The 55,954-nt window shown below is 63.7% G+C and carries 51 protein-coding genes and 2 tRNA genes (2 of these 53 only partly in view); 30 read left to right on the forward strand and 23 right to left on the reverse strand.

Annotated elements, in window-relative coordinates; genetic code table 11:
- From DESFRDRAFT_RS06870 to moaC, 8 genes are all read left to right on the forward strand, one after another.
- Nucleotides 1-121: the 3' end of an FtsX-like permease family protein gene (locus DESFRDRAFT_RS06870; protein WP_005992456.1), read on the forward strand. 4,904 nt of this gene lie to the left of the window's left edge; 121 of the gene's 5,025 nt are visible here — the last part of the coding sequence; the start codon falls outside the window, past its left edge; it ends in the stop codon at nucleotides 119-121.
- Nucleotides 118-2,100 (forward strand): DUF6785 family protein, encoded by a 1,983-nt coding sequence (locus tag DESFRDRAFT_RS06875; protein WP_005992457.1) that lies wholly within the window; start codon nucleotides 118-120, stop codon nucleotides 2,098-2,100. Before DESFRDRAFT_RS06870 ends, DESFRDRAFT_RS06875 begins: the two co-directional genes overlap by 4 nt.
- 9 nt (nucleotides 2,101-2,109) lie before the next feature.
- Nucleotides 2,110-4,068 (forward strand): OPT family oligopeptide transporter, encoded by a 1,959-nt coding sequence (locus tag DESFRDRAFT_RS06880; RefSeq protein WP_005992458.1) that lies wholly within the window; start codon nucleotides 2,110-2,112, stop codon nucleotides 4,066-4,068.
- A gap of 21 nt (nucleotides 4,069-4,089) precedes the next feature.
- On the forward strand, nucleotides 4,090-5,499 hold the full coding sequence (locus tag DESFRDRAFT_RS06885; protein ID WP_005992460.1) for a PP2C family protein-serine/threonine phosphatase: 1,410 nt from the start codon (nucleotides 4,090-4,092) through the stop codon (nucleotides 5,497-5,499).
- A gap of 141 nt (nucleotides 5,500-5,640) precedes the next feature.
- On the forward strand, nucleotides 5,641-5,865 hold the full coding sequence (gene rpoZ / locus DESFRDRAFT_RS06890) for a DNA-directed RNA polymerase subunit omega (protein WP_005992462.1): 225 nt from the start codon (nucleotides 5,641-5,643) through the stop codon (nucleotides 5,863-5,865).
- 9 nt (nucleotides 5,866-5,874) lie between these two features.
- Nucleotides 5,875-6,987: a molecular chaperone DnaJ gene (gene dnaJ, locus DESFRDRAFT_RS06895; protein ID WP_005992464.1), complete on the forward strand. Its 1,113-nt coding sequence runs from the start codon at nucleotides 5,875-5,877 to the stop codon at nucleotides 6,985-6,987.
- 3 nt (nucleotides 6,988-6,990) lie between these two features.
- Complete coding sequence (locus DESFRDRAFT_RS06900; RefSeq protein ID WP_005992466.1) at nucleotides 6,991-7,419, forward strand: tetratricopeptide repeat protein; 429 nt, start codon at nucleotides 6,991-6,993, stop codon at nucleotides 7,417-7,419.
- Between the two features lie 73 nt (nucleotides 7,420-7,492).
- Nucleotides 7,493-8,005, forward strand: a complete 513-nt coding sequence (gene moaC, locus DESFRDRAFT_RS06905) for a cyclic pyranopterin monophosphate synthase MoaC (protein WP_005992468.1) — start codon at nucleotides 7,493-7,495, stop codon at nucleotides 8,003-8,005.
- 404 nt (nucleotides 8,006-8,409) lie between these two features.
- Here moaC and hisF read toward each other — a convergent pair whose 3' ends face one another.
- From hisF to mutL, 3 genes are all read right to left on the reverse strand, one after another.
- Entirely contained in the window at nucleotides 8,410-9,189 is a 780-nt protein-coding gene (hisF, locus tag DESFRDRAFT_RS06910; protein WP_005992469.1) for an imidazole glycerol phosphate synthase subunit HisF, read from the reverse strand.
- 3 nt (nucleotides 9,190-9,192) lie between these two features.
- A complete protein-coding gene (gene hisH, locus DESFRDRAFT_RS06915; RefSeq protein WP_005992471.1) occupies nucleotides 9,193-9,822 on the reverse strand; it encodes an imidazole glycerol phosphate synthase subunit HisH in 630 nt (209 codons plus the stop codon).
- 246 nt (nucleotides 9,823-10,068) lie between these two features.
- Nucleotides 10,069-12,078, reverse strand: coding sequence for a DNA mismatch repair endonuclease MutL (gene mutL, locus DESFRDRAFT_RS06920; protein WP_005992473.1), 2,010 nt, complete (start codon nucleotides 12,076-12,078; stop codon nucleotides 10,069-10,071).
- A 108-nt stretch (nucleotides 12,079-12,186) separates the two neighbouring features.
- Here mutL and alr point away from each other — a divergent pair, with 108 nt between their 5' ends.
- Nucleotides 12,187-13,308, forward strand: coding sequence for an alanine racemase (gene alr / locus DESFRDRAFT_RS06925; protein ID WP_005992474.1), 1,122 nt, complete (start codon nucleotides 12,187-12,189; stop codon nucleotides 13,306-13,308).
- 65 nt (nucleotides 13,309-13,373) lie between these two features.
- Nucleotides 13,374-14,801, forward strand: coding sequence for a guanine deaminase (gene guaD, locus DESFRDRAFT_RS06930; RefSeq protein ID WP_005992476.1), 1,428 nt, complete (start codon nucleotides 13,374-13,376; stop codon nucleotides 14,799-14,801).
- A gap of 138 nt (nucleotides 14,802-14,939) precedes the next feature.
- On the opposite strand, the gene DESFRDRAFT_RS06935 is transcribed toward guaD, so the two are convergent.
- The gene (locus DESFRDRAFT_RS06935; protein WP_005992478.1) at nucleotides 14,940-16,361 is read right to left on the reverse strand and encodes a sigma-54-dependent transcriptional regulator; all 1,422 of its coding nucleotides are present in this window, start codon (nucleotides 16,359-16,361) and stop codon (nucleotides 14,940-14,942) included.
- Between the two features lie 137 nt (nucleotides 16,362-16,498).
- Here DESFRDRAFT_RS06935 and DESFRDRAFT_RS06940 point away from each other — a divergent pair, with 137 nt between their 5' ends.
- Nucleotides 16,499-16,960: a hypothetical protein gene (locus DESFRDRAFT_RS06940; protein WP_005992480.1), complete on the forward strand. Its 462-nt coding sequence runs from the start codon at nucleotides 16,499-16,501 to the stop codon at nucleotides 16,958-16,960.
- Here the strand turns inward: DESFRDRAFT_RS06940 and DESFRDRAFT_RS06945 are convergent.
- The 3 genes from DESFRDRAFT_RS06945 to bioF all read right to left on the reverse strand — a co-directional run bounded on the left by DESFRDRAFT_RS06945 (nucleotide 16,924) and on the right by bioF (nucleotide 19,462).
- A complete protein-coding gene (locus DESFRDRAFT_RS06945; protein ID WP_005992481.1) occupies nucleotides 16,924-17,688 on the reverse strand; it encodes a methyltransferase domain-containing protein in 765 nt (254 codons plus the stop codon). The genes DESFRDRAFT_RS06940 and DESFRDRAFT_RS06945 overlap by 37 nt on opposite strands.
- Nucleotides 17,685-18,173 (reverse strand): alpha/beta hydrolase, encoded by a 489-nt coding sequence (locus DESFRDRAFT_RS06950; RefSeq protein WP_233489574.1) that lies wholly within the window; start codon nucleotides 18,171-18,173, stop codon nucleotides 17,685-17,687. The genes DESFRDRAFT_RS06945 and DESFRDRAFT_RS06950 overlap by 4 nt, the downstream gene beginning before the upstream one ends.
- Before the next feature lie 110 nt (nucleotides 18,174-18,283).
- Nucleotides 18,284-19,462 (reverse strand): 8-amino-7-oxononanoate synthase, encoded by a 1,179-nt coding sequence (gene bioF / locus DESFRDRAFT_RS06955; RefSeq protein ID WP_005992483.1) that lies wholly within the window; start codon nucleotides 19,460-19,462, stop codon nucleotides 18,284-18,286.
- Between bioF and bioA the strand changes: the two genes are divergently transcribed.
- The 3 genes from bioA (at nucleotide 19,461) to DESFRDRAFT_RS06970 (ending at nucleotide 22,471) form a co-directional block, all read left to right on the forward strand.
- The gene (gene bioA / locus DESFRDRAFT_RS06960) at nucleotides 19,461-20,804 is read left to right on the forward strand and encodes an adenosylmethionine--8-amino-7-oxononanoate transaminase (protein ID WP_233489575.1); all 1,344 of its coding nucleotides are present in this window, start codon (nucleotides 19,461-19,463) and stop codon (nucleotides 20,802-20,804) included. The two genes, bioF and bioA, sit on opposite strands and share 2 nt — an antisense overlap.
- Entirely contained in the window at nucleotides 20,801-21,442 is a 642-nt protein-coding gene (bioD, locus tag DESFRDRAFT_RS06965; protein WP_005992485.1) for a dethiobiotin synthase, read from the forward strand. Before bioA ends, bioD begins: the two co-directional genes overlap by 4 nt.
- 228 nt (nucleotides 21,443-21,670) lie before the next feature.
- A complete protein-coding gene (locus DESFRDRAFT_RS06970; RefSeq protein WP_005992486.1) occupies nucleotides 21,671-22,471 on the forward strand; it encodes a 2-amino-3,7-dideoxy-D-threo-hept-6-ulosonate synthase in 801 nt (266 codons plus the stop codon).
- A gap of 99 nt (nucleotides 22,472-22,570) precedes the next feature.
- Here the strand turns inward: DESFRDRAFT_RS06970 and DESFRDRAFT_RS06975 are convergent.
- Nucleotides 22,571-22,655: transfer RNA gene (locus DESFRDRAFT_RS06975), tRNA-Leu, on the reverse strand.
- A gap of 326 nt (nucleotides 22,656-22,981) precedes the next feature.
- Between DESFRDRAFT_RS06975 and DESFRDRAFT_RS21185 the strand changes: the two genes are divergently transcribed.
- On the forward strand, nucleotides 22,982-24,028 hold the full coding sequence (locus DESFRDRAFT_RS21185) for a glucosyltransferase domain-containing protein (protein ID WP_005992487.1): 1,047 nt from the start codon (nucleotides 22,982-22,984) through the stop codon (nucleotides 24,026-24,028).
- Nucleotides 24,029-24,825: 797 nt separating this feature from the next.
- Here DESFRDRAFT_RS21185 and DESFRDRAFT_RS06985 read toward each other — a convergent pair.
- Nucleotides 24,826-24,919: transfer RNA gene (locus DESFRDRAFT_RS06985), tRNA-Ser, on the reverse strand.
- 156 nt (nucleotides 24,920-25,075) lie between these two features.
- Between DESFRDRAFT_RS06985 and DESFRDRAFT_RS06990 the strand changes: the two genes are divergently transcribed.
- From DESFRDRAFT_RS06990 to DESFRDRAFT_RS07020, 7 genes are all read left to right on the forward strand, one after another.
- The gene (locus DESFRDRAFT_RS06990; protein WP_005992488.1) at nucleotides 25,076-26,248 is read left to right on the forward strand and encodes an aminotransferase class I/II-fold pyridoxal phosphate-dependent enzyme; all 1,173 of its coding nucleotides are present in this window, start codon (nucleotides 25,076-25,078) and stop codon (nucleotides 26,246-26,248) included.
- 2 nt (nucleotides 26,249-26,250) lie between these two features.
- Complete coding sequence (locus DESFRDRAFT_RS06995; RefSeq protein WP_005992489.1) at nucleotides 26,251-27,549, forward strand: homoserine dehydrogenase; 1,299 nt, start codon at nucleotides 26,251-26,253, stop codon at nucleotides 27,547-27,549.
- 177 nt (nucleotides 27,550-27,726) lie between these two features.
- Nucleotides 27,727-28,377 (forward strand): DJ-1/PfpI family protein, encoded by a 651-nt coding sequence (locus tag DESFRDRAFT_RS07000; RefSeq protein ID WP_005992492.1) that lies wholly within the window; start codon nucleotides 27,727-27,729, stop codon nucleotides 28,375-28,377.
- A 59-nt stretch (nucleotides 28,378-28,436) separates the two neighbouring features.
- Nucleotides 28,437-29,633, forward strand: a complete 1,197-nt coding sequence (locus tag DESFRDRAFT_RS07005) for a cofactor-independent phosphoglycerate mutase (RefSeq protein ID WP_005992494.1) — start codon at nucleotides 28,437-28,439, stop codon at nucleotides 29,631-29,633.
- A gap of 7 nt (nucleotides 29,634-29,640) precedes the next feature.
- Complete coding sequence (locus tag DESFRDRAFT_RS07010; protein WP_005992496.1) at nucleotides 29,641-30,075, forward strand: acyl-CoA thioesterase; 435 nt, start codon at nucleotides 29,641-29,643, stop codon at nucleotides 30,073-30,075.
- A 31-nt stretch (nucleotides 30,076-30,106) separates the two neighbouring features.
- Entirely contained in the window at nucleotides 30,107-30,892 is a 786-nt protein-coding gene (locus tag DESFRDRAFT_RS07015) for an amidohydrolase family protein (RefSeq protein ID WP_005992499.1), read from the forward strand.
- Nucleotides 30,893-30,994: 102 nt separating this feature from the next.
- Nucleotides 30,995-33,331 (forward strand): bacteriohemerythrin, encoded by a 2,337-nt coding sequence (locus DESFRDRAFT_RS07020; protein WP_005992501.1) that lies wholly within the window; start codon nucleotides 30,995-30,997, stop codon nucleotides 33,329-33,331.
- A 202-nt stretch (nucleotides 33,332-33,533) separates the two neighbouring features.
- Here DESFRDRAFT_RS07020 and DESFRDRAFT_RS07025 read toward each other — a convergent pair whose 3' ends face one another.
- A complete protein-coding gene (locus DESFRDRAFT_RS07025; RefSeq protein ID WP_005992503.1) occupies nucleotides 33,534-35,315 on the reverse strand; it encodes a methyl-accepting chemotaxis protein in 1,782 nt (593 codons plus the stop codon).
- A gap of 119 nt (nucleotides 35,316-35,434) precedes the next feature.
- Between DESFRDRAFT_RS07025 and DESFRDRAFT_RS07030 the strand changes: the two genes are divergently transcribed.
- The 3 genes from DESFRDRAFT_RS07030 (at nucleotide 35,435) to DESFRDRAFT_RS07040 (ending at nucleotide 37,463) form a co-directional block, all read left to right on the forward strand.
- On the forward strand, nucleotides 35,435-36,298 hold the full coding sequence (locus tag DESFRDRAFT_RS07030) for an alpha/beta fold hydrolase (protein ID WP_043794139.1): 864 nt from the start codon (nucleotides 35,435-35,437) through the stop codon (nucleotides 36,296-36,298).
- A gap of 84 nt (nucleotides 36,299-36,382) precedes the next feature.
- Nucleotides 36,383-36,934, forward strand: a complete 552-nt coding sequence (gene amrA, locus DESFRDRAFT_RS07035; protein WP_005992508.1) for an AmmeMemoRadiSam system protein A — start codon at nucleotides 36,383-36,385, stop codon at nucleotides 36,932-36,934.
- 283 nt (nucleotides 36,935-37,217) lie between these two features.
- Nucleotides 37,218-37,463, forward strand: coding sequence for a hypothetical protein (locus DESFRDRAFT_RS07040; protein ID WP_005992510.1), 246 nt, complete (start codon nucleotides 37,218-37,220; stop codon nucleotides 37,461-37,463).
- Between the two features lie 77 nt (nucleotides 37,464-37,540).
- Here the strand turns inward: DESFRDRAFT_RS07040 and DESFRDRAFT_RS07045 are convergent, their stop codons facing one another.
- The 8 genes from DESFRDRAFT_RS07045 to DESFRDRAFT_RS07080 form a co-directional block, all read right to left on the reverse strand.
- Nucleotides 37,541-38,326 (reverse strand): tRNA1(Val) (adenine(37)-N6)-methyltransferase, encoded by a 786-nt coding sequence (locus DESFRDRAFT_RS07045; protein WP_005992511.1) that lies wholly within the window; start codon nucleotides 38,324-38,326, stop codon nucleotides 37,541-37,543.
- A 668-nt stretch (nucleotides 38,327-38,994) separates the two neighbouring features.
- On the reverse strand, nucleotides 38,995-39,717 hold the full coding sequence (locus DESFRDRAFT_RS07050; protein WP_005992512.1) for a TerC family protein: 723 nt from the start codon (nucleotides 39,715-39,717) through the stop codon (nucleotides 38,995-38,997).
- A 44-nt stretch (nucleotides 39,718-39,761) separates the two neighbouring features.
- Complete coding sequence (murJ, locus tag DESFRDRAFT_RS07055) at nucleotides 39,762-41,303, reverse strand: murein biosynthesis integral membrane protein MurJ (protein ID WP_005992513.1); 1,542 nt, start codon at nucleotides 41,301-41,303, stop codon at nucleotides 39,762-39,764.
- Nucleotides 41,304-41,315: 12 nt separating this feature from the next.
- On the reverse strand, nucleotides 41,316-42,161 hold the full coding sequence (mutM, locus tag DESFRDRAFT_RS07060; RefSeq protein WP_005992514.1) for a bifunctional DNA-formamidopyrimidine glycosylase/DNA-(apurinic or apyrimidinic site) lyase: 846 nt from the start codon (nucleotides 42,159-42,161) through the stop codon (nucleotides 41,316-41,318).
- 4 nt (nucleotides 42,162-42,165) lie between these two features.
- Nucleotides 42,166-43,386 (reverse strand): ChaN family lipoprotein, encoded by a 1,221-nt coding sequence (locus tag DESFRDRAFT_RS07065; protein WP_233489576.1) that lies wholly within the window; start codon nucleotides 43,384-43,386, stop codon nucleotides 42,166-42,168.
- 149 nt (nucleotides 43,387-43,535) lie between these two features.
- The gene (locus tag DESFRDRAFT_RS07070) at nucleotides 43,536-44,801 is read right to left on the reverse strand and encodes a phenylacetate--CoA ligase family protein (protein ID WP_005992516.1); all 1,266 of its coding nucleotides are present in this window, start codon (nucleotides 44,799-44,801) and stop codon (nucleotides 43,536-43,538) included.
- Between the two features lie 57 nt (nucleotides 44,802-44,858).
- The gene (locus tag DESFRDRAFT_RS07075; RefSeq protein ID WP_005992517.1) at nucleotides 44,859-46,508 is read right to left on the reverse strand and encodes an ATP-binding protein; all 1,650 of its coding nucleotides are present in this window, start codon (nucleotides 46,506-46,508) and stop codon (nucleotides 44,859-44,861) included.
- A gap of 32 nt (nucleotides 46,509-46,540) precedes the next feature.
- Nucleotides 46,541-47,434 (reverse strand): tRNA (adenine-N1)-methyltransferase, encoded by an 894-nt coding sequence (locus DESFRDRAFT_RS07080; protein ID WP_005992518.1) that lies wholly within the window; start codon nucleotides 47,432-47,434, stop codon nucleotides 46,541-46,543.
- Between the two features lie 34 nt (nucleotides 47,435-47,468).
- Here DESFRDRAFT_RS07080 and DESFRDRAFT_RS07085 point away from each other — a divergent pair, with 34 nt between their 5' ends.
- The 5 genes from DESFRDRAFT_RS07085 (at nucleotide 47,469) to DESFRDRAFT_RS07105 (ending at nucleotide 52,224) form a co-directional block, all read left to right on the forward strand.
- Nucleotides 47,469-48,503: a radical SAM protein gene (locus DESFRDRAFT_RS07085; protein WP_005992520.1), complete on the forward strand. Its 1,035-nt coding sequence runs from the start codon at nucleotides 47,469-47,471 to the stop codon at nucleotides 48,501-48,503.
- 53 nt (nucleotides 48,504-48,556) lie between these two features.
- Entirely contained in the window at nucleotides 48,557-50,017 is a 1,461-nt protein-coding gene (locus DESFRDRAFT_RS07090) for an Rne/Rng family ribonuclease (protein ID WP_005992522.1), read from the forward strand.
- A gap of 4 nt (nucleotides 50,018-50,021) precedes the next feature.
- A complete protein-coding gene (locus tag DESFRDRAFT_RS07095; protein ID WP_005992524.1) occupies nucleotides 50,022-50,582 on the forward strand; it encodes an epoxyqueuosine reductase QueH in 561 nt (186 codons plus the stop codon).
- Between the two features lie 349 nt (nucleotides 50,583-50,931).
- Nucleotides 50,932-51,849 (forward strand): adenosylcobinamide-phosphate synthase CbiB, encoded by a 918-nt coding sequence (gene cbiB, locus DESFRDRAFT_RS07100; protein ID WP_005992526.1) that lies wholly within the window; start codon nucleotides 50,932-50,934, stop codon nucleotides 51,847-51,849.
- Between the two features lie 168 nt (nucleotides 51,850-52,017).
- Nucleotides 52,018-52,224 carry a cold shock domain-containing protein gene (locus tag DESFRDRAFT_RS07105; protein ID WP_005992527.1) on the forward strand — a complete coding sequence of 69 codons (207 nt, stop codon included), beginning with the start codon at nucleotides 52,018-52,020 and terminating at the stop codon, nucleotides 52,222-52,224.
- Between the two features lie 75 nt (nucleotides 52,225-52,299).
- Here the strand turns inward: DESFRDRAFT_RS07105 and proC are convergent, their stop codons facing one another.
- The 5 genes from proC to DESFRDRAFT_RS07130 form a co-directional block, all read right to left on the reverse strand.
- Nucleotides 52,300-53,100, reverse strand: a complete 801-nt coding sequence (proC, locus tag DESFRDRAFT_RS07110) for a pyrroline-5-carboxylate reductase (protein WP_005992528.1) — start codon at nucleotides 53,098-53,100, stop codon at nucleotides 52,300-52,302.
- 4 nt (nucleotides 53,101-53,104) lie between these two features.
- Nucleotides 53,105-53,521, reverse strand: a complete 417-nt coding sequence (gene ndk, locus DESFRDRAFT_RS07115) for a nucleoside-diphosphate kinase (protein WP_005992529.1) — start codon at nucleotides 53,519-53,521, stop codon at nucleotides 53,105-53,107.
- Between the two features lie 258 nt (nucleotides 53,522-53,779).
- On the reverse strand, nucleotides 53,780-55,018 hold the full coding sequence (locus DESFRDRAFT_RS07120) for a DUF190 domain-containing protein (RefSeq protein ID WP_005992530.1): 1,239 nt from the start codon (nucleotides 55,016-55,018) through the stop codon (nucleotides 53,780-53,782).
- 76 nt (nucleotides 55,019-55,094) lie between these two features.
- Nucleotides 55,095-55,709, reverse strand: a complete 615-nt coding sequence (locus tag DESFRDRAFT_RS07125) for a flavodoxin family protein (RefSeq protein ID WP_043794111.1) — start codon at nucleotides 55,707-55,709, stop codon at nucleotides 55,095-55,097.
- Nucleotides 55,709-55,954: the 3' portion of a fluoride efflux transporter FluC gene (locus DESFRDRAFT_RS07130; protein ID WP_005992532.1), read on the reverse strand. Its footprint extends 132 nt past the window's final position; only the last 246 of its 378 coding nucleotides appear in the window; the start codon falls outside the window, past its right edge; its stop codon occupies nucleotides 55,709-55,711. The genes DESFRDRAFT_RS07125 and DESFRDRAFT_RS07130 overlap by 1 nt, the downstream gene beginning before the upstream one ends.

Consider the following 55,954-nt stretch of genomic DNA (forward strand, 5'->3'; position numbering starts at 1 on the left):
CAAGCAGCTGCTCGTGTGGCGTTCCCTGGAGGAATCGGTGCGCACGTCTTATGAGGACAAGGTGTTCACGCAGTTTCGGGAACAGTTGCGCCGGGCGGCCAACGCCAAGGAGGGGGCATGAAAGCGGCCGGGGCGATCCGCGCGCGGGCGGTGGTCCTGGGACTTGCCCTGGGCCTTGTCGTATGCGCCGTCACGCCGCTCAATAACCTCTATTACGGGGCCACGCCCCTTGGCGGCGGCCATTTCCCCCTGGCCCCGTTTTTCGTGCTGGCCTGGCTCACCGTGCTGGCGGCTGCCCTTGGCCGGCTTTTTCGCGGCAAGGCCGTGCTCACCGGCACGGACCTCATGATCGTGTGGATGCTCATGGTCGTGGTTTCGGGGGTGGCCCATACCGGCCTTGCCCGCACGTTTTTCATCAACCTGACCGCGCCGCTCCATTTCGCCTCGGCCGGCAACCAGTGGAACACGGTGCTGCGGCCGCTTCTGCCCGCCGGCTGGTATCCGGGCGACGACAAGGCCGTGGAGACGCTCTACAACGGTCTGGCCGGCGGCTACACCATGAGCTGGACCCAGGTGCTGGCCGCCATTCCCTGGAAGGCCTGGATCGGGCCCCTTGCCACCTGGGGCGTTTTCATCGGGCTGTGCTTTTTCGTGATGCTGTGTCTGGCCAACCTCTTTTCCCGGCAGTGGATTTCCAACGAGCGCATGAATTTTCCGCTGCTGCGCGTGCCCGAGGCCCTGACCGGGGCCGTGGACTCCGGTGGGCTGGCCGCCTTTTTGACCGACCGTTTCCTGCTGGCCGGGCTCCTTGTAAGCGTCCTTTTGCACACCATAAACGGCATCGGCTTTTACGATCCCTCGGTGCCCCAGATTCCGACGCTGATCCTGGCCGGGCCGTATTTCCCCAAAACCGGGCTTTTTTCCGGCTTCACCAAGCTCAAAATATACTTCTACCCGGCCTTTATCGGCTTCGCCTACCTGACCGCCCGCCAGATTTCCCTGAGTTTCTGGGTGTTTTTCCTGCTTGGCGGGCTTTTTTACGGCTTTCTCGACGTGATCGGCCAGCAGGTGCCGGCGGCGGCCCTTGGCGTCACCTTCGGCCCGACCCTGACCATGCCCGAGGAAACCCAGATGATCGGGGCGTACGGCGTCTTTTTCCTCTTTCTCCTGTGGCTTGGGCGGGAGCATTTGTGGCTCACGGCCAAAAACGCGCTGCGTTTCCGTTTTGGCGGCACGGACGCGGCCGAATGGGTGGGCGCGCCGCTTTCCTTGTGGGGCCTTTTCCTCGGCGGCGGGGCGCTCGTGGCCTGGAGCGTGTCCTTCGGGATGCCGCTTGGCCAGGCGGTGCTTCTTTTCGGGGCCTTTTTCATGGTCATGCTGGTGGCCAGCCGCATCATCTGCCAGGGCGGCATCGCCTATTTCACCTTGACCGCCGCACCGACCGACGGGCTGCTGGCTTTTTGCGGTTCCGGGATTTTCAGCCGTATGGGGCTGCTCATGGCCGCGGTCATGCAGAAGGTGCTGTTCGTCGACCTGCGCGAGTCGCTTCTGCCGTCGCTTTTCCACGCGGCCAAGGTGGGGGAGGGTAGGCGGCCCAAGTATCTCTACCTGGCCGGCATTGTTGTGGCCCTGGCCCTGGCCGTCGGCATATCGTTTGCCGCCATGCTGGCCGTGTGCCACAAATACGGGCTTCGCGACCTGCAGGTGGACTGGGAGACTCAGACCGTGACCACGGTCTATGAAAACGTGCAGCGCCTGCTCGAGGCCCCGGCCGGGCCCAACGCCACCACCATCGGCTTTACGCTCATGGGCGCGGCGGTGATGTTCGCCCTGGTCGTCGCTTATCAGCGCTTCTACTGGTGGCCGATCCATCCCATCGGCTACCTGACCATGTATTCCTCGGCCATGCGCATCATGTGGTTTTCCTTTTTCCTGGGCTGGCTGTGCAACCACCTGACGCTTCGCTACGGCGGCATCGCGCTCATGAAGCGGGTGCGGCTGCTTTTTATCGGCTTGATATTGGGCGATTTTCTGATGGGCGGCATCTTCGCCATCATCGGGTTATGGACGGGGCAGAGCTACCTCGTGTTGCCGAATTAGGACACACCGATGTACGACGATAAGGAACTGGCCGAATATAGGGACCTGCTCCCGACCCCGACGCACTTTGAAGAGGGCTTCGACTGGAAGACCATTGTCGGGGCGGTCTTTATCGGCTTCCTCATGATGCCGGGCAGCATGTATTTGCAGCTCGTCATCGGCACCGGCATCGGTCCGGCCGCGCGCTGGGTCACCATCATCCTCTTCGCCGAGATCGCCAAGCGCGCCTATACCGAACTCAAGCAGCAGGAGATTTTCCTGCTTTATTACATGGCCGGCGCGGCCATGGCCTCGCCTTTCCACGGTCTGCTCTGGAACCAGTACCTGGTCCAATCCGATGCGGCCAAGATGCTGGGCCTGACCGACCTCATCCCGGCCTGGGTGGCTCCGTCCCCGGATTCGCCGTCGCTGGCCGCGCGCACCTTTTTCCACCGCGACTGGCTGGTGCCCATATTGCTTCTGGTCGGTTCGCAGATCATCCAGCGCATCGACCACTTCGGCCTGGGCTATGCGCTCTACCGCATCACCTCCGACGTCGAAAAACTGCCGTTTCCCATGGCCCCGGTCGGCGCGCTCGGCACCATGGCCCTGGCCGAATCCACCGAGGACCGCAAGACGGGCTGGAAGTGGCGCGTCTTTTCCATAGGCGGCATGATCGGTTTGGCTTTCGGCGCGGTCTACGTGCTGTTCCCGGTCGCCTCGGGGCTTGTTTTCACCGAACCTGTGCGCCTGATCCCCATTCCCTGGGCCGATTTCACCCGCAACACCGAGCAGTGGCTGCCGGCTGTGGCCACGGGCATACAGTTCGATCTGGGGCTGGTCTTTACCGGCATGGTGCTGCCGTTCTGGGCTGTCATCGGCGGCTTGGTCGGTCTGCTCATCACCTTCGTCGCCAACCCCATCCTCTACCACCACGGAGTGCTGCACCGTTGGCGGGAGGGCATGGGCACGGTGGAGACGGTCTTCGCCAACAACTTCGATTTCTACATGTCGTTCGGCATCGGGCTTGGCCTTGCCATCGGCGTCATCGGCGTGTGGCAGGTGGCGAAGTCCTTGCGCAAGGGCGGCGTCGGCGGCGCGGCCTACAAGGCCCTTTTTTCCACCAACAAGGCGCGCGGAGACATCAATTTCTGGGTTTCCGTCGGCATCTACGTCTTCTCGACCCTGTCCTACATTGGCATGTGCCTCTTTCTGGTCCCCCAGTTCCCCTGGCTTTTCTTCGTGCTCTACGGGTTTATTTACACTCCGGTCATCTCCTACATCACCGCCCGCATGGAAGGCGTGGCCGGCCAGTTCGTGAGCCTGCCGCTGGTGCGCGAGGCCAGCTTCATCGCCGGGGCCCGCTTTTTCGGCTACCACGGTATCGAGATCTGGTACGCGCCCATTCCCATTCACAACTACGGCAAGGCCACGGTCGATTTCCGCGAGATCGAACTGACCGGCACCAGCCTTCGCGGCATCATCAAGGCCGAAATCGTGGTCTTTCCCGTGGTCATGGTGGCAAGCCTGCTCTTTTCGCAGTTCATCTGGCAGCTTGCGCCGATCCCTTCGGCAAGCTACCCCTACGCCCAGCAATTGTGGCATCTCCAGGCGCTCAACACCCTGCTCATGCAGACTTCGACCCTGGAGGGCAATTCGCTTTTTTTCCAGGCTTTAAACGGCTGGTACGTGACCGCCGGGCTTGGGCTCGGGCTCGTCACGTACCTGCTGCTCATGATCTTCGGGTTGCCGGTGCTGCTCATCTACGGCATCGTGCGGGGCCTGGGGCAAAGCGTGCCCCATGGGCTCATTCTCGAAGTCGTGGGCGCGCTGCTCGGACGCTATTATTTTCTCAAGCGTTACGGGAAGAAATGGCGGCAGTACGCGCCGGTGCTTCTGGCGGGTTTTTCCTGCGGCATGGGGTTGATGGGCATGTTCGCCATGGGCGCGACCCTTATTCTCAAGTCGCTCGGCAAGCTGGCCTACTGACGGCCGCTCGGGGGGGAGACGGTGGAGTCCGACGTCACCATCCTTATCAGTTTGCTCCAAAGCGTCAGCGTCATCATGGTCCTGGCCTATGTGCTGACCAGGACCAGGCTTTTCGCCGCCGTGCTCGATGGCCGTCCGAAATGGCGCGACCTTCTCATGGTCATTGTCGTTTTCGGCCTTTTTTCCATCTACGGCACGCTTTCGGGCATCCCCTTGCTCGGTTCGGTCATCAATATCCGCGATCTCGGGCCGGCTCTGGCCGGACTTCTCGCCGGCCCCCTGGCCGGGCTCGGGGCCGGAATCATCGGCGGGGCCCATCGCTTCACCCTGGGCGGTCCCACCTGCTACGGCTGTACGCTCTCCACCGTGGTGGCCGGGTTCGTCGGTGGTCTGGTCCACCTGCGCCTGCACGGCAAACTGCCCACCACCGGCCAGGCCGTGGTCCTGGCCCTGGCCATCGAGGGCTTCCACATGCTGGCCGGACTGGTCCTTGGCCAGCCCTATGACACGGCCATGATCGTGGTGCGCGCGGCCACCATCCCCATGCTCGTGTCCAATGCCGCCGGCATGGCGGTTTTCGTGTACATCGTGCGCAACGAGCTCGAAGCCCGCGACACCCGCCGCATCAAAGAGGCCATCGAGGGCGAGTTGCGCGTGGCCCGGGACATCCAAATGGGCATCGTGCCCCGGATCTTCCCGGCTTTTCCCGAGCGCCCGGAACTCGAACTTTTTGCCGTGCTCGATTCGGCCAAGGAAGTCGGGGGCGATTTCTACGATTATTATGCCCTGGACGAGAACCATATTTTCCTGGTCATCGGCGATGTCTCGGGCAAGGGCGTGCCGGCTTCGCTGGTCATGGCCGTCACCATGACGCTTTTCAAGGCCTATGCCCGCCCCGAGCGCGACCCGGCGGAAGTGGCGGCCAAGGTCAACGACAAACTGGCCGCCGGCAACGATTCCGGGCTGTTCGTCACCGCCTTTTGCGCCGTGCTCGATGTGCGCACGGGCGAGGTGCGCTACGCCAATGCCGGGCATAATCCGCCGCTTGTCCTTCGCGACAGGGGGCTGGCGGACAGGGTGGGGTTTCTGCCCCGGGGCGGGGGGCTGGTGCTCGGGGCCATGCCGGGCTATCGCTACCGCACCGGCGCGCTGAGCCTGGATCCGGGGGATTCCCTCGTGCTCTACACCGACGGCGTGACCGAGGCCATGGACGTGTCGGACGCGCTTTTCGGGGAGGAGCGGCTGCTTCGGGCCTGCCGGTTCGAGCGCCACCGCGGCCCGAAATACGTGGTGGAGGCGCTGCTTGCCGCGTTGCGGGCGTTTGTCGGAACCGCGCCCCAATCCGACGACATCACTGTTTTGACCGTGCGGTATATGGGGGCCCCGAAGCCGCATGTCACCCTTGACGTTGACGGCGGGTCTGGAATATAAACTTCGGTTTCGCGTTGGTTGTTTGGGTTGGGCGCACAACTTCGGCCGGGCCCTTCCCCTTGACTGGGCGTGAATACGTCTTACCAAGGGACAGTCCGCGCCGGGAAGGCGACGTTTTGACCAACGCGCAAGGAGAACCGCATGGCGCGCATTACCGTCGAAGATTGTCTGGAAAAGATCAACAACCGCTTTCTCATCGTGCAGATGGCCATCAAACGCGTCCATCAGTACCGGGAAGGCTACGATCCGCTGGTCGAGTGCAAAAACAAGGAAATCGTCACCGCCCTTCGGGAAATCGCCGCCGGCGAAGTGTTGCCGGCCGAACCCATCCACGAAGCGGGCGTGACGCTGCCCGAAAACGAATAGCTGGAAACGATGCCCCGGGATTACTACGAAGTGCTCGGCGTCGGGCGCGACGCCGATGATGAGACCATCAAGAAGGCCTATCGCCAGATGGCCTTCAAGTTCCACCCCGACCGCAACCCGGACGATCCCGAAGCCGAGTCCAAGTTCAAGGAAGCGGCCGAGGCCTACGAGGTGTTGCGCAACGCCGAGACCAGGGCCCGCTACGACCGCTTCGGCCACGAAGGACTCGGCGGCAACGGGTTTGGCGGCTTCGGCTCGACCGACGATGTCTTCAGCGCCTTTTCCGACATCTTCGGCGAGTTCTTCGGGTTCGGCGGGGGGCGCTCTTCGCGCGGACCCAGGCCCCAGGCCGGCAACGACCTGCGCTACGACTTGACCGTGACCTTCCGCGACGCGGCCAAGGGCACCGAGGTCACCCTCAAGATCCCCAAGAACGTCGAATGCCAAGCCTGCCACGGCAGCGGGGCCGAACCCGGCACCTCGGCCGAGACCTGCAAGCAGTGCGGCGGCACGGGGCAAGTCGTCCAGAGCCAGGGCTTTTTCCGCATCGCCGTGACCTGTCCGATCTGCCGGGGCGAGGGCAAGGTGATCACCTCGCCGTGCCGGGAGTGCAAGGGCAAGGGCTATACCCGCGAGGTGCGTGAGCTGAAGGTTCGCGTGCCGGCGGGCGTGGACGACGGCAGCCGGCTGCGCCTTCGTGGCGAGGGCGAGCTGGGCATGCACGGCGGGCCTCCGGGCGATCTCTACGTCATCCTGCATGTCGAGGCCGACAAGGTCTTCGAGCGCGACGGCCAGAATCTGCTCCTGCGCACCGAGATCAGCTTCGTCCAGGCCGCGCTCGGCCACAAGATCGAAGTGCCGACCCTCGACGGCAACGAGACCATGGACATCCCCAGGGGCACCCAGAGCGGCGAGGTCTTTTCCCTGCGCGGGCTGGGACTGCCCGTGCCCGGCACCAGCCGCAAGGGCGACCTGCTCGTCGAGGTGACCGTCGTTACCCCGAAGAGCCTGACCAAGAAGCAGGAAGAACTTTTGCGCGAATTCGAGAAGCTCGACGAGCAAAAGCCTATGAAAAAGGTCAAGGATTTCTTCAAAAAGGCCAAGGAGGCCATGGGGAACTAAGCGATGGGACGATTTCTTTCCCGGTTTTCGCCGCTGGCGCTCATCGGTGCCTTGCTTTTGGGCGGGACGGCTCTGGCCGGCCCCACCGAGGACTACCGGGACGGCGTGTCCGCGGCCCGGGCCGGGCATATGGACGAGGCCATCGCGGCATTCAGCCATGTCATCGACGCCGATGCTTCGGGCCAGTCCGTGGATACGAAAAACCTGGCCAGTGTCTACAACCTGCGCGGCATGTGCCACGAGGCCAAAAACGAAACCGATCAGGCCCTGGCCGATTACTCCAAGGCCATCGAGATCGACCCCAAGATGGCCGAAGCCTACGGCAACCGGGCCATGCTTTACGCCAAGCTCGGCGACAAGGAAAAGGCCAAGGCGGACGCCACGGCGGCCAAACGCATCGACTACAAAGTCAAGGTGCCCAAGTTCGACTAGTGCCGTGCCACGTTGAAAATACCCCGGTTTTTTCAACGAAAACATTTTTTCGAGGATATGAGCAGGCTTGCCCATGACTGAAGGCTTCACCCATATCGACGCCGAAGGCCGCACCCGCATGGTGGATGTCGGGGCCAAGTCCAAGACCCGTCGCTTGGCCATCGCCGGCGGCGAGGTTCGCCTTTCCCCAAAAACCATGCATCTGCTTTCCGACGCCGCCCTGCCCAAGGGCGACGCCCTGGCCACGGCCAAGATCGCCGGCATCCTGGCCGCCAAGCGTACCGCCGACCTCATCCCCCTGTGCCATCCGCTGCCCCTGGCCTTTGCCGACGTCCGCTTTACCGTGGACGCAGCCGCCTGCATCGTGCGCATCGAAGCCGAAGCCTCCACCACGGCCGAAACAGGCGTGGAAATGGAAGCGCTGACCGCCGCGTCCGTGGCGGCGCTGACCATCTACGACATGTGCAAGGCCGTGCAGAAGGACATCGTGCTCGGCGAAATCAAGCTGCTTTTCAAATCCGGCGGCAAGTCCGGGACCTACGTCTCGCCCGACTGGCCCGCCGGCCGTCCGTATCCCGTCGACTGAGTTTGCCCCGACGGGGCTCTGCCCCGGGCCCCGGCGGGGAGGCGCTGCCTCCCCTGCACCCCACCGGCAGAGGCTCCGCCTCTGCACTCCGCCGGGAGGCCACGGGCCCCCCGGACCCCCCGATTCGGCTTTGGCTGGGCGGGGGAAGGGATGGCAGGCGTAGGGCCGGAGAATGGAAGATGGCGGCGGAATTTGCCTGGGACGGTGCATGTCGCTTCGCGACAAGCTCGTCCCAGGCAAATTCCGCCGCCACCACGCCGTCGCCCCTTTGGGGCGAACTTTAAAAGAAAATTCCCTGCACGTTCGCCTCAAGCCCAAGTCCGTGAAAGTTTTTTGGAGGGGTCCAGGGGGACCTTTTTTTCAAAAAAGGTCCCCCTGGCCGCCGGAGGCATTCCTGACCTCCTCTACCAGATTTGCCGGACCTTCACGCCGCGGGCGGCCATGCGGTCCTTGCATTCCTTGATCGTGTATTCGCCGTAGTGGACGATGGAGGCGATGAGCGCGGCTGTGGCTTTGCCTTTGGTCACGGCGTCGGCCATGTGGTCGGGATTTCCCGCGCCGCCCGAGGCGATGACCGGGATGGTGACGGCCTCGGCGATAAGGCGGGTGAGGTTCAGCTCGTAGCCGGTCTTGGCGCCGTCGGCGTCGATGGAGTTGCAGCAGATTTCGCCGGCGCCGAGGGCTTCCACTTTCTTGGCCCATTCGATGGCGTCGAGGCCCATGGGCTTGCGGCCGCCGTGAATGACGATCTCGTAGCCCGAGGGGATTTTTTCGGAGACCGGCACCTGTTTGACGTCCATGCCGACCACTACGCACTGGGAGCCGAAGGCGGCCGCGCCTTGGCTGATGATGTCGGGGGTTTTGACGGCCGAGGAGTTGACCGAGACCTTTTCCGCGCCGGCCAAAAGCACCGCGCGCATGTCTTCCACCGTGGAGATGCCGCCGCCCACGGAGAAGGGAATAAATATCTGGCTGGCCACCTTGTCCACGACGTCGAGCATGATGCCCCGGCCTTCGCTCGAGGCCGTGATGTCGTAGAAGACCAGTTCGTCGGCCCCGGCCTCGTAGTAGAGGCGGGCGGTTTCCACCGGATCGCCGATGTCCACGTTGCCCTTGAACTTGATGCCCTTGGTGAGCTTGCCGTCGCGCACGTCGAGGCAGGGAATGACGCGTTTGGAAAGCATGGGTTAGGCCTCCTGGCAGTAGACGGCGAAATTGCGCAACAGGGACAGTCCCGGACGGCCGCTTTTTTCCGGGTGAAACTGCACCGCCCAAAGGCCCTGCTTGCCGTGCACCGAGCAGAAGGGCAGTCCGTAGTCGGTGACGCCGATGACGTACTCGGCCCGCGGCACGGGGTAGTAGCTGTGCACGAAATAGAATTCCGATTCCCGGTCGATACCGTCGAAGAGCTCGCACGGGCGGGCAAGGGTCACCTTGTTCCAGCCCATGTGCGGGATGCGGATGGGCAGCCCGTCCTCGTCGGAAAGCGACGGGACGAACATGGCGCACGCGCCGGGCACGATGCCAAGCGCCGTGGTGTCGTTTTCCGGGCTGTAGTCGAGCAGGATCTGGCAGCCCACGCAGATGCCGAGCAGCGGTTTGCCGGCGGCCACCTGTTCGGCCAAAAGCTTGTCCAGGCCCGTCGAGGTCAGCTCGTGCATGGCCTGGCCGGCCGCGCCCACACCTGGGAAGATGATGCCCGCCGCGTCGGCAATGACGGCGGGATCGGCGGTGATGCGGCAGGGGATGCCCAGGTGGTCCAGCGCGCGGCGCACGCTGGTCTGGTTGCCGGCCTTGTAGTCCAAAATGGCAAGCATGGTCGCTCCTTTTTTTGTTGCCTCCGGCGGCCAGGGGGAAACTTTTTGAAAAAAGTTTCCCCCTGGACCCTCTTCAAAAACTTTCAAAGGGAATCTAAAGGCATACCCAGTTCGCCAAGGACTGGGATATGGTCGCATGCCGTGGATCCCGTGCACCCTTGAAAAGTTTTTGGGGAGGGTGGGGGTCCGGGGGAGGGAACCCTTTTTTACAAAAAAGGGTTCCCTCCCCCGGGGGCTTTCCTCTCATTATTTGCCGCGTTTGAACATCTTTTCCATCTCGCGCTGGCCGAAGCGCACGGTCACCGGCCGGCCGTGGGGGCAATAGTCCCGCTCCGGTGTTTTGGACCACTGGGCGAGCAGGGCCACGGCCTCGTCGTCGGCAAGCCTGGTTCCGGCCTTGATGGCCGTCTTGCAGCTCATGAGAATCCACAGGTCGTGCAGGGTCTTGGACTGCCCGGCCAGGGCGGCGCGCAGATACTCCTTGGCCTGCCCCAGGCTCAGTCCCGGCGGCGCGCCGGTGATGGAGACCGTGCCCGGGCGCGGCGACTCCAGGGCAAAGCCGATGGCGCGCAGTTCGTTGTGCAGTTCCTGCAGCCGCGTCTGCTCGGCCGGGTGCAGCGTCAGTTCCACCGGGATGCCCACGGGCCGGCTGTCGCCGCGTGAACCGGTGGCCTCCATGGCGGCGTAGATGATGCGCTCGTGGGCCGCGTGCTGATCGAGGAGCACCAGCTCCCGGCCGAGGTCTACAATAAGGTACGTGTCCGCGAACTGGCCCAGGTAGCGCACGCCGGGCGGCAGCGACGGCTCCAGCTCCTCGGGTCGGCGGGCATGCAAAATTTCCGGTTGCGCCTCGGGAGCGGCATACCTCGATTCGGCTGGGGATGTCGCTTCGTCGGAGCCGCCGGTCGGGGGAGATTCGGGTTCCCCGGCCTGGGCGAGCTGCCGCTCGTGGCGGACCACGGCCGGGGGCTCCAGGTGGCGCACCGGCGCGGGCTGGCCGTGACGGCGGTTTTCGGCCACGGCCTGGTAGGGCGTGGCGGCGGGGGCCGGGGCGTCCTGGGCCTCCTGGCCCATCGGGTGGACAGGCGGACCTTCGCGCACGATGGGCGTGGCCGGGGTGGTTTGGCCGGGCTGCGGCGCGTCGGCGCGTACGAGTTCATCGAGGAAATCGCGGCGGGTAGCGAATTTTGGCGGTTCGCCGCCGGATTGTTTGACCCAGGGTTCGGGCGCGGGGACGGTGCGCAGGACCAGCGCCTTGTCGAGGGCCTGTCCCACGGCCCGGCGGAGATTTAAGAAGACAACCTGCTCGTCGCGGAAGCGCACCTCGGTCTTGGCCGGGTGCACGTTGACGTCCAGGTCCTCGGGCGGCAGCGTCACAAAAAGCGCCACCTGCGGATATTCCCGGGACAACAGCCGGCCTTTGTAGGCCTCGCGCACGGCCGAAAGCAGCAGTCTGTCCTGGACCGCCCGGCCGTTGACGTAAAAGAGCATGCGGTCGGCCCGGGACTGGGCGGAAAGGGGCTTGCCGATAAGCCCCTGCACGCGGATGGGGCCCAGGGCGTAGTCCACCTCGAAAAGCCCTTCGGTGACGGCTGGCGGCCAGATGCCGCCAAGCCGCGCGGCAAGCGTCTGGCTGGCGGGGAAACGGAGCGTCGTGCGGCCATTGACGGAGAGCTTGAAGGCCACGTCGAGCCGGGCCAGCGCCGCCCGGCTGAAGGCTTCGGTGGCGCGCTTGGTCTCCACGGCCTCGGATTTGAGAAATTTGAGCCGTGCCGGCACGGCGGCGAAAAGATCGCGCACTTCGATGCGCGTGCCGCGGGCCAGGGCCGCCGGGCCTTCCTCCACGATGCGGCCGCTCTCCACCCGGATGACCGCCCCTTCGTCAAACGCCTCGTGGCGCGAGGTCAGCGTAAAGCGCGACACCGAGGCGATGCTCGGCAAGGCTTCGCCGCGAAAGCCGAAGCTCGCGATGCTGGTCAGTTCCTCCATGGAGACGATCTTGCTCGTGGCATGGCGCGTGACGGCCAGCGACAGTTCCTCGGGCGTCATGCCCCAGCCGTCGTCGGCCACGACCATGGCCGTGCGGCCGCCGCCGTCGATGGAGACTTCGATGCGCGTTGCCCCGGCGTCGAGGCTGTTTTCAACAAGTTCCTTGAGAACGCTGGCCGGGCGTTCGACCACTTCGCCGGCGGCGATCTGGTTTTGCAGTTCGGGCGGCAGGACGCGGATGGTGCGGTGTTTGACGGCGCTTGGCATGGCCCCTTTTTACGGCATCTCCGGCCGAAGGGCCAGCGGGCCGCAAATACTGGAAATGCGGCGGCGATGGGCGTAGGAACCATGCCCGCGTCGACAAGGAGAAGCGCCATGACCATCGCCCACAATTACCTGCGCACAAGGGTGCGCCTGGATAACATCGTCGCCAACTACAAGCATCTGTGCAGCTTCGGCGGCCATGTCCTGGCCGTCATCAAGGCCGACGCCTATGGCCACGGCCTCGTCGAGACGGCCCGGGCCCTGGCCGGGGCCGGCTGCGACGCCTTTGCCATCGGCTCCGTGGCCGAGGGCGCGGCGCTGCGGCAAAGCGGTTGCGCCGGGGCCATCGTGTCCCTTGTCGGGCCGGTTCTGCCCGAGGACGACGCCATGGTGCTCGACTTTGACGTCACGCCCTTCATCCATGATTTCGACCAGCTGGCGCGGCTTGCCGCCCTGGCCGCCGGGCAGGGCAAAAAGGCCCGGGTGGCGCTCAAGTTCGACACGGGCATGGCCCGGTTGGGTTTTTGCGAGTGCGACGTGCCGCATCTGCTCGAAACGCTTCGGGGCATGCCGGCCATCGAAGTGGTCATGGCCAGCTCGCACCTGGCCACGGCCGACGACCCCAATGCCTTCGATTTCGTGGGCGAGCAGGGGAGCAAATTCGCCCGGGTCTGCCAGGGACTTCGCGACGGCGGGCTCACCCTCGAGGCCTCGCTGTGCAATTCCGCCGGCATCCTGGCCCATGCGACCGATTTTGGTTTCGAGGCCCGGCGGGCCGGTATCGCGCTCTACGGCGTCAATCCCTTCGCGGGCACGGCGCGCGAGCCGCTCGGCGCGGGACTCGTGCCGGCCATGGAGACGGTGACGCGCATCGTTTCGGTGCACGATCTGGCCAGCGGCTGCTCCATCAGCTACGGCCGGACCTACACGGCCGAGCGCGACATGCGGGTGGCCATCGTGGCGGCGGGCTACGCCGACGCCTATAGCCGGGGACTGTCCAACCGGGGCTACATGTGTCTGGCCGGCAAACGCGTGGCAATCGTCGGCCGGGTGTGCATGCAGCTCACCGCCGTCGACATCACGGGCGTGGATGCCGCGCCGGGGGATGTGATCCACCTGCTCGGCGGCGAGGGGCTTGGCGCGATCACGGCCGAGGACCTGGCCACCTGGTGGGAGACGATTCCCTACGAGGTCTTCTGCCTGTTCGGGCTCAATCCGCGCGAGTATTGCTAGACCGGGGTCAGTACCCGAAGCCGGGAGCGCGCAGGCCGCCGGCGCAACACAGGAGAAAAGGGGTGATGGAGACAGCTGGCGTATCCCGATGCGCCGTTCGCGGCATGTTTTTCGACTTCCTGGATGATCCCTGGAAGCATGCCGGCAAGGAGCATGAGGCGGCCCGTTTCCTGCGCGATGGCCTGCTGGTCGTCGAGAACGGGAGGATAAGCGACTTCGGCCTGTTCGAGGAAGTTTCCCCCCGCCATCCGGGCCTGGAAGTCGTCTCCTTGCCGGGTCGGCTGCTCTTGCCGGGCTTTATCGACGGCCATGTCCATTTCCCCCAGCTGCGCGTGATGGGGGCCTATGGCAGGCATCTGCTCGACTGGTTGCAACAGCGGGTTTTTCCCGAGGAACGCAAATACGGCGACCGCGACTATGCCGACAAGGCGGCCGGGCTTTTCTTCGATGCGTTGCTGGCCGCCGGCACCACCACCTGCCAGGCTTTTACGACAAGCCATCCGGTCGCGACCGAGGCCTTTTTCGAGGAAGCCACACGGCGCAACATGCGCGTGATCACGGGGCTTACCGGCATGGACCGCTTCGCGCCCGAAGCGAGCTGTGTCGGTTCCGATGATTTCTACCGCGAGTCCAGGCGTCTGATTGGCCGCTACCACCGCAAGGGGCGCAACCTCTACGCCATCACGCCCCGCTTTGCCGTGGGCTGTACGGACGCCATGCTGGATTATAGCCGCCGGCTCAAGGCGGAATTCCCGGACTGCTGGGTCAACACCCACATTTCGGAAAATCCGGCGGAAGTCCGCGTGGCCAGGGAGCTTTTCCCGGACTGCCAGGACTACACGGCCGTTTACGAGCGCTACGGCCTGCTCGGGCCCAAATGCACCGCCGGGCATGGCATCTGGCTCTCCGACGACGAGCTGCGGCGGTTTTCCAAGGCCGGCGCGGCGGTTGCCTTTTGTCCGTTGTCCAATTTTTTTCTCGGCAGCGGTTCTTTTCGGCTGGGCCGGGCCATGGACCCCGAACATCCGGTCAGCGTCGTTTTGGGCAGCGACATCGGCGGCGGCAATGCCCTGACGCTTTTGCGCGTGATGGAGGAGGCCTACAAGGTCGGCATGTGCAACGCGACATTGCTCGACGGCTCCCTCGACCCGCGCGCGATGGATCTGGCCGAGGCCGAGCGCAACAAGTTCTCGCCGTACCGGGCCTATTACCTGTCCACTCTCGGCGGGGCGCGCGCGCTTTGCCTTGACGACCTTCTCGGCAATTTCGAGCCGGGCAAGGAGGCCGATTTCGTGGCCTTGGACTGGAGGGCCGGCCAGGCGGCCATGGCCTGGCGTCAGTCCCTGGCCGTAAGGGACGCGACCGGACCGCGCACCGTCGACGAGGCGGCCGAGCTCCTTTTCGGCGTCATGGCCATGGGAGACGACCGCAACGTGGATGAAACCTGGATTGCCGGCAAGCGGGCCTACAAGAAGGCCGCGACTGCCGCCTGAAGAGTATTTTTCAAGGCCCGCCTCCCGCCAGCAAGGCATGGCCTACCCATAGCTGAAAAGTTTAGGAAAGGGAGAGCGCGAGAGGGGAGAACCCTTTTCAAAGGGTTCTCCCCTCTCGCATTTTCTTTTTATATTCCCTTACTGACGTGTCGGGATGCTGTGGATGCGCAGGTAGCGGTAGAGGCTTTGCTTGCCGAGGTCGGACATCTCGCAGGCCTTGTGGATATCGCCGCCGGCCTGCTGCATGAGCGCCTTGAAATAGCGGAACTCGGTTTCCTTCTTGTAGTTGTCGAAGGGCGTGATGGTCATCTCCGCCGGGGCGGAGGCGGCTTGCTCGACCGAGGGCGCGAGTTCCGCTTCCAGTCCGCTTGCCGCTTCCTGGCGCTTGCCGCTCATGATGCGGATGCGCACTTCGGGCGGCAGGTGCTTGGGGTAGAGCGTCGGTTCGAACTGGGCGCGCACGATGATGTTTTCCATGAGGTTGACCAGCTCGCGCACGTTGCCCGGCCAGTCGTATTCCGTGAGGCTGTCGAGGAATTCCGGGGAAAAGCCTTTGAGCGGCACTTTGTACTTTTTGCAAAAGGCGTTCATGTAATAGATGGCCAGTTCCCGGATATCCTCGCCGCGCTGGCGAAGCGGCGGGATGTGGATGTGCATGGTGCGCAGGCGAAAGAGCAGGTCGTTTCGGAAATCGCCGGCGTCGACCATGGCTTCCAGGTCCTTGTTGGTGGCGGCCACGAGCCGGAAATCGCTCGTTTCCTCCTCCTTGGCCCCGACCGGGCGGAAGCGGCGTTCCTGGAGCACGCGCAAGAACGCCTTTTGCTGGGCAAAAGGGAGTTCGCCCACCTCGTCGAGAAAGAGCGTGCCCTTGTCGGCCTGCTTGATGAGCCCTTCCTGCTTTTTCTCCGCGCCGGTAAACGCGCCCTTGGCATGGCCGAACAGCACGGATTCGATGAGCGTTTCCGTGAGGCTTGAGCAGTCGACCACCACGAAGGGCCCCTCGGCCCGTTCGCTGTTGTCGTGGATGGCCCGGGCGAAAAGTTCCTTGCCGGTGCCGGTCTCGCCGGTGATGAGCGTGTTGGCGTCGGCGTTGGCGGCCTGGGCCACGAGGTCCAGGCAGGCGGCCACGCGCTGGCTGTTGCCGATGATGCCGTCGCGCTTGAGGGCCACGGTGGGGGGGCGATGGGCGAATTTTTCCTTGCGGTATTGCAGGGCGCGGATCAGCGGCAGGGTCATGGACTCGGCCGTGGCCGGCTTTTCGATATAGTCCCAGGCCCCGTTTTTGATCGCCAGTTCCGCGCCGTTGGGGTAGCTGGCCCCGGTGAAGATGATGACTTCCGGCGCCTTGTCGCGGTCGGTGATCTTGGGAATGGACAACAGGCCGTTGCCGTCGGGCAAGTCCACGTCGAGGTAGACCACGTCGTAAGGCTGCGCGTCCAGGGCCTCGAGTCCCTTGGTCAGGCTGGGTTTGGCCGTGACCTCGTAGCCCATGCTTTCGATGACCAGCTTGCACACTTCCCGAATATGGGCGTCGTCGTCGATGACCAAAATCTTCGCCATGCCACCTCCCCGTGATACTGGCGTCCATTTATGTAAGGCGAACCGGGCTGTTTGTCGAGGCGGCGTCCGGCGCGGTTTCCGTGTCGTTTGACGGCGCGCTTCCGGCTTCGTAGAGTCGTCGCGAAAAGGAGGCGGCCATGGCCGACGCACAGCCCCCCGTTCGCAAGCGGCCCATCCTGGTATGGGTCATTTTCCTCTTTTATCTGATCAGCTCGATCCAGGTGATCATGGGACTCTTTTTCGTCGCGGCCGGCGGCGTGAACATGACGCCGGAGCAGCAGGCGTTTCTGGCCAAGTTTTCGGTGTGGGACCGGGTGATCGGCTACATCAACGCGGCGCTGACGCTGGTCGGGGTGACGCTTTTGCTGGGCCTGCGCAAGCAGGCGGTCAACGTGCTGGCCGTGGCTTTTGCGCTGAACCTCTTTTCCACGGCCGTGGTCTGGTTCAAGGCCGACCCGGCGGCGGTGACGGCCCCGGCGGCGCTTGCCGCCCAGGCTTTCAGCATCGTGCTGTTCGGCGCGGTGGTCTATTACGCCTGGCGGCTTGGCAAGCGGGGGCTGCTTCAGGATGCGCCGAGGGCGCGGCGGCCGCGTACATAAAGCGTCGCGTAGGTCGCCCGGATACCCGCATCCCCGCCGAAACGGTTTTCATAATACCGCACGAATTCCCGATACCGGGCCGGGCTCCCCGCCTTTGTCCCCGGCGTATGGGTGACGCCCGCGCCTTTGAGCGCCCGCAACAGTTCCCCGACACTGTCGTACGTCACCGCATGGCGCTTTTCCTCGAATTCCGCCAGTCCGCCGGTCAGGTCCGTGAAGAGCGTCTTGTAATAAGCCGCCGGCCGCATGGGATAGACCGAGCCGAAGCCCGTGGCCCGCGACGCCTCTTCGAGTTCGCCAAGCGTCCCTTGCACATAGAGCGCGATGGCGAAACCGCCGCCGGGTCGCAACAGCCGCAGATTGGCCGCGATGGATCTGGCCGGATCGGCGTACCAGTGCATGGCCGAGGCCGAGGCCAGAAAATCGAAAGTTCCCGGCAAAAAGGGCGGGCGTTCGCCGTCGGCCGCGAGCCTCTGTGCTCCGGGCATGGCCGCGTGGGTCAGCATGCCGGGGGAGATGTCCAGGGCCGCGTAGGCCGCCCCGGGAGCCAGGCGCGGGGTGAGGTTTCGCGTAAGCAGGCCGCTTCCGGCTCCGATCTCCAGCACGCGCCCGGAAAGGACCGGCGGACAGAGCGCCGCCAGCCGCGCGGCCACCAGCCGCTGGACCCGGGCGGCGGCCTCATATGTGGCCCCGGCCCGGTCGAAATGCCCGCGAATCTGCGCCGTCATCGGGAAAGCGCGGTGCCGAGCACCGCCGGATCGGGGTAGTGTCCGCCGGAAAATTCCCGGAAGTTCGCGCCCTCGAGCAGGGCCAGGGCTTGCCGTACGGCCGGGCGTCGCACGATGCGGTCCGCGTCGCCGTGAAAGACCGTGACGTTGCCGGCCGCAACCGGCCCGGACGTGGCCTCGGAGCGAAGCAGGTAATCGAGCCCGACAGCGAGGGGGGAAGCCCAGTCGGGATTCCAGACCGGTTCGCCCGGCACGCCGCAGTTTTTCCAGAACGACCGTACCGTGGCCTCGGCATCGGCGGCCATGCCGGCGGCCATGGCCCTGGTGATGCGTCCGGGCAGGCTGTCGCCGAAGCGGGCAAAGGGCGCGAACAGCACCACCCGCTCAAAGCGGGGCAAAAGCGTTGCCGCGTGCTTCACGATCATGTGCGCGCCCGTGGACCAGCCGGCCAGCACCGTACCGCCGCTTTGGGCGAGTGCGGCCACAAGGGTTTCCTCGTCCCCGTCGCAAAACGGGGCGCGAAAGGTCCATCCGCTCGGAAAGCCGGGGAAGAGCGTTTCAGGTCCGGCCCAGCCGGAGAGAAAAAAACGGCCGTTCATGGAAAAAACGAGACGCGGAGCCTGGAAAAGCCGAGCCGGATGCGTTTTAAGTCATCGCGCGTGAGGTCGGCGCGTAGCGACAGGCGAAGGCGGGCCGTGCCGTTGGGAACGGTCGGCGGGCGTACCGCCGCCACGAGCAGCCCCTCGGCCATAAGGAGCGCCTGGGCGTGCAAGGCCACCCGGTTGCGGCCGCAAGCCACGGGAATGATCTGGGTGGTGGAGCCCATGGTGTCGAATCCCAGGCCGCCCAAGTGGTCGCGGATCTCCTTGGCCATGCGCATCAGCCGCGCCCCGTCGCCGGGGTTGGACTTGATGTGCCGCAGCGCCGCCAGGGACGCGCCCAGGACCGCCGGCGGCAGGGCGGTGGAAAATATGAACGCGCGGCCCCGGTTGCGCAAAAGCTCGATGGTCTCCACCCGGGCGGCGATAAAGCCGCCTTGGGACCCGAGCGCCTTGCTCAAGGTGCCCACATGGACGTCCACGTCGTCGGAGAGCCCGAGCGCGGCGGAAAGGCCCCGGCCCCGGCCGATCACCCCGGTGGCGTGGGCCTCGTCCACGACCACCAGCGCCCCGTGGGCTTTGCCAAGCTCGACGATCCGCGCTAAGGGAGCCACGTCGCCGTCCATGCTGAAGACCGTGTCCGTGACGATGATCTTCTTGTCGACCTGCCTTTCCCGCTCGAGCAGCTTTTCCAGATGCTCCATGTCCAGATGGCGGTAGCGCACGAGCCGGGCGCCGGACAGGCGTATGCCGTCGATGATGCTCGCGTGGTTGAGGCGGTCGGAGAAGACCACGGTGTGCCGGTCGGCCAGGGCGGAAAAAACGGTCAGATTGGCGGCGTAGCCGCTGCCGGTCACCAGCGCGGCTTCCTGATATTTGAACGTGGCCAGTTCCGCTTCCAGGGTTTCGGCCAGGGCGAAGTTGCCCGTGACCAGCCGCGAAGCCCCGGAGGAACAGCCATGGCGCGTGAGCGCCTTGACCGACGCCTCGATGAGGTCCGGATGCGCGGACAGGCCGAGGTAGTTGTTGGAGGCGAGATTGAGGAGCCGCGTGCCGGAATAGAGGATTTCCCGGGCCGCGCCGTCATCGATCGGCGGGATGGTCCGGAAGCTGTCCGAGTTGCGAAGCTTGGCCGCCTCGGGCACGATATGTTTGCCGAAAAAGGAAGTGCTCATGCCATTTGGTTCCGGGAAACAGGCCATGCCGATCTGGCATCCCTGCACCCAAATGAAGGATCACGAAAGTTATCCTCCCGTCTTTATGGATCGGGGTCAAGGGATTTACCTCTACGACCGTGAGGGAAACGCCTATATCGACGCCATTTCCTCGTGGTGGGTGAACCTCTTCGGCCATGCCAACCCGCGTATCGTCCGGGCCGTGACCGAACAGCTTACCCGCCTGGAACACGTCATTTTCGCCGATGTCACCCATGCCCCGGCCGAGGAATTGGCCGCCCGTCTGCTGGCCATCGCCACCGAAGGTTTGACCCGGGTTTTTTTTGCGGACAACGGATCGTGCGCGGTGGAGGCGGCGCTCAAAATGAGCCATGCCTCTTGGCGCAACCTGGGCCATCCCGAAAAATGCCGGTTCCTTTTCCTCGCCAACGGTTACCACGGCGAGACGTCCGGGGCGCTCGGGGTCTGCGGCGACAGGCTGTATGCCGCGCCCTTTGCGCCGCTTTTCGTGGAGCAGATCGAGGTGTCCGGCCCGGATTGCTTCAACTGTCCCTACGGCCGCGTCCGCGAAGGCTGCGACGCGCCGTGCTTTGGCGCCATGCAGGAGGCCATCGACGCCCACAAGGACGTGCTTTCCGGCGTCATCGTCGAGCCGTTGGTCCAGTGCGCCGGCAATTTCCGCATGTACCCGCCGGCCTACCTGGCCAAGCTGCGCCAGGCCACGACCGAGGCCGGCATCCATTTCATCGCCGACGAGATCGCGGTGGGATTCGGCCGCACGGGCACCATGTTCGCCTGCGAGCAGGCGGGCGTGTCGCCGGATTTCATGTGCCTGTCCAAAGGCATCACCAGCGGCACGCTGCCCCTGTCCGTGGTGCTGACCACCGACGCGGTCTTTGACGCCTTTTACCACGATTACGTGGAGGACAAGGCGTTTTTGCACTCCCACAGCTACACCGGCAATCCGCTGGCCTGCGCGGCGGCCTGCGCCACGCTTCGCATCTTCGAGGAGGACGACGTCATCGCGGCCAACCGGGCCAAGATCGACTACCTTCACACGGCGGTGCGTGAGCGCTTCGCCGGCTACCGGCACACGGTGGACATCCGCTCCACGGGTTGGATCACGGCGGTGGAGCTCTATGCCGATCCCGAACGCAGGATTCCCTTCGACTGGAAGGCGCGCACGGGCTTTCGCATCTACCAGGAGGCGAAAAAGCGGGGGGCCTGGCTGCGAAACCTGTGCGACATCGTCTACTTCATGCCGCCCTACGTCATTACCCTTGAGGAGATCGACAAACTGGCCGACATCGCCCTCGATTCGGTCAAGGCGGTTTTGGGATGAAAGGCTATCTGATCACAGGGACGGGCACGGGCATCGGCAAGTCGTTTTTCTCGGCCTTTCTCACCGAGAATCTTCTTAAGCGGGGCAGGACCGTGCGCTACGTCAAGCCCGTGGCCACGGGCTACCCCGAGGACGACGACGCGGCTTTCGTGGTCGCCCGAACCGGGCTGGCCAGGGAAGACGCCGTCACGCTCTACACGGCGGCCGAGCCGGCCTCGCCCTGTTTCGTGTTCGACCCCTTTCCCTTCGAGGAGTGCGTCTCGCGTATCCAGGCCATGCCCGACGATCGCGACGTGCTGCTCGTGGAAACGGCCGGCGGCATCGGCGTGCCGCTTGCCACCCGGCGCTACAACTACCACTTCGGCCTGTCGCTGGGGCTTGCGGTGCTCCTTGTCGTTCCCAACCGCCTGGGCTGCCTGTCCGACTCCATCGTCTACGGCCATTTCATCCTGCGCCACAAGATGGACTTCGCTGGTATCGTCTTAAACGACCATTTTGCTGAGTCCCCGCGTCATGCCGACCGCAATGCGGCGGAGCTTGAAAGCGAGTTTCCCGGCAAGGTGGTGGCCCGTTACGATGTCACGGGGCTTACCTTCACGGCGGTTCCCGGTCTTGACGGGGAAGCGGGAGAGGGCTAGAAAAAAGTCATGTTCACCCGCACCAACGCCACGCGCACTTTTTTTGCCGGTTCGTATTATTATTACGGCCGACGCGCTCGCGGCTTGGCGGGTGGCGCGGCCATATAGGGCCGCATCCACAACACCGCCGACAAGGGGCCGCGGGCATATCGCCCGGCGGCCCTTTTTCGTTGGTCGGCCGGGTTCCCCTCCGGTCCCTTGGCGACAAGACCGCCAAGGAGAACGACCATGACCATCGGCAAATCCATCCGTTTGGAGCGCATCGTCAACCGCGACACTGGCCGCACCATCATCGTGCCGCTGGACCACGGCGTATCCGTCGGCCCCATCGACGGCATCGCCGATATGCGCGAGGCTGTTACCAACATCGTGTCCGGCGGGGCCAACGCGGTGCTCATGCACAAGGGCGTGGTGCGCTGCGGCCACCGGGCGCGCGGTCGCGACGTGGGGCTCATCATCCACCTTTCGGCCAGCACCGACCTGTCGCCCTTTCCCAACGCCAAGACGCTGGTATGCACGGTGGAGGAGGCGATAAAGCTCGGGGCCGACGCCGTGTCCGTGCATGTGAACCTCGGCGACGAAACCGAGGCGCGCATGCTCGACGACCTCGGCCGGGTGACCGAGGCCGCGGCCTCCTGGAGCGTGCCGGTTCTGGCCATGATGTATGCCCGGGGCCCCAAAATCAAAAACCAGTTCGACGCCGATGTGGTGGCGCATTGCGCCCGGGTCGGCAACGAGCTGGGGGCGGACATCGTCAAAGTGCCCTACACCGGCGATCCGGAAAGTTTCGCCAGGGTTGTGGCCGGCTGCTGCGTGCCTGTGGTCATTGCCGGCGGGCCGAAGGTCGACTCGCGGCGGGCGCTTTTGGAAATGATCGCGGACAGTGTGGCGGCCGGCGGAGCGGGGCTGTCGGTCGGGCGCAACGTTTTCCAGGACCCGGACCCGGCGAAGCTGCTGGCGGCGGTGACGGCCATTGTGCACAAGGGGGCCGGGGTGGATGCGGCCATGGAGTCGCTCACGCGGGAATGAGAGAAGGGCGAGCCGCGTCGCTGTCCCGGCTTGGAGGAACCGAGGCCTCAAATGCAACGAGCCCTTGCCTTCCGGCAAGGGCTCGAAAAAAAGCTTTTATGGTGCGAGAGGGGGGGCTCGAACCCCCACGCCTTGCGGCGCCAGATCCTAAATCTGGTGCGTCTCCCGATTCCGCCACTCTCGCACGGGCCAACGCGGGCAAAGTCTCTTACGCGATCAGGGCCAAGGACACAATAATCAAGGCCGGGGTGCGGTGCCGGAAGTGCGGTTGGCGGCATGATTGCCGGTCGGGCGAGGTGCACGCGGGCTGTTGCGGTGGGGATCCGGCCTTTTCGAGCATACCTTTCGATTGCGCCGCACAAAAGGTGTTTACTCAACTGGACAAACGCGCTTTGAAGCGGGCATGCTTTGAGGCATAGCGCGCATGGGCTTCGGTGTGGCAAGGAGAGTCTACAGCGGTGTAGCTTCTTTTGTTTATGCAGAGTTATGTTTAGGTATAGGTGTTGCGGCATGACAGTAATGTATAATGAGAAAAATGATTTCATTGCCTGGGTGATGTCGAAAAAAAATATTTTTATCCTTTTTTTTATCCTTAATGTGTTGGCTTTTTCAGCAGTGCTGCGTGCGAATTATCCGTATAGGGATGATGTTAGAGTTGTTTTAAATAATAATGAGGAATGGCATCAAAGTGGAAGATTGTTTTCATATATACTTTCAGAAATATACTATTTTGGAATGCAGGCAGACTCTTCTCCTTTCTTTCAAGTTACCGCCATATTTGTATTGTCGTTGGCCGGCTTGTCTCTTCTCTACTGTTTTAAGAAGGACAGTAACTGTTTATATCTTCTTTGCTTTATGCCGATTTGTCTGTCGCCGTATATTCTTGAAAGTTTATCATATAAGTTTTGTTCGTTATGGGTGGCGATTTCTGTTTTCATTCTGGTTATGCCCTTTGTCGCATTACGATCTGTCGAGAACAAGAAGTTGGTGTTTGGGGCAGCATTTGCAGCTGTATTTTTGGCGTTGAATACGTATCAACCATCTTTTGGAGTTTTTCTTTGTATTTTTGTTTATAGCCTGTTGGTCTGTCTGAGAGGTGATGAGGAGAATCGATTCTTTCGACGTGGCCAATTTTTTTTAGCACTTGGTGCCTTGACTGCGCTTGCGGCGTATTTTGTCGAGATAAAGTACTTTTTCCCTGTTACTTCACAGTGGGGGAAAAGTCATTCCGCAATGTCTGGCGGTGACTTGAGCCGCCTTCAGGTTTTTATTAGAAATAGTATTGTGTATTATCACTACTTGATGTCAGATTGGAATAAATCCATTTTTGAGTATGTTTTGATTGTGAACATTTACGTGATGATTATTGTGTCTATAAGAAAAATTTTTCTCAAAAACAATATGCTGAATGGAGTGCTCAAGAGTATCGCTTTTATTATCATGCTTTTTTTTCTGACCATTGCACCACTTTTTTGTACAACTTTTTTTGTTAAATCCAGTTTACGCTCCAAGAACATTTCTTGCTGTCGGAGCGGCATTCTCCTTTATATTGTTTGATCCATTGTTGCTCATGCAACATAAGGGGTTTTATAGGAAAATATTTTTTGCGATCACAATCTATTGTTCTTTGCAGTTAGTTGTTTTTGCAAGCGCTTACGGGAATCTATTGGCTTCGCAGATGAATTGGGAGAAAAATAGGTTGGTCCCATTGGCCTATCAGCTGGTAAAAGTACAGCAAAAAACAAATTGTCATTCTATATTCTATGAAAATACTATAGGCTACTCCCCGGCCCTTTCTAATCTTGGCAGGAAATATCCTGTTCTGTATAAGTTGATTAACCCGAGTGTTGGATATATTTATTTTGCTTCCGAAGTGTTACGGGACTATGGTTTGCACCTCCCTAACAACATTGTTCCTCCTCCTACAGAAGATATCAATGTTTTTTATAATGAACCATGGTATGTTATTGCGGCGTCCGGAGATGTCTGTATTCTTTCGTTCAAGCAATGAGATCGTGCGCTGTTGTGTGCTAACAGCTATGCCGTTTGAAAGAGTTGGCACGCAAGCGGCAGCTTCGAAAGAGGGGGTTGCTTAGGGAAAGAGAGCGGATTTCGGCCTGAACACCAGTGCCCAGGCGGTTTTTTGGGGGGGCGGGAAGGCCATGCTGCTTTGAAACGGAGGCGGCTGCGCGAGGAATGCGCGCGATCGAATTGATCTTTGCGACCTGAGGCATCCACATCCGGCGTGAGCCAGATTTAGGAGGATTTGGTACAAAACCCCACAACAAGGTCCCACACGAAGCCCTGGAAATGAAAAACCCGGGCTTCTTGCGAAACCCGGGAGCATAGGCATCTGGCGGAGAGGGAGGGATTTGAACCCTCGAACAGGGTTTTGCCCCGTTACCCGCTTAGCAGGCGAGCGCCTTCGGCCAACTCGGCCACCTCTCCGCAAAACGGCTTAATAGCCATTTGCGGAAGATCGGTCAAGGAAAAAATCCCGCGACGACGCGCCGTCATCCTGATTGCGCTCTTTACAGAGGCCTGTCCCCCCGGATATGCTTCCGTTTCGGCTGAAACGAGCCCATTGCAAAAGGAGTCTCGGGCATGAAAAAGTTCGCGCGTATGGAGCGCCTGCCGCCATACGTCTTTGCCACCGTCAATGAGCTGAAAATGCAGATGCGGCGGCGAAACGAAGACGTCATCGACCTCGGCATGGGCAATCCCGACTTGCCCACGCCCCCGCACATCGTCGAAAAGTTGATCGAGGCGGCCCAAAAGCCCGCCAACCACCGCTATTCGGCCTCGCGCGGCATCAAGGGCCTGCGAAACGCCATCTCCGGCTGGTACAAGCGCCGCTTCGACGTGGACATCGACCCCGAAACCGAAGCAGTGGTCACCCTGGGCGCCAAGGAAGGCATGGCCCACCTGGCTCTGGTCATGCTCTCCCCGGGCGACGTCGTTTTCGCCACCGACCCGTCCTATCCCATCCACCCCTATTCCTGCATCATCGCCGGGGCGGACGTGCGGCGCATTCCCATCAGCTGCGACAGCGACTTCTTCGAAGACCTGCTCCTGGCCACCCGACAGACCTGGCCGCAGCCGAAACTGCTTATCATCTCCTTTCCGCACAACCCCACCACGGCCACCGTGGACCTCGATTTTTTTCAGCGCATCGTGGATTTCGCCAAGGAACACGACATGATGGTGATCCACGACTTCGCTTATGCCGATTACGGCCTGGACGGCTACCAGCCGCCGAGCTTCTTGCAGGCCAAAGGCGCCAAGGACGTGGGCGTGGAATTTTTTTCCATGAGCAAAAGCTACTCCATGGCCGGGTGGCGCGTCGGCTACTGCTGCGGCAACCAGGAAATGGTCCATGCGCTCACCCGCATCAAGAGTTATCTGGATTACGGCATGTTCCAGCCCATCCAGATCGCCGCCTCGGTGGCGTTAAACGGCCCCCAGGAGTGCGTCGCCGAGATCAGAAACGTCTACCAGGACCGCCGGGACGCGCTGATCGAAGGCCTTTGCCGCGCCGGCTGGATGGTGCCCGCGCCCAATTCCACCATGTTCGTGTGGGCCAAGATTCCCGAAGAGTTCGCCCATATGAAATCCGTGGAATTCTCCAAGCTGCTGTTGCGCGAAGGCTCCGTCGCCGTTTCGCCGGGACTCGGCTTCGGCCACTTCGGCGACGACCATGTCCGCTTTTCGTTGGTGGAAAACAGGCACCGCATCAACCAGGCCACACGGAACATCAAAAAAGTGCTTTCAGGGTAGTCATGCACAACGACAAACGCCCCGTTCGTATAGGTCTGGCCGGGCTCGGCACTGTCGGGTCCGGCCTTGTGGCCATTGTCGCGCGTAACGCCGACTGGATCGAACGCCGCCTCGGACGTCCCATCGTCCTGACCAAGGTGCTGGTGCGCGACCTCGCCAAGCCGCGGGCCGTGGCGCTGCCGCCCGATGTCGGGCTGACAGCCGATCCCGATGCCTTGGTCACGGACCCGGACATCGACATCGTGGTCGAACTCATGGGCGGCACCGGCGCGGCCTATGACCTGATCCGTCGCGCTCTTCTGGCCGGCAAGCATGTGGTCACGGCCAACAAGGCGCTTTTGGCCGAGCGCGGCCCCGAACTTTTCGCCTTGGCGGCCGAAAAGGGGCTGGGATTGTACTATGAGGCCAGCTGCGCCGGGGCCATCCCCATCGTGGCCACCCTCAAGGAATCCCTGGCCGGCAACCGCATCGTCAGCATCATCGGCATTTTAAACGGTACGGCCAACTACATATTAAGCAGCATGAGCGACAAGGGTCTGACCTTTGCCGCGGCGCTGCGCCAGGCCCAGGAGAAAGGCTACGCCGAGGCCGACCCGACTCTCGACATCGAGGGCATCGACGCGGCCCACAAGCTCATTTTGCTGATCCGGCTCGCCTACGGGCAGAATCTGCCCCTGGCCAAGCTCCCCGTGGCGGGCATCACCAAGGTCACGACCGAGGACATCCGTTTCGCCGGCGAGTTCGGCTACACGATCAAGCTCATCGGCCAGGTCCACGAGGTCGAAGGCCGGCTCTCCGCCGGGGTGAGCCCCATGCTCGTGCACAAGGACTACCTGCTCGCCAGCGTCAATGGAGCCTTTAACGCCGTGCGCGTGGAGGGCGACGCCTCCGGACCCATCATCCTGCACGGCAAGGGGGCCGGCGACCTGCCCACGGGCAGTGCTGTTTTGGGCGACATCATGGCTCTCGCCCGTGAAGGCATGATTCCCAACAACACCGGCTTTCTGGTCGAACCCTTGCCCGAGGCCAGCCAGCCCGACCCCGAAGACGCGGTCTGTCCCCATTATATCCACTTCACGGTCAAGGATCAGGCCGGCGTCATGGCCGCCATTTCCAAGTCCATGGGCGTGCACGGGGTCAGCATCCGCCAGGCGGTGCAGAAGGGCGATCCCGAGGACGGCTATGTGCCGATCGTTTTCCTCACCCACGAGGCCACCGAACGCGCCATCAAAGGCGTGCTGGAAGACGCCGCCGCCATGCCGTTCATCAAACCCGGCACGGTGCATTTCAGGGTATTGTAGGGGAAAGGGAATTCGCCGGTCCGGGAGGAGGCTACGTCCCTTCCGGACCAGCGCGCGAAAGTGAAGGCGGGGGAATATCTCCTTGTCGCGGATGGTCCCGGCGCAAGCCGGTTTTTTGTCGCGCCGGCCGGCTCTGGCGACAGCCCGCCGTAACGCGGAAGAGCGCGAGGAAATCTGATGGCAAAGCAATCGACCGACGTGGCGATTCTCGTGTTCCCGGGCGTGGAGCTCTTGGATTTTACCGGCCCCTATGAGGCGCTTTCCGCCTGCCGGCTTGATGCGACGCGGCGGCGGGAGGAGCCTTCGCCCTTTCGTCCGCAACTTGTCGCCGCTTCCCTCGAACCCGTCGCCTGCGCCAACGGGCCGCGTTTTCTGCCCGATACGACCTTTGCGGACTGCACCGCCCCGCACATCCTTCTCGTCCCTGGCGGCTGGGGCGTGAGAAAACCCCTCGACGATACGGCGCTTTTGGCCTGGATCAGGAAAATCGGCGCGAAAGCGCGGACGGTCGCCGGCGTATGCACAGGCTCCATGCTGCTCGGCAAGGCCGGGCTCCTGGAGGGCAGACGGGCCACCACCCATTGGCGTTCCCTTGACTGGATGCGCGCCAGCTATCCCGGCGTCACGGTGGTGGATGATGCCCATGTTGTGGAAGACGGGCATGTCCTGACCTCCGCCGGCATCAGCGCCGGTATCGATCTTGGCCTGCACCTCGTCGCCCGGTACTACGGCGAGGACACCGCCAGGGCCACGGCGGCACACCTGGAATATCGTTTTTCCCAAGACAACAAACGGAGAGTCTCCCTCTCCCCTGTGAAAAGTTCTTGAAAAGGGGCCAAAGAGAAGCTTTTTGCAAAACGTTTCTCCCCGGCCGCCGGAGGCATGCTTTGTCCAAACTCGTTTTCCTTATCGCTGACGGCATGGGTGATCTGCCGCTCGAGGCACTGGGCGGCAGGACGCCCATGGAGGCGGCGGCAACGCCCGTCATGGACGCCATGGCCAGAGAGGGCATGGTGGGGCTTTGCCGCACGGTGCCGGAGGGCATGGCTCCGGGGTCGGATGTGGCCAACATGGCCTTGCTGGGCTTCGACCCGGCCGCTTACCACACCGGGCGCGGGCCCATCGAGGCGGCGGCCATGGGCTTGTCGCTCGGGGCTGACGACGTGGTCTTTCGGCTCAACACCGTGACGGTCAGCGAGCTCTCCGATACGGGCCTCATGCGCGACTATTCCGCCGGCCATATCGCCACGGAAGTCTCGACCAAGCTGGTGGAGGCCATTGGCCGGGAATGTTGTCCGTCGGACTACGTGGTCCATCCGGGCGTGCAGTATCGCCATCTGCTCGTGGCCAAGGGCGCGGCGGGGCGTGCGGAGGCGCGGGTCGCGGTGCGTCCGCCCCATGACATCACGGACCAGGGCATCGCCCCCGACTTGGCGGAGCTGCGCCGGGCACCGGACTTGTGGCATTTCGTGCAATGCGCCGGCAAGGTCCTGGCCGGGGCGGAAAATGCCAGCAAGGCCAATGCCGTGTGGCCGTGGGGGCAGGGCAGGGCGCTTGCGCTTCCCGATTTCGCCGGGACGTTCGGGTTGCGCGGGGCCGTGGTTTCGGCCGTGGATCTGGTCAAGGGCCTTGGCCGGGCCGCCGGCATGGCTGTTTTGGACGTGCCCGGGGCCACGGGACTCCTCGACACCAATTACGAAGGCAAGGTGGCGGCGGCGCTGGATTTTCTTAAAATCGGCGATTTCGTGTTCGTGCACGTCGAGGCGCCGGACGAGTGCGGCCACGCCGGGGATGCGGCCTCCAAGACCGAGGCCGTGGCCCGCTTCGACGCCCGCATCGTGGCCCCCATGCGCGAGGCCTTGGGAAACGACGTCGCGTTTCTGATCGCCTGCGACCATCCCACCCCCATTGTCATTCGCACGCACAGCGCCGATCCCGTGCCTTTCCTTTTCTTTAAGCAAGGCGTAACCCCTTCCGGCGCGGCCGCTTTTTCCGAACGCGAGGCGGCCGCCACCGGCCTTGCCGTCGCCCCGGGGCATACCCTTTTGCCGACGGCTGTCGGCTGGGCGAACGGGAAACAATAAACACATCATGGCCCCCATCGTAAAACCCGAGGATTTTCCCTCCCCCGACTCCCGGCTGGAGCTGACCGTCTCCTACGGGGAAACGGACCGGATGGGTTATGCCTATTACGGGCATTATCCCCATTGGTTCGAGCGGGGCAGGGGGCATTTCATCAAGGAGCGCGGCATGAGCTACGGCGAGGTCGAGACGCGCGGGGTATGGCTGCCCGTGCGCGATCTTGCCGTTCGCTACCTGCGTCCGGCCCATTACGACGACGTGGTCACGGTGCGCACCGCCATCGCCGCCTGGGGCCGGGCCTCGGTCACCTTCGTCTACCAGGTTTTCGGTCCGCCGGACGCCTCGATTCTCCTGGCCGCCGGCGAGACTCTGCACGCCTGCACCACGCCCGAGGGGCGGCCCATGGCCGTTCCGGGGTGGCTGCGCGGGCTTTTTTCCGTCTAACCCCTTTTTCTCCCTTTGTTGCGGCATCATCATGTTCATCGACATCCACACGCACGCCTATCATCCCAAGATATCGGACAAGGTTCTGGCCCAGCTCGAGGACCACTACGGCATCAAACCCGTCGGCACGGGGCAGATTGACGACCTGATCGCCCGGGCCAAAAAAGCCGGTCTGGAAAAGGTGGTGGTCCACAACGCGGCCACGGCCGCGGCCCAGGTCGTCCCGGCCAACAACTGGGCCATCCGCATCCACCGGGAGAACCCAGAGGTGCTTTCCTTCGGCACCCTGCACCCGGACTACCCGGACTTCGAGCGCGAACTGGACAGGCTTGAGCGAAACGGCATCAAGGGCATCAAGTTTCACGCCGATTTCCAGGGCTTCCGCCTGGACGATCATCGGCTGTGGCCGATTTTCGAGGCTCTTTCCGGTCGTTTCATGGTCATGCTCCACGTGGGCGACAACCTGCCGCCCGATGAGAACAACTCCTCCCCGGACAAAGTGGCGGCCATTGTTCGCGATTTTCCGGGGCTTACGGTCATCGCCGCCCACCTGGGAGGGTATCTCCACTGGCAGTACGTTCTGGAGCATCTCCTCGGCAAGGACGTCTACATCGATACCTCGAGTTCCCTGTCCTTTATCGACGACGACACCCTGCATCGCATCTTTGATGGCCACCCCCGCGAACGTATTCTTTTCGGCAGCGATTACCCGCTTTTTGATCCCGGCGACGAGATCGGTCTGCTGCGCCGCCGCCTGTCCCTTCGCGATGCGGAGCTCGAGAGCTTGCTTTCGGCCGCAACCGCACTTTTCCGATAACCAAAATGTCCATTGACTTTCGCCCGGGCCTCATGCTGGAAGGGCGGGGGCCGGGCGGTTTTGCAAGATTTCACCGCGCGCCCGGGTCCAAGGAGCCCTTCCATGAGTATTCGTCTGCAAGTTCTCTGCTCCCTCGCTATCATGTTCCTTTTGAGCTGCGTGATGTTCGCCGCGACCTGGAGCCTGACCGCTTCCCAAAAGGCGGACGGTCTGGTCATCAGCCTGGCCGGCCGGCAGCGCATGCAGGTCCAGAAAATCGCCAAGGACGCCCTGACCTACGCCCATAACGCCAAATCCGGGCGCGCCGATGCCTCCCTGGCCGCCGCTGTGCGCAAGCGCCTCGTCACCTTCGCCGACATTCAGAAGCTGCTCATTGCCGGCGGCGACTACAACGACGGCAAGGGTTTCCATATCCCCACGGCCGATCAGGAAACGGCCGCCCTGCTCATGGCTACAGCAACGCATTTCAAGCCCTTCGTGACGGAAGTGGAAACCATGCTGTCCAGGCCGGACAGCGCCACGGCCGACAGGCTGGCGGCCGCGGCGGAAAATGTGGTGACGGCCCAGGACAAGGCCGTGGACCAGCTGGAAGCCGAAACCGAGGGCAACGTCACAACCCTGATGACCATCCAGGCCAGCGGCATGGCTCTTGGCGCGGTGGTCTTCGTGACCGTGCTGATGCTTTTGGGCCGCAACCTGAGCGCGCCGCTGACAAGGTTGCGGGAATATGCCGCCGCCGTGGCCCGTGGCGACCTCAAGGCCCGCGCCGCCGGGAATTATCCATCGGAATTGGCCGAATTGCGTGAATCCCTCTCCCGCATGGTGGCCGCCCTTGAAGCCAACATGACCGAGGCCCGGGAGAAAGGCCTCCAGGCCGAACGCCATGCCGCCGAGGCCGAGACCGCCCTGGCCACCACCCGGGAACAGGAAGCCCAAACCAACGAGCTGCTTTCCCGCATGAACGAGGCCGCGGCCAAGGCCGTGACCGTATCCGAATCCGTCATGGACGAATCGGCGAGCCTGCTCGAACAAGCCCACCACGTGGCCGGCGGCGCCCAGCACCAGCGTGACCGCATGATCGAGACGGCCACGGCCATGGAGGAGATGAACGCCACCGTGCTCGAGGTGGCCCGCAACGCCTCCGCCGCCGCCGCCAGCGCCGACGAGGCCAAGGGCAAGGCGCTCACCGGGGCCGAGGGCGTGCGCTCCGCCGTCGATTCCATCGAAACCATCCGCCAACGCATCCTGGAGCTCAAGGAATCCATGACCCGCCTTGGCCAGCAGGCCGACAGCATCGGGCATATCATGAACGTCATTTCCGACATCGCCGACCAGACCAACCTGCTGGCCTTAAACGCCGCCATCGAAGCGGCAAGGGCCGGCGACGCCGGGCGCGGCTTCGCGGTCGTGGCCGACGAGGTGCGAAAGCTGGCCGAAAAGACCATGACCGCCACCAAGGAAGTGGGCGAGGCCGTGGCCTCCATCCAGGGCCAGGCCCGCGAGAACATCAGCGCCGTGGAAACAGCCGCCCAGGGCATCGAGGAGAGCACGAACGCCGCCGCCGCCTCGGGTCGTTTCATGGACGAGATCGTGGGCATCGTCGACGCCACCGCCGCGCAAGTCGCCTCCATCGCCACGGCCTCGGAGGAGCAGTCCGCGACCTCCGAAGAGATCAACCGGGCCGTGGAAGAGGTCAACCGCATCGCGGGTGAAACCGCCGACGGCATGGAAACCGCCACCGCCGCGCTTTCCGCGCTTTCCGCCCTGTCCGGCGAACTCGACGACGTCATTCGCCGCATGACCGGCGATACGACGGCGTCCCGCCCGAGAAAGACCGTGGCGCCGCGCGCCGTGGCCGCGAGGGCCAAGATGCCGTCCCTGCCGTCGAGCCGTCCCGCCGCCAAGTCGTTGCCCGCTCCCCGGCGTCCGGTCGCGGCCAAGGCCCTTCCCCATGCGCCGGCCAAACCCGCGCCTAAAGCCGCGTCCACGCATCCCGCTCCCGCCCATGCCGCGCCGTCCAAATCCGCCAGCGACGCCATCCTCATCTGGGACCAATCTCTGGCCGTCGGCATCCAGGAAATCGACAGCCAGCACCAGAAGCTGGTGCGGATGATCTGCGACCTGCACGAGGCCATGCGCGCCGGAAAGGGCAAGGGGCAGGTGGAAAGCATCCTGCGCGAACTCGAGGAATACGCGGTGGAGCATTTCGGTTTCGAGGAAAAGCTCATGGAGCAGTACAAGTACCCGGGCTACCTCAACCACCGCAAGGAGCACGAGAAGTTCGTGGATAAGGTTATCGCCTTCGGCAATGACTTCCGGGCCAACAAGGTGGCGCTGACCAACGAGGTCATGGACTTCCTGAAAAACTGGCTCGTCGGCCACATCAAGGGCACCGACCAGAAGTACAGTTCGTTCTTCAACGAACGCGGCGTTCGTTGAGCTTTTGAGAGGTGAGGAAGATGCGAGAGGGGGACCCTTTTTGAAAAAAGGGTCCCCCTCTCGCGCTCTCCCCTCCTAAAAATTTTTCACGTTGACAGGCGCTCTCATGGTAACGCTCTGTAACCGTTGAAAGTCTTTGGAAGGGGGTCTGGGGGATAACCTTTCTTCAGAAAGGTTTCCCCCAGTTCTCCTTTCAAAAGGATTATACGCTCGGGAGGGCGGCGGAATCTTCGCGCCGTAGTCCGTCGATCAGCGCGGCGAGCTGGGCCGCCGATTGAGACAGCCGGTCTAGTTCCTCCCGGGCGTCGTCCATGCCCTGGGCGGTCTCCTCGGATACGAGGCTGATGTCGGCCAGGGCCCGGTTGATCTCGTCCGAGGCGGCGGATTGCTGCTGCGAGGCTTCGGCGATCTGGCGGATCTCTTCGGTGGTGGACTCCGTCATGTCCACGATATGGCGCAGGGCGGCCCCGGATTTTTCGGCAAGTTCCGTGGTGGCGGCCACAGCCTCCACGGCCGTGTCCATTCCGGACACGTTTTCCCGAACGCCGTCGTTTATGGCCGTGACCACGGCGGCCACCTCGCCGGTTGCCTGCATGGTCTTTTCGGCCAGCTTTCGCACCTCGTCGGCCACGACCGCGAAGCCGCGTCCGGCGTCGCCGGCCCTTGCCGCCTCGATGGCGGCGTTTAAGGCCAGCAGGTTGGTCTGGTCGGCGATGTCGGAAATGACGCTCATGATGGCGGTGATGCCCTTGGCCCGCTCGCCCAGTCCGTCGAGGCTGGCCTTGAGTCCGAGGGAAAGCTCCCGGACCCGTGCGATGGAGCTGGAGACCTCCTCGGTGGCGCTCAGCCCTTGTGTCGCCCCTTCCCGGGCGGCCTGGGCGCTCTCCGAGGCCCGTTCGGCGTTTTGGGCCACGGCGAGCACGGTGGCGTTGAGTTCTTCCATGGCCGTGGCCGTCTCGGTGGTACGGTCGTACTGGCGCTGGGTCCCGCCCGAAACCTGGGCGACGCGGTCGGTCAGGGCGTTGCCGGCCCGGGCCACGACATCGGCCAGGTCTTCCAAGCGTTCGGCCGCTTCGGCCATGCCGGCGAGGCGCGCCGTTTCGGCCTGCCCCATGGCTTTCTCGGCCGCGAGCCGGCTGCGCTCGGCTTCGGCGCTTTTGTCTTCGGCCGCGGCTTTGCCGGCCGCGACCTCCTCGAATGAGGCGCGCAGTTTTTTAGCCATTTCGGCCATGGCCGACATGACCCCGCAGTTGTCGCCGTTTCTGGCGCAGGCGGCTTGGACGTTGTCGAAGTGTCCGGCAGCCACTTCCCGTGCCAGGGCGGCCACTTCCTCGGGCTCGGCTCCGAGCTGTCTCCCGATGCTTCGGGAAACCAGCCAGGCCGTGACCACGCCGATGCCAAGCGACAGGGCGAGCAGGGCGTATTGCAGGGTCAGGTCCGTGCCCAGGGAGGCGACCACGGCGGAAACCTGGTCATCGGCCATTTTGAACTGCCGTTCCTTGAGCGGATTGATGCGCTTGGCCAAAGCCTCCGTGCGCGCGTCGAAGTCCTCCATCAGCGCGTTGCCGGCCTCGCGGCCCTGGCTGATATAGGCCTTGGCCATGCGGATGCCGACATCGTTCATTGCCTCGAAGTCCTTGGCGATGGCCTCGATTTCCGTACGCAGGGCCGCATCGTTTTTTTGGCGCGCCGCTTCCTTGAATTTGGCCACGCCGTTTCGAAATATGTCCGCCGACTCCTTGGCCTCCGCGAAGCCGTCCTCGCTGCCGGTCGCCGAAACATCGGTGAGGAGCTGTTGCACGTTCACGGCCATAAACTGCATTTTGGCCGCTTCGTCGGCCAGGGGAAGGCTTTCGGTGCGGATGTTGGCCGCGCGTTCCTTCACGGCGCTCATGGACAGGGTCATGACCAGCGTTCCGGTGGTCATGGCCGCAAGCACAAGTCCGAAGCCGAGCCCCAATCGGGCCGCAATGGTGAATTTCATAAGGTTCCGTCCGCCTGTCGCAGTGTTGTAGCCACCAGCCAGGATCGCCACGGGGACGACTGGCGTGACTTCAAGATTCCCGCTAGGATTACATGTGCTGGAGGGGGATGGTCAAGGTTATGGGAAAATTCTTTGCCTCGGAGCAACGCGGCGACATGGGGATACGCGAGGTCCTCGCGCCGACGGACGACGCCCCGGTTTACGCCCGGGTTCGGATCATTGTCGGCCGGGCTCCGGCCGTGGTCTGTCTGCACGGCCTTGGCGACTCCCATTTGGCTTTCGAGGAAGCCTTCGAAACGCGCTATTTGGCCGGGGCCAGCCTCATTGTCCCGGACATGGCCGGCCACGGGGCCAGCCCCGCCGCCAGGGACTATTCCATGGAGGCCGCTACGGGCCGGGTCCGGGCCGTGCTCAGGCACCTCACGTCCCAATACGGCCTGCGTCCGAGCCCGCTGTTTCTGGTCGGGCATTCCGTGGGCGGCATTCCGGCCATCTACTACTGTCGCGATGCCGCGCCGGGCGAGGTGGCCCACCTGATCCTGGCCGAGGCCTCGGTCACGCGTTTCGGCTCGTTCGTCACCGCCCATGCCGAGGCGGCGAGGCTCTCCGGCCGTTTCGACGAATGGTACGACACGTTTCGGGAGCAGGTGATTTTTCGCGATTACCTCGGCCGGTTTCCCTTTTGCCGGCATTACTATGCCTCACTACGCTTCTGCCGCCGGGAGGCCTTTGCCGGCACCGTGCTGGCCGTGCGCCGGGAAGCCAAATCCCTGCCCGGGAAATGGAGCCATGCCGCCGGAGCGGCCCTGGCCGGGCTGCAACTGCCTGTCACCTATGCCTACGGCCGGGATCTTGCGCCGGAGACCCTGACTTTTTTGCAACAGCACGACATCCGCCTGCGCCCGTTTCCCACGGATTGCCATTTTCTCATGCAGGCCGCGGCCGGGGAATTTTACGCCCTGCTCGGGGAATGTTGTCTTTAGGCATGCGATGGTCCTTCTTGCCCCTTTCGGCGACAGGGCGCACAAGGGAACGGACAGACAAGCCGTTGCCGGAGGAGGAAAGCCATGGACGCGTTTCATTTCGCCTTGACCGGGGAAGAGAAGGATTACCTCAAGAATTGCGTCAAGCTGCGTATCGCCGCGCGGCTGGCCGGCAAGGCCGCCGCGGTGCCGCAGCCGCCGACGGACAAGCTGCGTGAAGCTTACGGCGCGTTCGTCACGCTCAATTTGCGCGGCCGGCTTCGGGGCTGTATCGGCCATATCATCGGCGACCGTCCGCTTTTTACGACCATCGCCGACATGGCCGAGGCGGCGGCCTTCGAGGACCCGCGTTTCCCGCCGCTTTCCCCTGAGGAATTCGAGGCCGTCACCGTGGAGATATCGGTCCTAAGCCCCCTGACGCCTTGCCCGGACCCGAATCTGGTGGAAGTGGGCCGCCATGGGCTGCTTATGCGCCGGGGCGGACGTTCGGGGCTGCTTTTGCCCCAGGTGCCGGTTGAATGGGGCTGGGACCGGGAGACGTTTCTGTGCCAGACTTGCAGCAAGGCCGGTATGGAACCCGGCTGCTGGAAAGACCCGGCCACCCAGATTTTCTGGTTCGAAGCCGAAGTCTTTTAAAGAGCCTGGGGAACCCCTTGTCTTGCCAAAGGGTTCCCCCCCCGCGCTCTTTTTTCCGAACACACGCTCCATCGCATCGTCGAGTTGCCGAAATATGGGCAGAGTGTCGATCCGCTCCGTCAAGAACGTTGGCACGGGCAGGTCGTCGATGTCTCGTTGTCCGTTATCTTATTGAATTTAAATATGATATATGATGAGTCATGCTTGGCATGATTCTGGCTGGGTGAGGGCGGTGTTGCAATAACGCCGCCTGCCGGGCGGTCAAGCGCAAGGAGGACTCGCCATGAAACGCATGCTGTGCATTGCCGGCGCGACGCTGCTCGGAGCGGTTGTGTACGTCAGCGATCCGCCCACGCTCCCGGCCTTGGAGATGGCTGCCGACGCCGCGACCGTGGAAGGCTCGCGGAATCAGAGCATGGTGGTGCGGCTTGCGGAAGCGGGCTTGGTCTGGCGGCGCGAACAGCCGGTAGTGCTTGGCGAGGATACCCCCGACCCCGAACCGGAGAAACTTTTCCGAGGGAAGAAATAGGCGGTTGTCCGGAGGCGACAGCGGGAAACCGGATTCGTGTCCGGCGGGAAAGGGAGGGAGGACCCTTTCCCCCGCCGTTACTCCGCGGCAGCGGCGAAGGTTCCGGGGGAGGCGTTGCAGGCCAGAAAGGGACAGAAACGCAGGGCCTGTCGCGACAAGCGCGTTTCCGCTCCCTCGCCTTCATAGAGGGCCAGGGGCGGGTCCAGACGCAGGCCGGGCCGGCCGTTTTTACGGGCCAGGACGAGCATCTGTTTGGCCGGGGCGTCCCGGCGCGGCGAGATGGGGAGAATGTGTTTGATTTCCAGGTTGCGGGCCGCAAGGCTCCTCACGACATGGGCCAGCCGTTCGGCCAGATGGACGCAGGCGAAGCGCCCCGCGTTGACCAGGGCGTACGCGGCAGCGTCGACGAATGCCTCCAGGCCGCCGTCCACCTCGAACCGGGCCGTTTCGCGATCCGCGGAAGGGGGCCGGCGGCCCGAATCGGGATGGCGGTACGGCGGATTGGCTACCACCAGATCCATGGATTCGGCGGACACGATGTCCGGCCGGTCGCGCAGGTCCCGCATGTCGAGAAGCCGTGCCGCGAACCGGTCGCCAAAACCTAGGGCCTGGGCGTTGGCATTGGCCGCCGCGATCATCTCCGGGGCCTTGTCCAGGCCGAGCACCAGGCGTTGGCTGTCTTCGCCGGAAAGCAGCATGCCCAGACCCACCGGACCGCAGCCGGTGCCGCAGTCGAGCACGCGCCGGCCGGGGAGGCTGGCGGCGAAGCAGGCCAGCAGCAGCGCGTCCGTGCCGAAGCGAAATCCGTTCGGCGGCTGGACCAGACCGCGCGGAAAGTGTTGCCGGGCCGATTCCCGCGTCATGATCCGGAGCCTCTTGACGCGTCTCCGCTTCGATGCAAAATACGCCAGGAGCTGTTCGGGAGATGAGGCATGCATGCGGATATGTTCATCTTGTTAACCAAATACGGCAAAAGGCAAGCCCGGGAGCCTTCGCTGGCTATTGAGGCGGCGGAGCCGGGAATCGTGGAAAAACGCTTGCCGTTTCCGTATAGGGCAAGTACGTTTGAAACTACTACCGGTGACAGGAGGGCTCCATGAGGTCAAACATGCGATTGGCCGTGGTGGTGTGCATCCTCATTGGCGCCAGTTTTGTTTTGGGGGACATGAATGCATTCGCGCAATGCCCGCCCGGAACGCACTGGTCCAACCGTTATTGGCAATGCGTGCGCAATAGGAGGCCACCGCCTCCCCCCGCACCATGTCCGCCCGGAACGCACTGGTCCGGTCGTTATGGGCAGTGCGTACGCAACAGAAGACAGCCGCCTCCGCCGCCACCGCCTGTGCGGGGGTGCAACAGGAGCTATCAGAATTGCCTGATGGTCTGTGGCGGTGTCCCGGCATGCGTTCAAAACTGCAATATTGGATATAACGCCTGTCGGCAACAACGCCGTGGCTGGTAGCGTTTTTTTAGCCACATAGCCTAACCGCATAGAAATCTTCTTTATAACCGTCCGTAAGGCGAAAGCGCCTTACGGACGGTTTTGTTTGGCTTCCGCCTTGCGCGCCCGCATGTTGAGCAGCTCCACCAGCAGTGAAAAAGCCATGGCGAAATAGATGTAGCCCCGGTCTATGGGCCGGCCCAGTCCCTCGGCCACAAGGAATACGCCGATAAGGATCAGAAACGACAGGGCCAGCATCTGCACCGTGGGGTGCCGGGCCACGAAATGGCTGACCGGATCGGCGAAGCGCATCATGACCAGGACCGCCGCGATCACCGCCGCCGCCATGACGACGATTTCCCCGGACATGCCCACGGCGGTGATGACCGAATCCAGCGAAAAAACAATGTCCAGCAGGGCGATCTGGGTCACGGTGGGCCAGAACGTCCGGACCCTTTTCACGTGGAGTTCCCCGTCAGGTTCCGGTTCGATTTTCTCATGAATCTCGAAGGTCGATTTGGCGATGAGGAAAAGCCCGCCCGCCAAAAGCACGATGTCGCGGCCCGTGACCGTATGGCCGAGCACGGAAAAAAGCGGCGCGGTGAGCCCCATGATCCAGGTGATGCCGAAAAGCAGCAGCAGGCGGGTGCCCATGGCCAGAAGCAGGCCGATCTTGCGCGCCTTGGTCTGGATGGCTTCGGGCAGCGCGTTGCTGATGATGGCGATAAAGACGATGTTGTCGATGCCGAGAATGATCTCGAGGGCGGCCAGCGTCAGGAAGGCGATCAGGTTTTCCACAGTGAAAAGCGCCATGTACGGTCCTCCTTATCGCCTTGAGAGCCTGAAAACGCGCTTGCTTAAGCCCGGATCTTGCGCCGCAGCCGGCGGCGCGCGAAATCCGTCAGCAGCCGGGCTTCCTCGACCCGCAGCAGCGAGGCGAGCCCCATGTAGGCCACGGCCCAGACGAGGATGAGCGCCAGGGCCAGAAGCGGCCAGCCGGCCGTGGTGTACGCTCCAAGTCCCACGCCGCAGCTTAAGAGCGCCCCGATGACGGTCGTGCGTCCGGGCCGAAACCAGGAGCCGCCCAGGCGCTTGCGTAAAATGACGCCAAGGACCGCCACGTTGACCCAGGACGAGATGGACGTGGCCAGGGCCAGTCCGACATGGGCCGTCGGGCCCATGAGGGCCAGGCCGGCGATGACGTAGACCACCAGACATACGGCGGCGGTGATGGCCGGGGTGCGGGTGTCGGTCAGGGCGAAGTAGGCGGAGTAGAGCGGCCGCACGCAGGCGAAGGCGGGCAGGCCCACGCCGTAGGCCACGAGCGCCGCCGCTGTGGCGGACACGGCATGGGGCCCGAAGGCGCCCCGGCCGAAGAGGATGTGCACCATGGGCTCGGCCAGGGCGATGAGTCCGGCCGCCGCCGGAAGGCAGATGAAAAGGGTCAGCCGCAACGAGGCGTTGAGCGTTTCCGTGAATTCCCCGGTTTGGCCGCTCGAGGCCAGCTTGGACAGGCTCGGCAGCGCCACCGTGCCCACGGCCACGCCGAAAACGCCCAGGGGAAACTGCACCAGCCGGTCGGCGTAGTAGAGGTAGGAGATGCTGCCGGTGGGGAGATAGGAGGCGAGCAGGGTGCCGATCACGATGTTGAGTTGGTAGACCGCCGCGCCGAAGGCTGTTGGCAGCATGAGCAGGCCCATGCGGATCACGCCTTTATCCTTGAGCGACCAGGGGCCGCGCCAGGAAAAGCCGTACTTGCGCATTTGCGGCTGCTGCATGAGCACCTGGCCGAATCCGCCGACGACCACGGCCCAGGCCAGCGTATGCGGCACGTTGAGCCCGAAAAGCCAGGCCACGCCCGCGCCGAGGATGATGATGGTATTGAGTTCCGAGGTGGCCAGCGCCGGGGCCAGGAAGTGGCCGAAGGAATTGAGCACGCCCATGCACAAGGCCACGGCCGAGATCTCGATGATGTAGGGGAAGACGATGCGTGTAAGCTCCACCGTCAGGTCGAAAAGGGCCGGATCATCGGCAAAGCCCGGGGTGATGAGATGCGTGAGCGGCCTGGCGAAGAGGATGGCGAGCGTGGTCAGCACGCCGAGAATGATGAGCAGCCAGACCATGGCCGCGCGCGGCATGGCAAAGGCCCGCTCGTCGCCTACCTCCTCGCGCAGCCGGGTGAAGACAGGGACGAAGGCCATGGTCATGGAACCTTCGGCGAAAAGCCGGCGCATCATGTTGGGGAGCCGGTAGGCCACGTAGAAGGCGTCGGCGGAGACGCCGGCCCCGAGCACGTAGGCCAGGATCATGTCGCGGAAAAAACCCAGGATGCGGGAGAGGAGCGTCGCGCCGCCGACGATGGAGGCGTCCTTGGCGATCTGTCTGACATGCTGCGGCATGACTTCCCTTACTTATTTTTGGCAGGTGGGGCAAAACGTGGAGGTGCGCCCGGCGACCTTGACCGCGACGAGTTTCGTGCCGCAATCCGGGCAAGGCTCGCCGGCCTTGCCGTAGACGGCGAACTCGTTTTGGAAGCCGCCCTCCACTCCATCGGGCGTGCGGTAATCGCGGATGGTGCTGCCGCCGGCGGCGATGGCCCGGGCGATGACGGCCTGGATCGCGGCCAGCAGCTTTTCGGCCCGGCTTGGGGAGATGTCCCCGGCCCGGGTTTCGGGATGGATGCCGGCGGCGTGAAGCGACTCGTCGGCGTAGATGTTGCCGATGCCGGCAATGACCGTCTGGTCGAGGAGCACCGCCTTGATGCGCGTGGATCGCCTGGACAGGGCGGTTGTGAAGGCCTCTGGCGTCATGTCCCAGGGCTCGGGACCGAGAGAGGCGTAAAAATCCCAGGCGGCGAGTCCCTCGGGCGAGAACAGCCGGGCCGTGCCGAAACGGCGCAGGTCCGAAAACACCAGGGCCTGGCCGTCATTGAGGTCGACCAGCAGCCGGGCCCGCTCCGGAACGGGGGCGTCCGCCGAAGCGATATGAAACCGTCCGGTCATCTTGAGGTGAAAAGCGAGCACGGCGGCCGCGTCGCCGGCGACTTCAGGCCTTGGGCCCAGGCGCACCAGCAACAGCTTGGCCCGGCGGTCCACGGTCGTGATCGGCCGGCCGACAAGATTTTTGGCAAAGGCCGCCTTGGTCCGGGGGCCGGCCAGGACCTTGGGGTCGGGCACGACAAGCCCCGTGACGGCGCGGCCCGTAAGCCCCGGGGCCAGGGCGCGGGCAATGGTTTCCACCTCGGGCAGTTCGGGCATGGGCTTACTTCTTGGCGGCGGCGGGCATCTTCAGGGGGATGGCGATGTCGATGGTCTCGCCGGCCCGAGAGACGGTGAGCGTGAGCGGCTTTCCGGCCGCAATCGCTTCCATGGCGGCGGTGTGGAGCACGGAGAGCGCGGTCGCTTCGTGGCCCCCGGCGGCGGTGACGGCGTCGCCCGGCAAAAGGCCGGCCTTGGCGGCGGGGGAACCGGGAGCGATGGCGGTCACGAGCAGCGGCGCGGGCTTTTCACCGGCGGCCGGCTCCTCCCGTGACAGCGTCATGCCGAGCCGGCTGCGGTGCACGGCCGGGCAGGAAAAAAAAGTCTGGGCGAGGTCGGCTTCTGGCTTTTCGCCGCCGCGCCAGGGCATGACGGTTGCGATCGTGGCCCCGGGATCGAGTTCGGCCAGGCGGCGGGCAATGCCCCAGCCGCGCTCCACATGGCCGCCGCCGGCGATGATAACCACCGGCCGCTTGCTTGCGGCATGGGCGTACAGGGCCCGGGAGGCCATCTGCGTGTCCCAAAGCGACTGGACGGTTATGAAATCGGCGAAGCGGTCGCGGCCGTCGGTTTTTTTCTTGCCGGCCTTGATCATTTTTTCGAGCCTGGCGGCGTGTTCGTCGTAAACCGCGCGCAGTTCCTGCACCTGGGCCGGGTCGGGAGGCACAATGGTTCCGGGCAAGGCGGCCCGTTCGCTCGGGGTGAGGTTGTCCAGGCCCTTTTGGCCGACTTTGCGGGCCAGTCCCCGGGGGGCGTTCAAGGCGAAGACCGGCAGGCGGTATTGCCGGGCGGCCGCGAAAATCGGTTCGTAGAGCGCGAAATCGTAGCCCCAGGTCTTTTTCCAATCGAGGGCCCGGGGCAGGTCGGCCACGGCCAGCTTTCCGGCGCTGAAGGCATCGAGGACGGGCTGGGTCTCGACGGGCAGCATTTCCAGGCCGATGGCCGGACGCACGCCGGCGGCGACGAGGCGGCGAATGAGCTCCGCCTGGGCCAGGTGATCGCAGGGATTGGGATGCTCCTCGCCGGCCAGGATGTAATCGGCCGAGAGAAATGTGGCCGTAAACTCCCGGGGTGAAAGCGGCGCGCCCAAGGCGCCGACCAGGGTCTCCGGAGCGACATGGCCCGGGGCCATGGGAACCGGGACGTTTTTTCCGGCGCAGCCGGCCAGGAGGAGTGAAGAGAAGAGGAAAAAGACAGGAAGATGCGAGAGGGGAAACCCCTTCAAAAGGGTTCTCCCCTCTCGCGTTCTCCCCTTCCTAAAGTTTATGGCGGTGAGGGTAGTTATGCGTAACATCCCATTACTATTGAAAGTCATTGAAAAGGGGGTCCGGGGGAAAACTTTTCTTCAGAAAAGTTTTCCCCCGGTTTTTTTCCCTAATCCCACTTGCGCTTGTCCTCGATGGGCCGGATCTGCGGCGGCAGGGTGCCGGGCGCGACGACGGTCAGCGACGGACGCAGTTTGATCTTTTCCCGGAACTTGTGAAGCAGGTCTTCTTCGCGCTTGAAGTTGGAAGCCTCGACGATGAGGTTCATTTCGTCGATGCCGCCAGGGTTGGTGACCTCGATCTGCCAGCGCTTGATTTCCTCGAACCGGGTGATGACCTGTTCGACCTGGTGCGGGTAGACGAACATGCCCTTGATGCGGGCGGTGGTGTCCACGCGGCCGACGATGGAACCCAGGCGCGGCGAGGTGCGGCCGCAGGGGCAGGGGGCGCGCTCGATGTAGGACAGGTCGCCGGTGGCCAGGCGAATGAGCGGATAGGTCTTGTTGAAGGCCGTGACCACGATCTCGCCCACCTCGCCGTCCTTGAGCGGAATGCCGGTGTCGGGGTGGCAGATCTCGACAAAGGCGCGGTTGGCGATGTGCAGGCCCGTCTTGTGGAAGCATTCGTAGCCCACGCAGCCGACGTCGGCCGTGCCGTAGCCCTGGCGCATGATGATGTCGAACTTCTTTTCCAGGTTGGAGCGCAGCTTCTCGGAAAACTTCTCGCCCGTGACGAAGGCCACTTCCAGGTAGAGGTCCTTGCGCAGGTTGAGGCCCATCTCCTCGCCCTTCTGGGCCAGGTGCATGAGGTAGCTCGGCGTGCCCACGTAGCCTGTGGCGCGCAGTTTCTGCATGATCTCGAGCTGGGTGGTGGAGTTGCCCGGACCAGCCGGCACCACGGCGCAACCGAGGTTTTTCAGCGGTTCCTCGAACATGAGCCCGGCCGGGGTCAGGTGGTAGTTGAAGGTGACCTGGACGAGGTCGCCGGAACGGAAGCCGCTGGCGTAGAAGCCCTCGGTCCAGCCCCAGTAGTCGTCCTCGCGATCCTCGGGGTCGAAGATGGGGCCCGGGGACAGGAAGATGCGGCGCAGCTCGCCCATGTCCTTGGTGAGAAGCCCGCCCAGGCGGGGCCCCATGGACTGGAGGAAGATGAGCTCTTTTTTCTTGAGAATGGGGATGTGCTTGAGGTCCGAGAGGGTCTTGAACTTTGACGCCTGGAACTGGGCGCGGTCAAAACGTTTCTTGACGTCCTCGGAATAACGGTAGGCGTACGAAAGCAGGTCCTTGATCTGGATCTGGTAGTATTGCCGGCGTTCGGATTCGTCGAGCACTTCCCGGCGGGAATAGATGCCCTCGGTACGGTCCTTTCGGGTCATGACAGATCTCCTTATGAAGGCGAAATCCCGAGGCGGGAAAAAGGAAGGCTTTATAGCCTAGGCGGCTGGAGATTTCAAGCGATCCGTTCCACGGCATCCCGGCATGGCGCGTTCCACGACGGCAAGCAGGCTTTGGCGGGTCACGGGCTTGGTTATGGCGTCGGTGAGGCCGGCCTCGAGACAGCTTTGGAGGGCGGCGACAGCGGCCTGGGCGGACAGGCCGATGATGGGGATGTCGTCCGGCACGCCCTCGATTTCCCCGGAACGGATGCGCGCCATGCATTCCACTCCGGCTTGGCCCGCCATCTGGATGTCCAGGAGGATTATGTCCACCGTGCGGGTGGGCAGGATCTCCCGCAGCCTGGCGATGCTGTCGGCCAAGAGCACGAGATAGCCGCGATCCTCGAGGATGCGGCGCACGAGGAGCTGGCTTACGGGCTCGTTTTCGACATAGGCGATGACCGCGCCCTGGCAACGCAGGGGCGGCTGGGGGGGGAGGCCGGCGTCGGTCGAGTCCCGGTACGGCTCGGGGTGGCGGAAAACGGCCGTGAAGGAAAAGGCGCTTCCCTGGCCGGGCACGCTGCGAAGCCGCATGGCCCCGCCCATTTTTTCCACGATCTCCTTGGAGATGGACAGGCCGAGCCCTGTGGCGCCGTAGCGTTTGCTCAGAAAATTTTCCGCGATGGCGAAACGTTCGAAAATGATGCGTTGCTTGTCCGGGGGGATGCCGATGCCGGTGTCGACCACGGTGAACTGCAAGGTGGAGCTTTCCCCGTCGGTCGCCGTGGACTGGCGGGAGATATGGACCGCCACCGAACCGTCGTTCGTGAACTTCACGGCGTTGCCGATGATGTTGAGCAGCACTTGCCGCAGCCGGGCCACGTCGCCGACCAGGACTTCCGGGACGTCGGCGTCCACCACGACCGTGAACGTCAGACCGCGTCGCGACGCATCCTCGTCGCAGGCTTCGAGGAGGTCGGCCAGGCCCCGGCGCAATTCGAAAGGTTCCTCGGCCAGTTCCAGCCGGCCCATGGAGATGTTGGTCATCTCCAGCAGGTCGTTGACCACGCCGAGCAGTTGGTTGGAGGCGTCCATGGCCAGCTCCAGAAACTGGCGCTGCCTGGGTCCCATATCGCTCTGGAGCAGGAGGCTCAGCATCCCCATGATGCCGTTTAGGGGCGTGCGCAGTTCGTGGCTCATATTGGCCAGAAACGTCTGCTTGGCCGCGCCGGCCTTGGCGGCCGAACCAATGAACGAAGCGAATTCCCTGTAAAACGCCTTGAGCGTCGCGTGGCGGTCGGCCGGCACGCAGGGGACCTGGGCCAAGGCGGCGTCGGCGGCGGTGGAACGCCCGCGCAGGCTCTCCCGGTCCGCGGCATGCAGGAAATACGGCCCCATGGTGAGCACGCCCGTACGCTCGTCGCTCAGGGGCACGGCGAACCGCCGCACCGTCATCCCGAGGGGACAGGCAGAGGCGGGTTGCCCGCCGTCCAAGGGAATTCGCTCCGGGTGCAGCAGCAGGGGACAGGCTCCGCGCTCGGCGAACTCCCGATGCAGGATGGCATGGGCTTCCTGGCCGGGATCGGGCCAGACGGGGATGTCGGCCGCCGATTGGACGGCCACGGGGATGCCAAGCAACGATGACAGAGGATCGAGCAGGCGTTTGATGGACTGGGGCGGCTCGGCGCGGAGCACAATAGGGGGCATGGTATGTGTCTTAGCTGTTGGCACCGCCGAGGTCAATCGTCAGCGACGGTTTCAGTGGTTGCCGCGTCCTGCGGGTCGGGCGTCCAGCCCTCCGGCACGGCCGGCAGCGGCTGGGGGCGTTTGTAGGCCTCGCGGCCGCCATGGCGCGCGAAGACCAGGAACCCCGTGTGGGCCACCATGCGGTCCTCGGGCCGCAGCCTGTCGGGGACGGGCTTGTAATGGCGCACAAGGATTTCGAGGACCTCGACGTCATCGAACGGGGAATGTTCCAGGGCGCGCAGGAGATCGCTGATCTGGTTGGTCGTGGGCAGTAAAAAGCCCACCGGCGCGCCCGGGCATACCACCTCGGCGGCGGCGTCAAGATAGTCCCATGGCGTGCGTACGTCGAGAAAAAGCGCGTCCGCTCCCGAAGGATCGGTCAGCGGATTGCCGGGAATGTGACTTTCCGGGTAAAATCCGGTGCTGATGTCGTGACGAAACCGGCTGACACGGTCGGAAAGGCCCACGGCTTCGAGGTTTTCGCCGGAAAGTTCGTAGAATTCCGGACGCCGCTCGAAGGTGTAGACCCGGCCCGTCTCGCCCACGAGCCAGGCCAGGGCCAGCGTCAGGCCGCCGGAGCCGCTGCCGGCCTCGATGACGCGCACCCCCGGCCCGATGCCCAATTTGAGCAGGACATAGCCGATCTCCTTGGGGTACATGATCTGGGTGGAGCGTTTGACGCCCTTGACCAGATCGTAGGTCGACGGGCGCAGGATGCGAAACTGGTGGCCGAGGTGGGTCGTGACCGCGCCGCCGCAGCCCGCGGCCTCCACATCCGAAAACCGGATCATGCCTTCCTGGGTGTGCAGGATCATATCCGGCGTAAAACGCTTCAGATATCGCTTGCCCTTGGGAGAGACCAGAAGTATCAAATCGCCTTGTTTCACGGTATGCTCCATATGCCGTAAGAGTCGATGGCCCTTGTCCACGCCCGGGGCTGCCCTGTCAAGATGCCTGCGACGCGACAAGGAGGATCGCGCCACGAACGCACATCGCTTTATTTTCGGCCCGGTCCGCTCGGGCCGCCTCGGATTGTCGCTGGGGTTGGACCTGCTTGGCGCAAGAATTTGCACCTTCGACTGCCTCTATTGCGAGGTGGGGCCGACGGATGCCTTGACCGTCGCCCGCAAGCCCTACGTCCCGGCCGAACATCTTTTGGCGGAACTGGCGTCCGTCAAGGCGGCCGGTTGCGGCCCCCTCGACGCCGTCACCCTCGGCGGACTCGGCGAACCGACGCTCAATACCGACTGCGCCGCGATCATCGCCGGGGCCAAGGAACTTTTCCCGGACGTGCCCGTCGCCGTGCTCACCAACTCGAGCCTGCTGTCCGACCCGCAGGTGCGCCGCGACATCGCCGGGGCCGACATTGTGTTGCCTTCCATGGATACGCTGGTCGCGGCCGAGTATCGCCGCGTCAACCGTCCCCATCCGTCCATGGACCTTGCCGCCATCCGCCGGGGCCTGCTTGATTTCCGCGCCGGGTTCGCCGGTCGGTTGTACCTGGAAATCCTGCTCCTGGCCGGCGGGAACGATTCGGAAGAAAATCTGGAACTTTTGCGCGCGTTTTGCCGGGAGCTGGCCCCGGACCGGGTGGATGTGGTCACCATGTCCCGCCCGGGGGCCCATTTGGGCGCCGCGCCCGTCGTGCCCGAAGTCCTGGCCCGTTTCCGCCAGGCGCTCGGCGTCGCGGCCCCTTCGTCGGCCGAGGACGCGTCCGAAGGGCATGGGCCGGCCGCTTTGCGCGCCCGCGTTCCTGCCGCCGGGCGGACGGACGATCTCACGGCCCGCATCGCCGCGTCCGTCACCCGGCGTCCTCAGACGGCGAAGGGCATAAGCCTCGCCCTGGGACGGACGCTTGACGCCGTGCAGGCCGCCCTCGACGCCCTGGAGCGTGACGGGACGGTGCGCCGGGAGAGCGCGGGCGGGGAAATTTTTTACTCCGGCCAGGCCGGATAATACCAAATTTCGCCCCGGCGGAGCGTCCGCCGGCGGCAGGGAGTTTTCATTCAATGAGCAGAGGAAAGAAACGTAAACAGAAGATGTTCATCAGCGTGCTGCCCGGCGAACAGGTCGAGGTGGCCGTGGCCGAGGACGGCCTGCTGTTGGAATATTACGTCGAGATGGTGCACCAGGCCAAGACCCGGGGGCACATCTACAAGGGCCGCATCCACAACATCGATCCGGCCTTGCAGGCGGCGTTCATCAATTACGGGGCTGAGCGCAACGGCTTTTTGCAGATCGACGAGGTGCACCCCGAATACTACCAGATCGTCCATGCCGGGGAGCGCCGCCCCAAGTATCCGCCCATCCAGAAGGCGCTGAAAAAAAACCAGGAGCTGCTCGTCCAGGTGGTCAAGGAGCCGACCGGCCACAAGGGCGCGTTTCTGACCACTTACCTGTCCCTGCCGGGCCGGTATTTCGTGCTGACCCCCGGACGCGAACAGCGCGGCGTCTCCCGCAAGATCGAGGACGAGGCCGAACGCAAGCGGCTCAAGGAAGCCATTTCCGGGCTCAAGCTGGAAGAGGGGCTCGGCATCATCGTGCGCACCGCCGCTCTGTCCCAGTCCAAGACCGCCCTCGAACGCGACCTGTCCTACTTGAAGCGCCTGTGGAAGGAAGTGCGCCAGCGCGGCACCACGGCCGAGACGCCGAGCCTGATCTACCAGGAGCTGGACCTGTCTTCCCGGGCCGTGCGCGACTACCTTACCGACGAGGTGGGCGAAATCTGGGTGGACGAGCCGGAAACCGCCGGCCGGGTGGCGGAGATGTCCTCCCTGATCTATCCGCGCCGTCCGAGCATCGTCAAACAGCACACCGACATGGACGTGCCGCTTTGGGACCGCTTCAACCTGCGCAAGCAGATCGAGCAGCTCTACGGCCGCGAGGTGACCCTGCCGAGCGGCGGGGTGCTGGCCTTCGACCATGCCGAGGCCCTGACCGCCGTGGACATCAACTCCGGCAAGATCGGCGGCGAATCGAATTTCCGCGAAATGGCGCTCAAGACCAATGTCGAGGCGGCCGAGGAAGTGGCCCGCCAGCTGCGCCTTCGCGACATCGGCGGCCAGGTCGTCATCGACTTCATCGAGATGAAGGACCGCAAGCACGTGGCCGAGGTGGAAAAGACCCTGCGCGCGGCCTTCAAAAGCGACCGGGCCCGCACCGACGTCGGCCGCATCTCCCGTTTCGGGCTGCTCGAAATCGTGCGCCAGCGCCTGGGGTCCTCGGCGCTTTCCATCACCTCCGAGACCTGTCCCTGCTGCAAGGGCTCGGGCCAGCGGCGCAACCACGAATGGCAGGCGTTGACCGTGCTCAAGGACATCTACCGCCAGCTGCGCAAGGACTCCGGCCAGGAAACCGTTACGGCCAAGGTCTCCGAGGAACTGGCTTTGTACCTGCTCAATTACAAGCGGGCGCGGCTTTCGGCCATGGAAGAGGAATTCAAGAAAAAGATCGTCGTCACCGCCATCTGAAGCCATGTCCGAACGCCTGTTGCTGCATATCTGCTGCGGGCCTTGCGCCATTGCGCCCATCTTGCGCCTGCGCGAGGCCGGACTGCGCGTGGTGGGGCTTTTTTACAACCCCAACATCCAGCCCGTGATGGAATACCTGCGCCGTCGCGACGCCCTGGCCCAGGTGGCGGCCAAGCTTGGCGTGGACGTGCTCTACGACGACTACGACCCGCTGCCGCATCTGCGCCGGTCGACCGCCGATCCCGATGCGCGCTGCCGGCCCTGCTGGGACGAGCGTTTGGCCCGCGCGGCCGAAACAGCCCGGCGCTTGGGGTGCGACGCGTACTCTTCCTCGTTACTCTACAGCAAATATCAGGACCACGGCCTGCTGCGCGCCCTGGGCGAGGCGCAGGCCACAAGCCACGGCGTCCCGTTTTACTACCGAGACTTCCGCGTCGATTGGGACGAAGGCGTGGCCCTGTCCAAGGAATGGGGCATCTACCGTCAGCCGTACTGCGGCTGCGTCCTGAGCGAATTCGACCGCTTTTCCAAAAAACTGCGTCGCCCGCCTGTGGTGGGTGAGTAGTTTTTTTGCCTCCGGCGGCCTGGGGGAAACTTTTTGGAAAAAGTTTCCCCCAGGACCCCCTTCAAAAATTTTCAATAGGGAATCCGGATCGTCGCCGGGGACGTCTTGGGATGCTCTTTCACTGGAGAGGGCATGGAATTGTTGTTTGTCGCAGGGCGTTGGTTCGTACTGACGGGTTGGGATTGCTGTTGGAGGTGGGGCGTGCGGTCAGGGGCGACAGGGGGCAGGGCGGTCAGTCAAGCGCATTTTTCCGCCGACATATCGTCAGAAGCATCACATAGCGACAAAGCGTTGTCCCGCCCATCCGCCCGCGGGCCGGCCAAATGAATACTTCTTACGGGAATCCTGCATGCATATTGAAACGTGGATGATTGTCCTGGCCGTGGGGCTGGATCTGGCCTTGGCCGATCCGTTGTGGCTGCCGCATCCGGTGCGGGCCATTGGCGCGGCCTATGCGGTTCTGGACGCCCTGGCCGACCGGCTGGGCCTGCGTAACCGCTTTTTCGGGGCCTGTTGCGTGGCCCTTGTCGCCGGGACAAGCGGCGGGATCGTCTGGCTGCTCGGCCGAATACCGGGCATAGGGGCCGTTTGCGGCCTGTACTTCGCCTATGCCGGCTTGGCCCTGGGCGGGCTTTTGCGCGAGGGGCGCAAGGGGGCGGCGCTGCTTGAAAATGGGCAGGTGGAAGCGGCCCGGACGGTCGTTGCCGGGCTGGTCAGCCGGGACGTGACCGCGCTCGATGCGGCCGGACTGTGGCGGGCGCTGGCCGAGACCGTGGCCGAAAACGCCAACGATGCGTTCGTCGCGCCGTTTTTTTGGCTGGCCGTGGCCGGACTGCCCGGACTTTGGGCATACAAGGCCGTAAGCACCGCCGACTCCATGTGGGGCTACCGCACGCCTCGGTACCGCGACCTGGGCTGGTTCGGGGCCAGGGCCGACGATGCGCTGGCGTGGTTGCCGGCCAGGATTGCGGCCGTTGGCATGTGGATTGCAGCTAAGATTTTGGGCATGGGCAAAGCAGTGCGCTTCGGCGATGTCGTTGCCGATGCCCGAAAAAGCGCTAGCCCGAATGCAGGCTGGCCCATGGCGGCCGCGGCGTGGCTGTGCGGCGCATCCATGGGAGGACCATCCGTGTATTTTGGCCGCTTGGTGCAAAAGCCGGTCTTTGGCCCCACCGAAAGCCTTTGGGATGCGAGACGGTTTGCAATGTTGATGCGATTGGTATTGTTTGAAAGCGGAATTGTTGTCGTAGTAACTGTTTTATTGTAACAGTTGTTTCGTATAGAATGTTCTGCGTTGCGTTTTCTGCGCGTGTCCAGGATCCTGTTGGCGAATGCTGTGTTTTGAATTTTTACCAGGCGAGATAGTTTTTTTATTGACGCAAACAAATTTGTGGTGCTAGAAAATAAAGTACGACTTTTTGAGGAGGGCAGACTTATGGGATTTGAAGGTACCGTCAAGTGGTTCAGTGACAAGAAGGGTTATGGTTTCATCATGCGCGAGGGCGAGGACGACGTGTTTGTCCACTACTCGTCCATCGAGGGCGAAGGCTTTCGCACCTTGCGCGAAGGCGAACTTGTGCAATTCGACATCATTCAGGGCGAGCGGGGTCCCAAAGCCACGAATGTGGTGAAAAACGCCTAGTCGCGCATCCAATTCCACGAAAAAAGCCCCCGGCGCCGCATGGCGCCGGGGGCTTTTGATTTGGAGAAGGGCCGGTCAGGCGCCGAGGGCCTTGGAGCGGTCACGCGAGGCGGCCACGGCGTCGATGACCGCCGCCCGCACGGCCTTGCGGTCGAGGTGCATGAGCGCTTCGATGGTGGTGCCGGCCGGCGAGGTGACCATCTCGCGCAGTACGCTCGGATGAAGCCCGGATTCGGCGACCAGCTTGGCCGTGCCCTCGATGAGCCCGGAAACGATATCCGTGGCCTTGTCCCGGGGAAAGCCCACGAGCACCCCGGATTCGATGAGCGCCTCCATGAAATAGAGGACATAGGCCGGGCCGGAGCCGGCAAGGCCGGTGAAGGCGTCGAAGAGCTTTTCCTCGAGCACGTAGGTGCGGCCAAGCTTGTTGAAAAGCCCGTGGACGAAGGCCCGGTGCGCCTCGCCCAGCTTCGGGTCCTCCAGGCACAGGGCGAACTGGCCCGCGCCGACCAAGGCCGGGGTGTTGGGCATGATGCGCACCACCGGGCATTTGCCGGCCGTCAGTTCCCGAAGCCGGGCCATGGTCACGCCGGCGACGATGGAGCAGACCACCGTCTCGGGCTTGAGATGCGGCGTAAGAGCCTTCATGGCCGAGGCGAGGTACTGGGGTTTGACGCACAGGATCAGGTAATCGGCCCCCGCCGCCAGCGCCTCGGGGGTCGCGGCCGGCGCGGCCAGCTTCTTGTCGGCCAGCGCCTTCACCTTGGCCGGGTCCACGTCGTAGGCCAGGGCCGAGACGTCGGCAACGGCGACAAGGCCATTGATGATGGCCCCGCCCATATTCCCCGCGCCGAGAAAGCCGATGACGGCGGCCATGACCCTAACCCACCATTTCCAGGGCGCTGAAGAAGTAGGACGTTTCGAAAGCGGCGGTTTCCGGGGCGTCGGAGCCGTGGACGGAGTTCTTCTCGATGTCCAGGGCATAGGTCTTGCGGATGGTGCCTTCCTCGGCGTTGGCCGGGTTGGTGGCGCCCATGAGCTTGCGGTAGCGGGCGATGGCGTCGTCGCCCTCGAGGATGGAGACGACCACCGGGCCGGAGATCATGAAGTCCACCAGGCTGCCGAAGAACGGGCGTTCCTTGTGCACGGCGTAAAAACCCTCGGCCTCGGCTTTGGACAGCTGGATCATCTTCATGGCCACGACCTTAAGGCCCCCGTCCTGGATCATTTTGAGGATGGCTCCGGCCAGATTGCGGGAAACGGCGTCGGGCTTGATGATGGAAAGGGTACGCTCCATGGGTGTTGCTCCTTGCTTTTAATTGGAATGCCCGGTCTTGGTTGGATGGTGCCGTATCGTGACACGACCGGGCAGGGCGGACTTATCGTGAATTGCCAGCCATGGCAAAGGGTGAATCCAGTCGCACCCGCCTGCCTGGCCGTGGGCCGTACGAGGAGACTTCCCATCGTGCGGGGATGTTATCGTTATGAAATTTCGCAAGGGGGCGCGCCAAAGGGGAGACCCCTTGGGAGCGGGTTTCCCCTCACGCTTTTTCCCTCAATGCGCGCCGGCGATGACGCGGAGAATCGCTTCGCGGTCGACCATGCCGAGCAGCTTGCCCGCGTCGTCCACGACCACGAGCCGTTTGACCTTGGCCGCGAGCATTTTTTGCAGCACTTCCATCAGGGTCGCATCCTCGTGGATGGTAAGGACGTTTGGTTCCATGACCTCGGCCGCCGAGCCGGTGGGGCAGGCCCCCGTCTCCTCGGGTTTGCCGAAGGAAAAAAGCGCCTCGATGAGGCCGGGTTTTCGGGCCGGACCGCAACGCCGGAGCAGGTCGCTGTCGAGAATGATGCCGCGCACCGTCTTGTCCGCGTCCACGACCACCGCGCGCCGAAGCGGCGAGGCGACAATGGCGGCCACCACCTGGTGCAGCGGCGTGTCCGGGAAGGCCGTGGGCACGTCGGTGATCATCACGTCCCGGGCCTGCTGGAAAAGTCCGGCCGTAAAGCGCGGCAGCGCCTGGGCCGAGGGGGCCAGGTCAGAGGCCGCGCGCAGGATGTCCACCCGGCTGACCAGCCCCACGAGCTCGCCCGCGGCGTCCACCACCGGAAGCCGTTTGAGGCCTTTCCCGGTCATGAGCTGGGCCGCGTCGCGAAGGCTCGTCCGGTCATTGATCGTCACCACCGGGCTGGTCATGACCTCGCCGGCGGTGCGTCCCGAAATCTTGTCGCGTTCGTTTTTGCGGATGTCCTCGGGCAGGATGTCCTGCAGGGACAGCCGCGCCGCCATGCCGCCGCGCATAAGGATATCGCCGCCCGTGATGATTCCGGCCACCGAACCGTCGGATTCGATGACCAGCACCGCCTTGTTGTCGTGGGAAACGAGCATGTCCATCACCACCGGAAGCGGCGTGTCCCGGTTGGCCGTGGCCACTGCCGTGGCCATGACGTCGCGCACCCGGACAGGGCAATGAAAGCGGGCGGTGAGGCCGCGCTGGCGCGTGATGAGCCCGCCCTTGATCACGCCCTCGATGCGGGGCAGCACGGCCTCGATGCGCTCGGGCCGGTCGACGATCTCCACCACCATGGGCAGGTCCTCGGACAGGCGCAACAACTTGGCCGTGTGGACAAGGCTGCCGGCCCCGAACCCGAGCACCCCGCGCAGCACGGTGGCCCCGGCCGCGCCGTGCCGACGGGCCTCCTCCACGATCACTTCATAGACAGGCCGCCCGTCGCTACGGTCGGATTCGCCGCAATACACGCGCAACACTTCCACTTCGGCGTATTCCGTCATGGTTTTCTCCCGCTTGCAAATATGGCCCCTGCCGGGGGCCTCCCTTTTGTTGGGGTACCCGCGATCCCTTGCTTGTTTAAAGAGCCCCGGCCAGCTGTTTTCCGGCTTCCCGCGCCTGGGCAAGAATATCTTCATGCTGCGCGACGCGGCCCAGGTCAAACAGTCCGAGCGCGATGAATTCTCCCACAATGTCGTAGCCCAGGGCGGCCAGCGGAAGCCGCATCGCCTCCAGTGCGACGCCGGTATCCTTTTTTTCGGCTTGCTCGGCAACGACCCCGATGACGGCCTTTCTTCCCTGGCCCGCCAATCGGCTCGACCAGCCCCTGGGCCGCGTGTTCGTGAAATCGTAATAACAGTACAGACGGTCGAGGAAGGCCTTCATCCTGGCGCTGATATTATACTGATGCACCGGGGAGACAAGCGCCAAGCCGGAGCATTGCTCGATCTTTGGATACAGGAGGGTCATGCCGTCCTGGAGCCCGGTGCAGACGCCTGCCTTGCGGCAGGCTTCGCAACCCAGGCAAGGTTCGTATCGGTATTCCCGCAGATGCACCGCTTGGCCGTCCGCGCCGTTCCCGCGCGCGCCGTCCAGGACCGCCTGGAGCAGCATGTGCGAGTTGCCTCGCTTTCGCGGGCTCGCTTCAATGCCGAGGATTCTCGCGATGCCATGGTCTGGCCCGTCAGCCGTCATCAAAACATCCGGCCGAGCATCAACCCGCCGAAAAGGGCGGCAAAGCCGAGCACGGTCTGGAATCCGACATTGGCCAGGGCCGTCAGGTAGCGGCCGTCCTCGATGAGGCCGCCGCTTTCGAAAATGAACGTGGAAAAGGTGGTGAACGCGCCCATGAATCCTGTGAGGATGATGGCCCGGGTTTCGGTGCGGATGAGCATCCGGCCTTCGCCGAGCTGCCAGATGAGGCCGAACAGGAAGCAGCC

The organism is Solidesulfovibrio fructosivorans JJ] (genome assembly GCF_000179555.1).
Classification (GTDB): domain Bacteria; phylum Desulfobacterota; class Desulfovibrionia; order Desulfovibrionales; family Desulfovibrionaceae; genus Solidesulfovibrio; species Solidesulfovibrio fructosivorans.

Coding starts and splice junctions, on each gene's coding strand:
- DESFRDRAFT_RS06875 (WP_005992457.1), top strand. CDS start 118: ATGAAAGCGGCCGGGGCGATCCGCGCGCGGGCGGTGGTCCTGGGACTT.
- DESFRDRAFT_RS06880 (WP_005992458.1), top strand. CDS start 2,110: ATGTACGACGATAAGGAACTGGCCGAATATAGGGACCTGCTCCCGACC.
- rpoZ (WP_005992462.1), top strand. CDS start 5,641: ATGGCGCGCATTACCGTCGAAGATTGTCTGGAAAAGATCAACAACCGC.
- dnaJ (WP_005992464.1), top strand. CDS start 5,875: ATGCCCCGGGATTACTACGAAGTGCTCGGCGTCGGGCGCGACGCCGAT.
- DESFRDRAFT_RS06900 (WP_005992466.1), top strand. CDS start 6,991: ATGGGACGATTTCTTTCCCGGTTTTCGCCGCTGGCGCTCATCGGTGCC.
- moaC (WP_005992468.1), top strand. CDS start 7,493: ATGACTGAAGGCTTCACCCATATCGACGCCGAAGGCCGCACCCGCATG.
- hisF (WP_005992469.1), bottom strand. CDS start 9,189: ATGCTTTCCAAACGCGTCATTCCCTGCCTCGACGTGCGCGACGGCAAG.
- hisH (WP_005992471.1), bottom strand. CDS start 9,822: ATGCTTGCCATTTTGGACTACAAGGCCGGCAACCAGACCAGCGTGCGC.
- mutL (WP_005992473.1), bottom strand. CDS start 12,078: ATGCCAAGCGCCGTCAAACACCGCACCATCCGCGTCCTGCCGCCCGAA.
- alr (WP_005992474.1), top strand. CDS start 12,187: ATGACCATCGCCCACAATTACCTGCGCACAAGGGTGCGCCTGGATAAC.
- guaD (WP_005992476.1), top strand. CDS start 13,374: ATGGAGACAGCTGGCGTATCCCGATGCGCCGTTCGCGGCATGTTTTTC.
- DESFRDRAFT_RS06935 (WP_005992478.1), bottom strand. CDS start 16,361: ATGGCGAAGATTTTGGTCATCGACGACGACGCCCATATTCGGGAAGTG.
- DESFRDRAFT_RS06940 (WP_005992480.1), top strand. CDS start 16,499: ATGGCCGACGCACAGCCCCCCGTTCGCAAGCGGCCCATCCTGGTATGG.
- DESFRDRAFT_RS06945 (WP_005992481.1), bottom strand. CDS start 17,688: ATGACGGCGCAGATTCGCGGGCATTTCGACCGGGCCGGGGCCACATAT.
- bioA (WP_233489575.1), top strand. CDS start 19,461: ATGCCATTTGGTTCCGGGAAACAGGCCATGCCGATCTGGCATCCCTGC.
- bioF (WP_005992483.1), bottom strand. CDS start 19,462: ATGAGCACTTCCTTTTTCGGCAAACATATCGTGCCCGAGGCGGCCAAG.
- bioD (WP_005992485.1), top strand. CDS start 20,801: ATGAAAGGCTATCTGATCACAGGGACGGGCACGGGCATCGGCAAGTCG.
- DESFRDRAFT_RS06970 (WP_005992486.1), top strand. CDS start 21,671: ATGACCATCGGCAAATCCATCCGTTTGGAGCGCATCGTCAACCGCGAC.
- DESFRDRAFT_RS21185 (WP_005992487.1), top strand. CDS start 22,982: ATGACAGTAATGTATAATGAGAAAAATGATTTCATTGCCTGGGTGATG.
- DESFRDRAFT_RS06990 (WP_005992488.1), top strand. CDS start 25,076: ATGAAAAAGTTCGCGCGTATGGAGCGCCTGCCGCCATACGTCTTTGCC.
- DESFRDRAFT_RS06995 (WP_005992489.1), top strand. CDS start 26,251: ATGCACAACGACAAACGCCCCGTTCGTATAGGTCTGGCCGGGCTCGGC.
- DESFRDRAFT_RS07000 (WP_005992492.1), top strand. CDS start 27,727: ATGGCAAAGCAATCGACCGACGTGGCGATTCTCGTGTTCCCGGGCGTG.
- DESFRDRAFT_RS07010 (WP_005992496.1), top strand. CDS start 29,641: ATGGCCCCCATCGTAAAACCCGAGGATTTTCCCTCCCCCGACTCCCGG.
- DESFRDRAFT_RS07015 (WP_005992499.1), top strand. CDS start 30,107: ATGTTCATCGACATCCACACGCACGCCTATCATCCCAAGATATCGGAC.
- DESFRDRAFT_RS07020 (WP_005992501.1), top strand. CDS start 30,995: ATGAGTATTCGTCTGCAAGTTCTCTGCTCCCTCGCTATCATGTTCCTT.
- DESFRDRAFT_RS07025 (WP_005992503.1), bottom strand. CDS start 35,315: ATGAAATTCACCATTGCGGCCCGATTGGGGCTCGGCTTCGGACTTGTG.
- DESFRDRAFT_RS07030 (WP_043794139.1), top strand. CDS start 35,435: ATGGGAAAATTCTTTGCCTCGGAGCAACGCGGCGACATGGGGATACGC.
- amrA (WP_005992508.1), top strand. CDS start 36,383: ATGGACGCGTTTCATTTCGCCTTGACCGGGGAAGAGAAGGATTACCTC.
- DESFRDRAFT_RS07040 (WP_005992510.1), top strand. CDS start 37,218: ATGAAACGCATGCTGTGCATTGCCGGCGCGACGCTGCTCGGAGCGGTT.
- DESFRDRAFT_RS07045 (WP_005992511.1), bottom strand. CDS start 38,326: ATGACGCGGGAATCGGCCCGGCAACACTTTCCGCGCGGTCTGGTCCAG.
- DESFRDRAFT_RS07050 (WP_005992512.1), bottom strand. CDS start 39,717: ATGGCGCTTTTCACTGTGGAAAACCTGATCGCCTTCCTGACGCTGGCC.
- murJ (WP_005992513.1), bottom strand. CDS start 41,303: ATGCCGCAGCATGTCAGACAGATCGCCAAGGACGCCTCCATCGTCGGC.
- mutM (WP_005992514.1), bottom strand. CDS start 42,161: ATGCCCGAACTGCCCGAGGTGGAAACCATTGCCCGCGCCCTGGCCCCG.
- DESFRDRAFT_RS07070 (WP_005992516.1), bottom strand. CDS start 44,801: ATGACCCGAAAGGACCGTACCGAGGGCATCTATTCCCGCCGGGAAGTG.
- DESFRDRAFT_RS07075 (WP_005992517.1), bottom strand. CDS start 46,508: ATGCCCCCTATTGTGCTCCGCGCCGAGCCGCCCCAGTCCATCAAACGC.
- DESFRDRAFT_RS07090 (WP_005992522.1), top strand. CDS start 48,557: ATGAGCAGAGGAAAGAAACGTAAACAGAAGATGTTCATCAGCGTGCTG.
- DESFRDRAFT_RS07095 (WP_005992524.1), top strand. CDS start 50,022: ATGTCCGAACGCCTGTTGCTGCATATCTGCTGCGGGCCTTGCGCCATT.
- cbiB (WP_005992526.1), top strand. CDS start 50,932: ATGCATATTGAAACGTGGATGATTGTCCTGGCCGTGGGGCTGGATCTG.
- DESFRDRAFT_RS07105 (WP_005992527.1), top strand. CDS start 52,018: ATGGGATTTGAAGGTACCGTCAAGTGGTTCAGTGACAAGAAGGGTTAT.
- proC (WP_005992528.1), bottom strand. CDS start 53,100: ATGGCCGCCGTCATCGGCTTTCTCGGCGCGGGGAATATGGGCGGGGCC.
- ndk (WP_005992529.1), bottom strand. CDS start 53,521: ATGGAGCGTACCCTTTCCATCATCAAGCCCGACGCCGTTTCCCGCAAT.
- DESFRDRAFT_RS07120 (WP_005992530.1), bottom strand. CDS start 55,018: ATGACGGAATACGCCGAAGTGGAAGTGTTGCGCGTGTATTGCGGCGAA.
- DESFRDRAFT_RS07125 (WP_043794111.1), bottom strand. CDS start 55,709: ATGACGGCTGACGGGCCAGACCATGGCATCGCGAGAATCCTCGGCATT.